Origin of the sequence: Streptomyces prunicolor NBRC 13075, from assembly GCF_000367365.1 — a bacterium.
GTDB classification, from domain to species: domain Bacteria; phylum Actinomycetota; class Actinomycetes; order Streptomycetales; family Streptomycetaceae; genus Streptomyces; species Streptomyces prunicolor.
In genome coordinates, this window is sequence record NZ_BARF01000007.1 from 1 (window position 1) to 57,671 (window position 57,671).

47 protein-coding genes (1 of these 47 running past the window's edge) are annotated in these 57,671 nt (G+C 70.2%); 32 read left to right on the forward strand and 15 right to left on the reverse strand.

The genetic code is table 11. The features are described from left to right. Window positions 1-21: 21 nt before the first annotated feature. Window positions 22-582: a hypothetical protein gene (locus SPR02S_RS03635; RefSeq protein WP_019055561.1), complete on the reverse strand. Its 561-nt coding sequence runs from the start codon at window positions 580-582 to the stop codon at window positions 22-24. A 158-nt stretch (window positions 583-740) separates the two neighbouring features. Here SPR02S_RS03635 and tsaB point away from each other — a divergent pair, with 158 nt between their 5' ends. From tsaB to SPR02S_RS62845, 5 genes are all read left to right on the forward strand, one after another. Further along, window positions 741-1,394, forward strand: a complete 654-nt coding sequence (gene tsaB, locus SPR02S_RS03640) for a tRNA (adenosine(37)-N6)-threonylcarbamoyltransferase complex dimerization subunit type 1 TsaB (protein WP_019055562.1) — start codon at window positions 741-743, stop codon at window positions 1,392-1,394. Continuing rightward, a complete protein-coding gene (gene rimI / locus SPR02S_RS03645) occupies window positions 1,391-1,942 on the forward strand; it encodes a ribosomal protein S18-alanine N-acetyltransferase (RefSeq protein WP_019055563.1) in 552 nt (183 codons plus the stop codon). The genes tsaB and rimI overlap by 4 nt, the downstream gene beginning before the upstream one ends. Next, on the forward strand, window positions 1,935-3,041 hold the full coding sequence (tsaD, locus tag SPR02S_RS03650) for a tRNA (adenosine(37)-N6)-threonylcarbamoyltransferase complex transferase subunit TsaD (protein ID WP_019055564.1): 1,107 nt from the start codon (window positions 1,935-1,937) through the stop codon (window positions 3,039-3,041). Before rimI ends, tsaD begins: the two co-directional genes overlap by 8 nt. Window positions 3,042-3,055: 14 nt before the next feature. Beyond that, entirely contained in the window at window positions 3,056-3,295 is a 240-nt protein-coding gene (locus SPR02S_RS03655; RefSeq protein ID WP_043258056.1) for a hypothetical protein, read from the forward strand. Between the two features lie 62 nt (window positions 3,296-3,357). After that, on the forward strand, window positions 3,358-3,534 hold the full coding sequence (locus SPR02S_RS62845) for a hypothetical protein (RefSeq protein ID WP_158697773.1): 177 nt from the start codon (window positions 3,358-3,360) through the stop codon (window positions 3,532-3,534). A gap of 21 nt (window positions 3,535-3,555) precedes the next feature. On the opposite strand, the gene SPR02S_RS03665 is transcribed toward SPR02S_RS62845, so the two are convergent. From SPR02S_RS03665 to SPR02S_RS03680, 4 genes are all read right to left on the reverse strand, one after another. Then, complete coding sequence (locus SPR02S_RS03665; protein ID WP_019055567.1) at window positions 3,556-5,856, reverse strand: beta-xylosidase/alpha-l-arabinosidase; 2,301 nt, start codon at window positions 5,854-5,856, stop codon at window positions 3,556-3,558. A gap of 34 nt (window positions 5,857-5,890) precedes the next feature. Further along, window positions 5,891-6,790, reverse strand: coding sequence for a carbohydrate ABC transporter permease (locus SPR02S_RS03670; RefSeq protein WP_026150173.1), 900 nt, complete (start codon window positions 6,788-6,790; stop codon window positions 5,891-5,893). Between the two features lie 4 nt (window positions 6,791-6,794). After that, a complete protein-coding gene (locus tag SPR02S_RS03675) occupies window positions 6,795-7,643 on the reverse strand; it encodes a carbohydrate ABC transporter permease (RefSeq protein WP_373283268.1) in 849 nt (282 codons plus the stop codon). A 107-nt stretch (window positions 7,644-7,750) separates the two neighbouring features. Then, window positions 7,751-9,079, reverse strand: a complete 1,329-nt coding sequence (locus SPR02S_RS03680; protein ID WP_019055570.1) for an ABC transporter substrate-binding protein — start codon at window positions 9,077-9,079, stop codon at window positions 7,751-7,753. A gap of 117 nt (window positions 9,080-9,196) precedes the next feature. Here SPR02S_RS03680 and SPR02S_RS03685 point away from each other — a divergent pair, with 117 nt between their 5' ends. The 5 genes from SPR02S_RS03685 to SPR02S_RS03705 all read left to right on the forward strand — a co-directional run bounded on the left by SPR02S_RS03685 (window position 9,197) and on the right by SPR02S_RS03705 (window position 14,809). After that, on the forward strand, window positions 9,197-10,246 hold the full coding sequence (locus tag SPR02S_RS03685) for a LacI family DNA-binding transcriptional regulator (protein WP_019055571.1): 1,050 nt from the start codon (window positions 9,197-9,199) through the stop codon (window positions 10,244-10,246). A gap of 132 nt (window positions 10,247-10,378) precedes the next feature. After that, on the forward strand, window positions 10,379-11,722 hold the full coding sequence (locus SPR02S_RS03690) for a glycoside hydrolase family 10 protein (RefSeq protein WP_026150175.1): 1,344 nt from the start codon (window positions 10,379-10,381) through the stop codon (window positions 11,720-11,722). A 135-nt stretch (window positions 11,723-11,857) separates the two neighbouring features. Beyond that, on the forward strand, window positions 11,858-12,910 hold the full coding sequence (locus tag SPR02S_RS03695; RefSeq protein WP_078622803.1) for an LCP family protein: 1,053 nt from the start codon (window positions 11,858-11,860) through the stop codon (window positions 12,908-12,910). A 151-nt stretch (window positions 12,911-13,061) separates the two neighbouring features. Continuing rightward, window positions 13,062-13,418 (forward strand): YciI family protein, encoded by a 357-nt coding sequence (locus tag SPR02S_RS03700; protein WP_019055574.1) that lies wholly within the window; start codon window positions 13,062-13,064, stop codon window positions 13,416-13,418. 83 nt (window positions 13,419-13,501) lie between these two features. Beyond that, the gene (locus tag SPR02S_RS03705; protein WP_019055575.1) at window positions 13,502-14,809 is read left to right on the forward strand and encodes an RNA polymerase sigma factor; all 1,308 of its coding nucleotides are present in this window, start codon (window positions 13,502-13,504) and stop codon (window positions 14,807-14,809) included. A 28-nt stretch (window positions 14,810-14,837) separates the two neighbouring features. On the opposite strand, the gene SPR02S_RS03710 is transcribed toward SPR02S_RS03705, so the two are convergent. Further along, window positions 14,838-16,040: a THUMP-like domain-containing protein gene (locus SPR02S_RS03710; RefSeq protein ID WP_019055576.1), complete on the reverse strand. Its 1,203-nt coding sequence runs from the start codon at window positions 16,038-16,040 to the stop codon at window positions 14,838-14,840. Between the two features lie 101 nt (window positions 16,041-16,141). Between SPR02S_RS03710 and SPR02S_RS03715 the strand changes: the two genes are divergently transcribed. The 4 genes from SPR02S_RS03715 (at window position 16,142) to groL (ending at window position 20,235) form a co-directional block, all read left to right on the forward strand. Further along, complete coding sequence (locus SPR02S_RS03715; protein WP_078622804.1) at window positions 16,142-17,107, forward strand: polysaccharide deacetylase family protein; 966 nt, start codon at window positions 16,142-16,144, stop codon at window positions 17,105-17,107. Continuing rightward, complete coding sequence (locus SPR02S_RS03720) at window positions 17,104-17,811, forward strand: polysaccharide deacetylase family protein (protein WP_019055578.1); 708 nt, start codon at window positions 17,104-17,106, stop codon at window positions 17,809-17,811. The genes SPR02S_RS03715 and SPR02S_RS03720 overlap by 4 nt, the downstream gene beginning before the upstream one ends. Window positions 17,812-18,149: 338 nt before the next feature. Then, the gene (gene groES, locus SPR02S_RS03725; RefSeq protein ID WP_019055579.1) at window positions 18,150-18,458 is read left to right on the forward strand and encodes a co-chaperone GroES; all 309 of its coding nucleotides are present in this window, start codon (window positions 18,150-18,152) and stop codon (window positions 18,456-18,458) included. Window positions 18,459-18,609: 151 nt separating this feature from the next. Beyond that, a complete protein-coding gene (gene groL, locus SPR02S_RS03730) occupies window positions 18,610-20,235 on the forward strand; it encodes a chaperonin GroEL (protein WP_019055580.1) in 1,626 nt (541 codons plus the stop codon). 157 nt (window positions 20,236-20,392) lie between these two features. On the opposite strand, the gene SPR02S_RS03735 is transcribed toward groL, so the two are convergent. Continuing rightward, window positions 20,393-21,166, reverse strand: coding sequence for an SDR family NAD(P)-dependent oxidoreductase (locus tag SPR02S_RS03735; protein ID WP_026150176.1), 774 nt, complete (start codon window positions 21,164-21,166; stop codon window positions 20,393-20,395). Window positions 21,167-21,274: 108 nt separating this feature from the next. Next, on the reverse strand, window positions 21,275-21,943 hold the full coding sequence (locus SPR02S_RS03740; protein WP_019055582.1) for an MOSC domain-containing protein: 669 nt from the start codon (window positions 21,941-21,943) through the stop codon (window positions 21,275-21,277). 80 nt (window positions 21,944-22,023) lie between these two features. Between SPR02S_RS03740 and SPR02S_RS03745 the strand changes: the two genes are divergently transcribed. Next, the gene (locus SPR02S_RS03745) at window positions 22,024-22,923 is read left to right on the forward strand and encodes a LysR family transcriptional regulator (RefSeq protein WP_019055583.1); all 900 of its coding nucleotides are present in this window, start codon (window positions 22,024-22,026) and stop codon (window positions 22,921-22,923) included. Window positions 22,924-23,038: 115 nt separating this feature from the next. On the opposite strand, the gene SPR02S_RS03750 is transcribed toward SPR02S_RS03745, so the two are convergent. Further along, window positions 23,039-23,365: a WhiB family transcriptional regulator gene (locus SPR02S_RS03750; RefSeq protein ID WP_019055584.1), complete on the reverse strand. Its 327-nt coding sequence runs from the start codon at window positions 23,363-23,365 to the stop codon at window positions 23,039-23,041. A 381-nt stretch (window positions 23,366-23,746) separates the two neighbouring features. Between SPR02S_RS03750 and SPR02S_RS03755 the strand changes: the two genes are divergently transcribed. The 4 genes from SPR02S_RS03755 to SPR02S_RS03770 all read left to right on the forward strand — a co-directional run bounded on the left by SPR02S_RS03755 (window position 23,747) and on the right by SPR02S_RS03770 (window position 28,346). Further along, a complete protein-coding gene (locus SPR02S_RS03755) occupies window positions 23,747-24,358 on the forward strand; it encodes a response regulator transcription factor (protein ID WP_003948568.1) in 612 nt (203 codons plus the stop codon). 441 nt (window positions 24,359-24,799) lie between these two features. After that, window positions 24,800-25,387 (forward strand): sigma-70 family RNA polymerase sigma factor, encoded by a 588-nt coding sequence (locus tag SPR02S_RS03760; RefSeq protein WP_019055585.1) that lies wholly within the window; start codon window positions 24,800-24,802, stop codon window positions 25,385-25,387. Window positions 25,388-25,609: 222 nt separating this feature from the next. Further along, a complete protein-coding gene (gene guaB, locus SPR02S_RS03765) occupies window positions 25,610-27,115 on the forward strand; it encodes an IMP dehydrogenase (protein ID WP_019055586.1) in 1,506 nt (501 codons plus the stop codon). 106 nt (window positions 27,116-27,221) lie between these two features. Beyond that, complete coding sequence (locus tag SPR02S_RS03770) at window positions 27,222-28,346, forward strand: GuaB3 family IMP dehydrogenase-related protein (protein ID WP_019055587.1); 1,125 nt, start codon at window positions 27,222-27,224, stop codon at window positions 28,344-28,346. Between the two features lie 693 nt (window positions 28,347-29,039). On the opposite strand, the gene SPR02S_RS03780 is transcribed toward SPR02S_RS03770, so the two are convergent. Next, a complete protein-coding gene (locus tag SPR02S_RS03780) occupies window positions 29,040-29,609 on the reverse strand; it encodes a hypothetical protein (RefSeq protein ID WP_019055589.1) in 570 nt (189 codons plus the stop codon). 137 nt (window positions 29,610-29,746) lie between these two features. Further along, a complete protein-coding gene (locus SPR02S_RS03785) occupies window positions 29,747-30,955 on the reverse strand; it encodes a nucleotide sugar dehydrogenase (protein ID WP_019055590.1) in 1,209 nt (402 codons plus the stop codon). Between the two features lie 340 nt (window positions 30,956-31,295). Here SPR02S_RS03785 and SPR02S_RS03790 point away from each other — a divergent pair, with 340 nt between their 5' ends. Next, on the forward strand, window positions 31,296-33,002 hold the full coding sequence (locus SPR02S_RS03790) for a glycerol-3-phosphate dehydrogenase/oxidase (protein ID WP_026150177.1): 1,707 nt from the start codon (window positions 31,296-31,298) through the stop codon (window positions 33,000-33,002). A 144-nt stretch (window positions 33,003-33,146) separates the two neighbouring features. On the opposite strand, the gene SPR02S_RS03795 is transcribed toward SPR02S_RS03790, so the two are convergent. Next, window positions 33,147-34,253: a serine hydrolase domain-containing protein gene (locus tag SPR02S_RS03795; RefSeq protein WP_019055592.1), complete on the reverse strand. Its 1,107-nt coding sequence runs from the start codon at window positions 34,251-34,253 to the stop codon at window positions 33,147-33,149. Between the two features lie 170 nt (window positions 34,254-34,423). Here SPR02S_RS03795 and SPR02S_RS03800 point away from each other — a divergent pair, with 170 nt between their 5' ends. The 6 genes from SPR02S_RS03800 (at window position 34,424) to SPR02S_RS03825 (ending at window position 46,126) form a co-directional block, all read left to right on the forward strand. Continuing rightward, a complete protein-coding gene (locus SPR02S_RS03800) occupies window positions 34,424-36,949 on the forward strand; it encodes a serine/threonine-protein kinase (RefSeq protein ID WP_026150178.1) in 2,526 nt (841 codons plus the stop codon). A 164-nt stretch (window positions 36,950-37,113) separates the two neighbouring features. Further along, window positions 37,114-40,473: a serine/threonine kinase C-terminal domain-containing protein gene (locus SPR02S_RS03805; RefSeq protein ID WP_026150179.1), complete on the forward strand. Its 3,360-nt coding sequence runs from the start codon at window positions 37,114-37,116 to the stop codon at window positions 40,471-40,473. Between the two features lie 157 nt (window positions 40,474-40,630). Continuing rightward, window positions 40,631-42,328 carry a serine/threonine-protein kinase gene (locus SPR02S_RS03810; RefSeq protein WP_019055595.1) on the forward strand — a complete coding sequence of 566 codons (1,698 nt, stop codon included), beginning with the start codon at window positions 40,631-40,633 and terminating at the stop codon, window positions 42,326-42,328. A gap of 29 nt (window positions 42,329-42,357) precedes the next feature. Further along, the gene (locus SPR02S_RS03815; protein WP_026150180.1) at window positions 42,358-44,022 is read left to right on the forward strand and encodes a serine/threonine-protein kinase; all 1,665 of its coding nucleotides are present in this window, start codon (window positions 42,358-42,360) and stop codon (window positions 44,020-44,022) included. 92 nt (window positions 44,023-44,114) lie between these two features. Continuing rightward, the gene (locus SPR02S_RS03820) at window positions 44,115-45,761 is read left to right on the forward strand and encodes a serine/threonine-protein kinase (RefSeq protein ID WP_019055597.1); all 1,647 of its coding nucleotides are present in this window, start codon (window positions 44,115-44,117) and stop codon (window positions 45,759-45,761) included. A gap of 29 nt (window positions 45,762-45,790) precedes the next feature. Beyond that, window positions 45,791-46,126: a hypothetical protein gene (locus tag SPR02S_RS03825; protein ID WP_052346909.1), complete on the forward strand. Its 336-nt coding sequence runs from the start codon at window positions 45,791-45,793 to the stop codon at window positions 46,124-46,126. Here the strand turns inward: SPR02S_RS03825 and SPR02S_RS03830 are convergent, their stop codons facing one another. Beyond that, on the reverse strand, window positions 46,127-47,026 hold the full coding sequence (locus SPR02S_RS03830; RefSeq protein ID WP_019055599.1) for an AraC family transcriptional regulator: 900 nt from the start codon (window positions 47,024-47,026) through the stop codon (window positions 46,127-46,129). Between the two features lie 103 nt (window positions 47,027-47,129). On the opposite strand from SPR02S_RS03830, the gene SPR02S_RS03835 reads away from it, so the two are divergent. The 4 genes from SPR02S_RS03835 to SPR02S_RS03850 all read left to right on the forward strand — a co-directional run bounded on the left by SPR02S_RS03835 (window position 47,130) and on the right by SPR02S_RS03850 (window position 53,237). Next, complete coding sequence (locus SPR02S_RS03835; protein WP_019055600.1) at window positions 47,130-48,020, forward strand: MBL fold metallo-hydrolase; 891 nt, start codon at window positions 47,130-47,132, stop codon at window positions 48,018-48,020. A gap of 47 nt (window positions 48,021-48,067) precedes the next feature. Next, window positions 48,068-49,573, forward strand: coding sequence for a serine/threonine-protein kinase (locus tag SPR02S_RS03840; RefSeq protein WP_019055601.1), 1,506 nt, complete (start codon window positions 48,068-48,070; stop codon window positions 49,571-49,573). A 148-nt stretch (window positions 49,574-49,721) separates the two neighbouring features. After that, window positions 49,722-51,353 carry a succinic semialdehyde dehydrogenase gene (locus tag SPR02S_RS03845; RefSeq protein ID WP_019055602.1) on the forward strand — a complete coding sequence of 544 codons (1,632 nt, stop codon included), beginning with the start codon at window positions 49,722-49,724 and terminating at the stop codon, window positions 51,351-51,353. A 105-nt stretch (window positions 51,354-51,458) separates the two neighbouring features. After that, window positions 51,459-53,237, forward strand: coding sequence for a GMC oxidoreductase (locus SPR02S_RS03850; protein WP_019055603.1), 1,779 nt, complete (start codon window positions 51,459-51,461; stop codon window positions 53,235-53,237). Window positions 53,238-53,327: 90 nt separating this feature from the next. On the opposite strand, the gene SPR02S_RS62850 is transcribed toward SPR02S_RS03850, so the two are convergent. Next, entirely contained in the window at window positions 53,328-54,386 is a 1,059-nt protein-coding gene (locus tag SPR02S_RS62850) for an LAETG motif-containing sortase-dependent surface protein (RefSeq protein WP_026150181.1), read from the reverse strand. A gap of 212 nt (window positions 54,387-54,598) precedes the next feature. Here SPR02S_RS62850 and SPR02S_RS03860 point away from each other — a divergent pair, with 212 nt between their 5' ends. Continuing rightward, entirely contained in the window at window positions 54,599-55,810 is a 1,212-nt protein-coding gene (locus tag SPR02S_RS03860) for a hypothetical protein (protein WP_019055605.1), read from the forward strand. Between the two features lie 734 nt (window positions 55,811-56,544). On the opposite strand, the gene SPR02S_RS03865 is transcribed toward SPR02S_RS03860, so the two are convergent. Then, complete coding sequence (locus SPR02S_RS03865) at window positions 56,545-56,823, reverse strand: chorismate mutase (RefSeq protein ID WP_019055606.1); 279 nt, start codon at window positions 56,821-56,823, stop codon at window positions 56,545-56,547. A gap of 416 nt (window positions 56,824-57,239) precedes the next feature. Between SPR02S_RS03865 and guaA the strand changes: the two genes are divergently transcribed. Continuing rightward, window positions 57,240-57,671 carry the 5' portion of a glutamine-hydrolyzing GMP synthase gene (guaA, locus tag SPR02S_RS03870; RefSeq protein ID WP_019055607.1) on the forward strand. Its footprint extends 1,137 nt past the window's final position, so the window shows 432 of its 1,569 coding nt (coding positions 1-432); its start codon is at window positions 57,240-57,242; the stop codon falls past the right edge of the window.

A 57,671-nucleotide genomic window follows, 5' to 3' on the forward strand; every position in this document is an offset into this window, starting at 1 on the left:
CCCCTTTGGGGCACGATCCACCTAGCGGATTACGACGATGCTCTGCCCGATCGTCGCGAACTCCCACATTGCCGCGCCGTCCTCGATGGACTCGCGGATGCCGCCTGACTTCGTCGTCGGGTCGGGGGCGTCCGTCGTGCCGCTGACCGCCGCGCTGAAGCCGATGGCGACGTTGTCCGTGTTGGTGAAGCGGACGACGTGCTGGATGGGGGTGCCGTCGGTGCCGGTGATCGCGTTCGAGCGGGACGTGACCGCGTAGGAGCCCGTGGCCGGGTCCACCGTGCCGGGGGTGACCTTGAACGTGCGGTTGACCTTGTTGTTCTCGGCCACCAGCCACACCCGGTCGTCGTCCACCGAGTACACGACCCGCTCGCCCTTGCCGGAGCCGGCGGGCAGCGCGGCGGGGTTCTTCTTGTCGCGCTGTGCCTTCGAGGTGGCGACCGCCGCGGGCGAGGCGCTCGCGTGGGCCGAGTTCCCCAGCCCGGGCGGGACGGTCGCCGATGCCTGATAGGCGAGGAAACCGACCGTGGCGACGGCCGCCACGGTGAGCCCGGCCACGATTCCCGAGCTGCTGCCGGCCATCAGCGCCCACCTCCGCGTCTCTACGTCTACATCCTGTGACGGTGCCCCGTACGGTCCCGTACGTCCCGTAAGTCCGGTGACCCTAGGTGACCGTAGCAGCCGGGGCCGGGCCCACCGGGGCGGCCGTGCTCGCGGCGCCGGAGCCGTAGGCTGTTTGCGTGCTCTTGCTCGCTCTCGATACCGCCACCCCCGCCGTCACCGTCGCCCTGCACGACGGCGAGGCCGTCATCGCCTCGTCGAGTCAGGTGGACGCGCGCCGCCACGGTGAGCTGCTGCTCCCGGCCGTCGACCACGTGCTCGCCGGCGCCGGGCTCACGCTCGACGCCGTCACGGGAATCGTCGTGGGCATCGGCCCCGGCCCCTACACCGGGCTGCGCGTCGGCCTGATGACCGCCGACACCTTCGGGTTCGCGCTCGGCGTGCCCGTGCACGGCGTGTGCACGCTGGACGGCCTCGCCTACGCCACCGACCTCGACGGCCCGTTCGTCGTGGCCACGGACGCGCGGCGCAAGGAGGTCTACTGGGCGCGCTACGCCGACTCCCGCACCCGCCTCACCGACCCCGCCGTGGACCGGCCCGCCGACATCGCCGAGCAGGTGGCCGGGCTGCCTGCCGTCGGCGCCGGTGCGCTGCTCTACCCGGACACCTTCCCGTCCGCCCACGAGCCCGAGCACGTGTCCGCCGCCGCGCTCGCGTCGCTGGCCGCCGAGAGACTCGCGGCGGGCGTCGAACTCCCCGAGCCCCGGCCCCTGTACCTGCGCCGTCCCGACGCCCAGGTGCCCAAGAACTACAAGGTGGTCACCCCCAAGTGACCGAATCCGTGAGCCCTCGACTGCGCGAGATGCGCTGGTGGGACATCGACCCCGTGCTGGAACTGGAGAAGGAACTCTTCCCCGAGGACGCCTGGTCCCGGGGCATGTTCTGGTCCGAACTGGCGCATGCGCGGGGGGCGGAGGCGACCCGGCGGTACCTTGTGGCCGAGGTGGACGGTGCGGAGACCGGCAGCGGCGTGCGGGTCATCGGCTACGCCGGCCTCGCCACCGCCGGCGAGCAGGCCGACATCCAGACCATCGCCGTCGCCCGCGACCACTGGGGCACCGGCCTCGGCTCCACCCTGCTGACCGAACTCCTCACCGCGGCAAGCGAGTTCGAGTGCGCCGAGATCATGCTTGAGTGCCGCGTCGACAACGTCCGCGCGCAGAAGCTGTACGAGCGCTTCGGCTTCGCGCCCATCGGATTCCGGCGCGGCTACTACCAGCCGGGCAACGTCGACGCCCTGGTGATGCGCCTGACCACAGATCCCGACAGCAGCTCCGCTGCGGGGTCAACTTCCGTACAAGGAACCGAGATCCATGACTGACTCACGCGACGAGCCGCTCGTCCTGGGCATCGAGACCTCCTGCGACGAGACCGGCGTCGGCATCGTCCGCGGCACCACCCTGCTGGCGGACGCGGTCGCGTCCAGCGTCGACGAGCACGCCCGCTTCGGCGGGGTCGTACCGGAGGTGGCGTCCCGCGCCCACCTGGAGGCGATGATCCCGACGATCCAGCGCGCGCTGAAGGACGCGGGGGTGAGCGCCCGTGACCTCGACGGCATCGCGGTCACGGCGGGCCCCGGCCTGGCCGGTGCCCTGCTGGTCGGCGTCTCGGCGGCGAAGGCGTATGCCTACGCGCTCGGCAAGCCCCTCTACGGCGTCAACCACCTCGCCTCCCACATCTGCGTCGACCAGCTGGAACACGGCCCGCTGCCAGAACCGACGATGGCGCTGCTGGTGTCCGGCGGCCACTCCTCGCTGTTGTTGTCCTCGGACATCACCTCGGACGTACGGCCGCTGGGCGCGACGATCGACGACGCGGCGGGCGAGGCCTTCGACAAGATCGCCCGCGTCCTGAACCTCGGTTTCCCGGGCGGGCCGGTCATCGACCGGTACGCGAAGGAGGGCGACCCGAAGGCGATCACGTTCCCGCGCGGGCTGACCGGGCCGCGCGACCCGGCGTACGACTTCTCCTTCTCGGGGCTGAAGACGTCGGTGGCCCGCTGGATCGAGGCGAAGCGGGCGGCGGGGGAGGAGGTGCCGGTGCGCGATGTGTCGGCGTCCTTCCAGGAGGCGGTTGTCGACGTCCTGACCCGCAAGGCCGTACGCGCCTGCAAGGACGAGGGCGTCGACCACCTGATGATCGGCGGTGGCGTCGCGGCCAACTCCCGCCTGCGCGCGCTGGCGGCCGAACGCTGCGAGGCCGCCGGTATCCGCCTCCGCGTACCGCGCCCGAAGCTGTGCACGGACAACGGCGCGATGGTCGCCGCGCTGGGCGCGGAGATGGTGGCGCGGAACCGGACCCCGTCGGACTGGGACCTCTCGGCGGACTCGTCCCTCCCGGTGACGGACCCGCATGTCCCCGGCCACTCCCACGATCACGATCACGTGCACGAGGTCAGCAAGGAGAACCTGTACTCGTGACGGTGGTTGCGTTGATGTGGGAGGCCCGGGCGGTCCCGGGGCGGGGCGACGATCTGCTTGCCTGGGCACGGGAGCAACGGCTTCCGGCCGAGCCGCTGCGCCGGGAGTTCCTGCGCGCGCCCCAGGACCGGGTTCTTGTCATCACGTGGTGGGACGCGGAGTACGATACCGAGTTGCCCGAACTCCCTGAGCCGGACGGGGAGTTGGTCATGCGGGCGGTGCATCGGTGGCGGTTCGAGTCGGTGGGTGAGTAACCAGGTTCCGCTCCCCGGCGCCTCCGTCGCACATCACCCAACAGACCGTCGGGAGGCTCTTCTTGAAGCGTGTGGTCCTGTCCTTCGGTTTCATGGCCGTGGCCATGACGATCACGTCCCTCATCACCGAGCACACGCTGCCGCCGCTGCTGGAGGTCGTGACGTTCCTGGTCGTGGGGTTCGCGGCGCTCGGCGTGGGGGCACTGATACAGGCGAGCCGGCGTAAGGCCAGGGGGTAGCGCCTGAGGCGGCTGGGGGCGTTACTCACCGAGGCCGACCTCGCACCGCAGCCGCCGCTCGGCCCCCACCACCCGCACGGCACCCGTCAGCGTCACCCGTGTCGTATGCCGTACCTCCGCGCTGGAAACCCCCAACCTCAGCTCCAGTACGCCCGGTTCGACCACCCGGCGCCCCGAGCGGTCGGTGAACGCCGACAGGTCCGCGTGGAAGTGGAAGGTCACCCGGGACGCCTCGCCGGGCGCCAACTCCAGTCGCTGGTAAGCGATCAGGCGGACGTCCGGGCGGGTGACCGACGCGACCGGGTCGTGCAGGTACAGCTGGACTACCTCCGCGCCCGCGCGGTCGCCCGTGTTTCGGACGGTGACCGTCAGGTCGTAGGAGCCGTCCGTGTCGATCTCCAACTCCCTTGATTCGGCGGGCTCCCACGCGAACGTCGTGTACGAGCGGCCGTGGCCGAAGGGATACAGCGGGGTCGGGTCCAGGCTGCTGACCTCGTCGGCCAGACCCAAGGGGGGCTGGAGATACGTCCACGGTTGGCCGCCCGGCGCGTGCGGGACGCTCACCGGCAGGCGGCCCGACGGGTTGACGCGGCCCGCCAGTACTCCCGCCACCGCCGGGCCGCCCTCCTCCCCCGGGAAGAACGCCTGCACCACCGCGCCCAGTCGGCCGTGCCAACGGCCCAGCGCGTAGGGGCGGCCGGTGAGGAGGACCAGGACCACCGGGACGCCCGTCGAGATGAGTGAGTCCAGCAAGTCGGCCTGGACTCCCGGTAGTTGGAGGTCCGCCACATCGCAGCCCTCGCCCGACGTACCGCGTCCGAACAGGCCCGCGCGGTCGCCCAGTACCGCCACGCACACATCCGCCTCCGCCGCCCGCGCCACCGCCTCCTCGAAACCGGAGGTGTCCGGGTCGGAGACGTCACACCCCTCCGCGAACGTCACCTTGGCGTCCGGGAGTTCGGCCCGTAGTGACTCCAGCACCGTGGGGATGTCGATGCCCATCGGCACCTCGGGGTGGTGCGTGCCCACATGGGACGGGAAGGAGTAACAGCCCAGCATCGCCAGCGCGTCCGCCGCCCGCGGGCCCACCACCGCGATGCGCGCGTCCGGCGTCAGCGGCAGCAGACCGTCCGGGTTGTCCAGCAACACCACGGATTCTTCGGCCAGTTGGCGGGCCAGGGCACGGTTCGCCGTCGAGTCGAGGTCGATCCGCCCGGTCGGTTCCGGCGCCCAGTTCTCGTCCAACAACCCCAACTCGGCCTTCTGCAACAGCACTCGACGCGCCGCCCGGTCTACCAACGCCTCCGGGATCTCCCCCGCCCGCACCGCCTCCACCAACGGCTTCCCGTAGCACTTCAACGTCGGCAGCTCTACGTCGATCCCCGCCTCCAGCGCCGCGTGCGCCGCCTGCGCCGGGCTGCCCGCCACCCGGTGCAGCGTCTCCAGGAAACCGATGGCGAAGTAGTCGGCGACCACCGTCCCCGTGAACTGCCACTCCTCGCGCAGGAGTTGGGTCAGCAGGCCGGGGTCCGCCGAGGCCGGTACACCGTCCGTCTCGTTGTACGCCGCCATCACCGAACGCGCGCCGCCCTCCCGCAACGCCATCTCGAACGGCGGCAGCACCACGTCCGCGAACTCCCGCACCCCCGCCCGCACCGGCGCCAGATTCCGCGCCCCCACCGAGGACGCGTACCCGGCGAAGTGTTTCAGCGTCGCGACGACCCCGGCCGACTCCAGCCCCCGCACATACGCCGCCCCGATGGTCCCCACCAGGTACGGGTCCTCGCCGATCGTCTCCTCCACCCGGCCCCACCGCGGATCCCGTACGACGTCCAGTACCGGGGCGAGTCCCTGGTGGACGCCGACCGCGCGCAGGTCCGTGCCGATGTGCCGGGCCATCTCCTCGACCAGCCCCGGGTCGAAGCTCGCGCCCCACGCCAACGGCACCGGATACGCCGTCGCACCCCACGCCGTGAACCCCGCCAGGCACTCCTCGTGGGCGACCGCCGGGATGCCGAAACGCCCCGCCGCCGCGATCCGGCGCTGTGCGCGGGCCAACGCCTGCGCGCCCAACTCCGGGTCCACCGGCGCCGTACCGAAGGAACGGGTGAGCTGGCCCAACCCCCGGGTGATCAGCTCGTCCCAGTCGTAGTCCGAGGTCATCTCCCGCTGGAGCGGGGCGACTCCGTCGCCGTCCGTGGCGGCGCCCACCCAAACACCGTAGAGCTGGGCGGTCTTCTCCTCCAGGGTCATCCGGGCGAGCAGGTCGTCGACGCGGGCGGCGGCGGGCAGGGCGGGGTCGCGCCAGGGGGCGGTGGTCATGAAACTCCGTTCGGGAAAGGTGAGTTGGGGCAGCTCACTTGCCGCCCACGCCCATCAGGCCGCCGACCAGGGCGCGCCGGGCCACCAGGTAGACGGCGAAGATCGGGATGCCGGAGAGGACGACCGAGGCGAGCAGCGCCGGGATGTTCACGCCGAACTGGCTGACGTAGTTGAAGAGTCCGAGCGTGAGGACCCTCGGCCCGTCGGACTGGGTGAAGATCAGCGGGAAGAGGAAACCGTTCCAGGCCTGTAGCGCCGCGTAGATGACGACCGTGCTGATACCGCCCTTGGTCATCGGGATGACCAGCTGGAACAGCATCCGCGTCGCCGACGCGCCGTCGAGCGCCATCGCCTCGTACAGATCCTCCGAGATGTCCCGCAGCGTGCCGGTCAGGATCAGCACGGAGACCGGCATCGCGAAGGCGGCGGTGGGGAGGATGACCGCCAACAGGCTGTCGTACAGGTCGAGTTTGGCGATCATCAGGTACAGCGGGACCACGACCGCCTGCGCCGGGATCGCGACTCCCATCAGGAACAGCCGGAAGGCCGCACTCGACCAGACCGTCCTCGTGCGTACGGCCACGTAGGCGAGCGGCACGCACAGCACGAGCACGATGCCTACGACCGCCGCCGCGACCAGTGCCGTGTTTGCGAGGAAGTGGCCGAAGCCGTTGTGCAGAACGGTGTTGTAGTTGGCGAAGGTCGGATCGGTGGGCGGTTTCAGGGCGTTGTTGCCGAGGGCCTTGTCCTGGCGGGTGAGGGAGGCCGAGATCATCGCGTAGATCGGGACGATGACGACGGCGAGCCAGAGGAGGGACCCGAGCCCGGCGACCGGGTTGGGGCGCCTGGTCCAGTGCCGGCGCCTGCGGGTCGGCTGCTCCGGCACGGGTTCCTCCGCCGTCTTCACCGGACGCGGCAACGTGTCGTGTGACACTCCGTCACATCCCTTCGCGGGTACTGCGCATGGCACCGAAACCGGTGAGCCGGACCAGGACGAGGGAGAGCGCGGTGGCGATGACGACCAGGAAGGTCGCGATCGCGCTCGCGTATCCGAAGTCGTAGCTCTTGAAGCCGGCTTCGTACATCAGGTACGGCAGGATCGCCGTGTCCGTGCCGGGCCCGCCCTGGGTGAGGATCAGCACGGTCTCGAAGTAGGTGAGCGAGCCGACGATCATCAGCACGCTCGATGTCGTTGCCGTGTTGCGGAGTTGAGGCAACGTGATCGAGAAGAACTGCCGGTAGCGGCCCGCACCGTCAATTGCCGCCGCCTGATAGAGCACTTCGGGAATCTGCCGAGCTCCACCCTGATAGATCAGCGTGTGGAACGGGATGAACTGCCACCCCCCGACAAACACGATCGCGAGAAACGCACCGCTCGTGGAGCCCAGTGTGTCCTGGTGGATGACACCGAAGTTCGGGTCGAGGAGCGCGTAGAAGAGCAACGCGATGGCGGTGGAGGAGAGCAGAAACGGTACGAAGAAGATCGCGGAGAGGACGGCCCGGTTGCGCTGACGGCCGGCTGCCCAGACACCGAGGAGCAGAGACACGACGGTCTGGAAGGCCCAGCTGGTCACCGTCAACAGGACGGTGACGGTGAGGGATTGGGTGAGGCGGGAGTCGTGCAGCAACTTCTGCCAGTTGGCGAGGCCGACCGGTTTCGGGTTCCCGAGCCCGTTCCACGTGGTGAAGGAGAGGTAGACGGCCAACACCATGGGCGCAACAGCGAAGAAGACGAAGAAGAGAACCCCGGGCACAGCCCACACGACGTGAGGCGAATTCCGGTTCACTGCTGATTTCCGCTGAGCTGGAGCGCCCCCATAGGGGCGCGGGGAACTGCGCGACAAGCCACGACGCACCTGCACCCGACGAACCACCCCCACCGCGGAGCGATTACTCACTTCAACCCCTTGAGCGCGGCCACGAACTGCTCCGGCGAACTCTTCCCCACAAACAGCTTGTTGATCTCCGTCAGCATCGGCGTAGACACATCCGGATCCACCGCCTGATCCCAACTCAACGTGAACGCCGGCGCCTGCTGCACGAGTTGATACTGGAACTTCGCGAACTCCGGATTGGGCGACGAGTCGAGAAGCTTCTCCGCGTTCGACGTGGTCGGAATATCCCCGTTGGCGACAAGGTCCTTCGCATACGCCTCCGACGCACAGTCCCGCAGAAACGCGATCGCCGCGTCCTTGTTACCCGTACGCGCGTTCACAGACCAGTAGTTGGTGGGATTCCCGACCACGTTACGGATATCACCGGCGCCCCCTTCGTACTTCGGAAACGCGAACCACCCAAGGTTGCTCTTGGCGAAGTCGGGAAACTTCCCGAGCTGCGTCGAGTACTCCCACGACCCCATCAGATGCATCGCCGCCTTGCCCTTGGCGAACACCGCAGGCGCACCCCCATTGACGTACGACACAGAGCTGAACCCCTTGCCGAACGCCCCGTCGTCAATGAGCTGCTTGACGGTCTCGGCGGCCTTGAGAACAGCCGGGTCCCCCCAACCGGACGCATCCCCGTTCTTGATCTTGTCGAAGACCGAGGGCCCACCGATCCGATCGACCAGGTACTCCAGCCACATCAACTCGGGCCAGATATCGGCGCCGCCAAGCGCGAACGGAGTGATCCCCGCGGCCTTCAGCTTCTTGTTGATGTCGAGCAACCCGGCCCAGGTGGTGGGCGGTTGGAGCTTGTGTGCCGCGAAGACGGTCTTGTTGTAGAAGAGGATCACCGGCTGCATCCCGCGCATCGGTATGCCGTAGTTCTTACCCTTGAGCGCACCCGCCGCGAGCACCGACGGCAGAAAGCCGCCGCTGAGCACCGGGTCGGACTTGATCGTGTCGGTGAGATCGACCAGCTGGTTCGCCTCCTGGTACGCCTTGATCGAGCCGCCGCCCCAGTTGAAGAAGACGTCCGGCGCGTTCGGCGAGCCCATCGCGGTGCGCAGCTTGGCCGGGTACTCGGCGCCCGGCACCTTCTCCAGCTTGATCTTGCCCTTGGCCTTCTTCGCCGCCGCCGACGCGTTGAACCGGGTGACGGCCTTGACCTGCACCTTCACCGCGTCGTCGCCGTAGACGAAGGCGGTCACCGTGCCGCTGTCGCCGGTGCTGTCGCTGGAGCCGCAGGCCGTGAGCCCGGTGGTGAGCAGGGTGGTGGCACCGGCGCCGAGCACCCAGCGCCTGCTGAACGTACGCCCGCCGTTGGACGTGTTGGGATCCATAAACAGCACAGCCAGCACCTCTCGTGCGAATGTTTCGAGCCGTTCTACGAATGTTCCGGGAACGTAAGGCGCGCTGGGGGGTTCGTCAAGAGGTCGTGCAGGGATACGATCGCCGCCATGACAGCCCCGGATTCCGCCGAAACCCAGACAGCGGGTCGGCCGACCCAGACCGCCACGCTCGCCGAGATCGCCCGCGAGGCCGGAGTGTCGGCTCCGACTGTTTCGAAGGTCCTCAACGGCCGCGCCGACGTCGCCCCCGCGACCCGCACCCGCGTCGAGGACCTGCTCCGCGTCTACGGCTACCGGCGCCGCCGTGCCGAGGCGACCCGCTCCCCGTTGATCGACCTGGTCTTCCACGAGCTGGAGAGCGCCTGGGCGATGGAGGTCATCCGGGGGGTGGAGAACGTGGCCCGTGACTCCGGGCTGAGCGTGGTGCTGAGTGAGAGTGCGGGGCGGCTGACCCCTGGCCGGACCTGGGCCGACCAGGTCGCCGCCCGCCGCCCGCACGGCGTGATCCTGGTCCTCTCCGGGCTCGACGAGTCGCAGCGGGCGCTGCTCACCAGCCGTTCCATCCCGTTCGTGGTGATGGATCCGGCCGGTGACCCGGGCGCGGACGTGCCCTCGATCGGTGCCACCAACTGGCAGGGCGGGCTCGCCGCCACCCGGCACCTGGTCGAACTCGGCCACACCCGGATCGGCGCGATCAGCGGACCGTCCCGGATGATGTGCAGCCGCGCCCGGGTGGACGGATACCGGGCCGCCCTGGAGACCGCCGGGCTGCCGGTCGACAGCTCGCTGATCACCACCGGCGACTTCCATCACGAGGCCGGTTACCGGCTGGGGCTGGAGTTGCTGCGCCGCCCGGACCGGCCCACCGCCGTCTTCGCCGGCAACGACCTCCAGGCGCTCGGTCTGTACGAGGCCGCGCGCGAACTCGGGCTGCGCATCCCGGAGGACCTGAGCGTGGTCGGCTTCGACGATCTGCCGGTGGCGCGCTGGGTGGGGCCGCCGCTGACGACCGTACGACAGCCCCTGACGGAGATGGCCGAGGCGGCGGCGAAGCTGGTGCTCGACCTCGGGCGCGAGGGGGAGTCCTCGGCGGCGCGCCGGGTGGAGCTGGCGACCAGTCTGGTGGTGCGGAGCAGTACGGCACCGCCCGCCGGGTGACCCCGGTGGCTGGAAGGCGATGTGCCGGTGACGCGCGTGGCCGGAAGGTGACGTATTGACGAGTGGGGTCGGTCGTCCCACACTCCTCCGAAGCCAATCGGTTGCACAACCGAAACTTTCGGAGGCACCCGCATGAGATCTCTGAGAACCGGCTTGTCCCTGGCGGCCCTGTTCACCGGCGCCGTCATGCTCTTCGCGGCACCCGCCGCGCACGCCGCCGACACCCCGCTGCGCGACCTCGCCGCCGCGAAGGGCAAAGTCATCGGCACCGCGGTCACCGGCTCCAAGCTCACCGGCACGTACGGCGACATCGCGGGCAGTCAGTTCAGCTCGCTCACGCCCGGCAACGCCATGAAGTGGGAGACGGTCGAGCCGACGCAGGGCAGCTTCAACTGGGCGGAGGCGGACCAGATCGTCGCCTTCGCGCAGGCCCACAACCAGCAGGTGCGCGGCCACACCCTGGTCTGGCACAGCCAGAACCCGAGCTGGCTGACCAACGGCACCTGGACCTCGGCCCAGTTGAGCAGCCTGCTCCAGAACCACATCAGTACCGAAGTCGGCCGCTACAAGGGGAAGATCACCGCCTGGGACGTGGTGAACGAGCCCTTCAACGAGGACGGCACGTACCGCTCGACGCTCTGGTACAACGGCCTCGGGGCCAACTACATAGCGCAGGCGCTGACTTGGGCCCACGCGGCCGACCCGGCCGCCAAGCTTTACATCAACGATTACAACGTCGAGGGCGTCAACGCGAAGTCCACCGCCCTCTACAACCTGGTCAAGTCCCTGAAGGCGGCGGGCGTTCCGATCGACGGGGTCGGCCTCCAGGCCCACCTCATCCTCGGCCAGGTCCCGGCCACCCTCCAGCAGAACATCCAGCGCTTCGCCGACCTGGGCGTGGACGTGGCGATCACCGAGCTGGACGTACGGATGGCGCTCCCGGCCGACAGCACCAAACTCGCCCAGCAGAAGGCCGACTTCAAGAGCGTCATGGCCGCCTGTGTCGCCGTCGCGCGCTGCGTGAACGTCACCGTGTGGGGCTTCACCGACTCCGACTCCTGGGTCGACAGCACGTTCCCGGGCTACGGCGCGGCGACACCGTACGACGCCAACTACGCGCCGAAACCGGCGTACTACGGCCTCTCGGAGGCGCTCGGCGGCACGACCACGACCCCGCCGACCGGGGCGTGCTCGGCGACGTACAGCGTGGGCAGTCAGTGGAACACCGGGTTCACCGGGCAGGTGACGATCGCCTGTTCCGGGGCCTCGCTGTCGTCCTGGAAGGCGAGTTGGACGTACGGCGCCGGCCAGCAGATCACCCAGGCCTGGAACGCGACCTGCACCCAGTCGGGCACTGCGGTGAGTTGTGCGAACGCGAGCTACAACGGGACGGTTCCGGACGGCGGTTCGGTGTCGTTCGGGTTCAACGCGTCCTGGAGCGGAAGCAACCCGGTACCGGTGGTGACCCTGGGATGAGGGAGGCGGGGAGGGACGCGTGGGGGAGCGCGGGGGAGTGAGACGGGACTGAGAACCGTGAAATTTTCCGTAGAAAACCGTCTCGGGACGTCTCCCCTAACTTTCTCCTAATAATTCACACTTACGTTCCTCCCCGTGACGGACACAGAGAACGTTGACGAGGACAGACGAGTGGGCCGGCGATCACGAGTGCTGAAGATCGCCGGCCTCACTCTGGCCGGTGCCCTCGTCCTGGGTGTCGCCACGGCCGGCTGGGCCTACTGGCACCTCAACAGCAACATCAAGAGCGTCGACATCGACAGCGCGCTCGGCGCCGACCGCCCCGCGAAGGCGGTGACCACACCCTCCGCCGCCGCGTCCGCGTCCGCCGCCCCCGTGCCGACCGGCTCCCTGAACATCCTGGTCCTCGGCTCCGACTCGCGCAGCGGCAAGGAGAACAAGGCACTCGGCGGCGGCGACAGCTCCGGCGCCCGCTCCGACACCGCGATGGTCGTGCACATCGACGCGGGCCGTAAGAAGGCCACGATCGTCAGCATCCCGCGCGACACCCTCGTCACCCGCCCGTCCTGCCCGCTGTCGTCGGGGGGTTCGACGTCGGTGGCGTACAGCGCGATGTTCAACACCGCCTACTCCGTGGGCGGTCCGGTCTGTGCGGTCAAGACGGTCGAGTCGATCACGGGCGTCCGTATGGACCACTACATAGAGATCGACTTCGCGGGCTTCGCGAAGCTGGTCAACGCGCTCGGCGGTGTCACGGTCACCACCACCCAGGACATCGACGACGACGACAGCCACCTGCACCTGAAGAAGGGCACCCACCACCTCAACGGCAAGCAGGCCCTCGCCCTCGCCCGCACCCGGCACGGCATAGGCGACGGCAGCGACCTGGGCCGAATAGGTCTCCAACAGATGCTGGTGAAGGCCCTGTTGACCCAGATCTCCACCAACGACCTCCTCACCGACCCCACCAAGCTCTACGAGGTCACCGACGCGGTGACCGACAGCCTCACCACCGACACCGGCCTCGACTCCCTGAGCGAACTGATCAGCCTCGGCCAGAGTGTGAAGGGCCTGTCGGCGGACGCGGTGACGACGGTGACGATGCCGAACGTCACGGCACCGTCCGACCCGAACCGGGTGGTCGCGAAGGAGCCGGCGGCGAGCGATCTGTGGGAGTCACTGCGCTGACCTGCGTAGATACGGAGGCGGAAAAAATCTTCGGGGAATTCCGGCGAGTGTGTCGATCCGCTCGCCCCTCGTTCGACGCATGGTTGAAAGGCCGGGAAGAGCCCGGTCGGACACCGTCAGAGAACGTCAGCGAACGACCCGAGGAGTCACCATGCCCCGCTACCTCTCCCTCGTGCAGATCGATGAGAAGACCGCCCCCGCCGAGGGCCCCAGCGCCGAGCTGATGCAGCGCATGGGCGAGCTGATCGAGGAGATCACCAAGGCCGGGGTCATGCTCGACACCGCCGGTCTCACCCCGACCGCGCAGGGCGCCCGCGTGCACTGGGAGGGCGGCAAGATCTCCGTGACCGACGGCCCCTTCACCGAGTCCAAGGAGGTCGTCGGCGGCTACGCGCTCATGCAGTGCAAGGACATGGCCGAGGCGATCGAGTGGACGAAGCGGTTCCTGAAGGTGCACGAGGAGTTCTGGACGGTGACGTGCGAGGTGCGGGAGATCGCGGAGGGCTGAGCCTTCCCCGGCTCCGCGCGGTTTCCGTGGCCTTTCCCGGCCTTCCTTGGTCTGAGGCCGCCGGGGGTGTTGCATGGTGGGTTGTGACTCCGGAATCACAACCCACCGCAGACCCGCGTGCCACCGCCACGAACGCTCGCGGCAAGGTCACGGACCCGCACAGCACCATCGAGACCGTCTTCCGCATCGAGTCCCCCCGCATCATCGCCGCCGTCGCCCGCCTGGTCCGCGACGTCGGCATCGCCGAGGAACTCGCGCAGGACGCGCTGGTCGCCGCGCTGGAGCAGTGGCCGAGGGACGGCGTGCCCGACAACCCGGGCGCCTGGCTCATGGCCACGGTCAGGCACCGCGCCGTCGACCTGATCCGGCGCCGCGAGAACTACGCCCGCAAGCTCCAGGAGATCGGCCGCACCCTGGAGACGACGGCCCCGCCCGAGGAACCCTCCGCCCCCGACGACATCGACGACGACCTCCTGCGCCTGGTCTTCACCACCTGCCACCCGGTCCTGTCCCCGGAGGCCCGCACCGCCCTCACCCTGCGCCTCCTCGGCGGCCTGACCACCCCCGAGATCGCCCGCGCCTTCCTCGCCCCCGAACCGACGATCGCCCAGCGCATCGTCCGCGCCAAACGCACCCTCGCCACCAAGAACGTCGCCTTCGAGGTCCCCTACGGCCCCGACCGCGAGGCCCGCCTGGGCTCCGTCCTGGACGTCATCTACCTGATCTTCAACGAGGGTTACGCGGCGACAGCAGGCGACGACTGGCTCCGCCCCAGCCTCTGCGAGGACGCCCTCCGCCTGGCCCGACTCCTCTCCGGCCTGATGCCGAAGGAACCCGAAGTGCACGCCCTGGCCTCCCTGTTGGAGTTCCAGGCCTCCCGCTCGGCCGCCCGCACCGCCCCGAACGGCGACCCCGTCCTCCTCAAGGACCAGAACCGCCGCCGCTGGAACCGCCTCCTCATCGCCCGCGGCATCACCGCCCTGGGCCGCGCGGACGCCGTAGCGACAGGCGCCCCGGGCCCCTATGCCCTCCAGGCCGCCATCGCCGCCTGCCACGCCCACGCGTACACCTACGACGAGACCGACTGGCCGACGATCGCGACCCTGTACGGCCTCCTCGCCACCCGATCCCCGTCCCCGGTGGTCGAGTTGAACCGCGCGGTCGCCGTCTCGATGGCACAGGGCCCGGCCCCGGCCTTGGAGATCGTCGACACCCTCGCCACCGAACCCGCCCTGCGCGACTACCACTTGCTCCCGAGCGTCCGCGGCGATCTGCTCCTCCGCCTCGGCCGTACGACGGAGGCGAAGGCGGAGTTCACACGGGCGGCTTCGCTGGCGCGCAACGAACGCGAACGCCAACTCCTGCTGCGCCGGGCGGCGGAGGCGTCGTAGCGCAAAGGGGGTCCACGACCTTTGACCGTCAGACGGGCCGCCCGATCAGCATCGCCGGCGCCCCCGCCACCCGAGTAAGGAACACGGTCGCCGAGTTGGGCCCCTGAGGCTTCACCTTGCGCCGCAACTCCTCCGGTTCGACAGCCGACCCCCGCTTCTTCACGGTGAGCACGCCCACCTCCCGCTCCCGCAGCAACGCCTTCAACTTCTTGACGCCGAAGGGGAGTTGATCGGTGATCTCATAGGCTGAGGCATACGCGGTAGGCCGTAGCTCATCCGCTGTCACATACGCGATGGTCTCGTCGACAAGACCACCGTCGACCTCCTCCGCGACCTCGGCGACGAGGTGGGCGCGGATGACGGCGCCGTCGGGTTCGTACAAGTACCGCCCCACGGAACGGACTTCAGGGTCCGGAAGTCCCCGCCCGTGCAGAACTCGCGGTCCGGGGAGGAGAGTTGCCCGAACTGCCCCCGCCCGCACACCCGTCCCGAACCACAGCACCGCCTCCTTCACATCACCCCCGTCCGAGATCCACTCCGCCTCGGCCGCCGCCGGGATCGCCTCGTGCGGTACCCCGGGTGCGATCTTCAGCGCGGCGAGCGGGGCCGTCGTAGCCGCGCCGATGGCCCAGGACAACGGGGGCGAGTACGCCTCGGGATCGAAGATGCGCCCCCGGCCGCCGCGCCGCGCGGGGTCGACGAAGACGGCGTCGTACGCGGACGTGTCCACCTCCGTCACATCCGCCTCGCGCACCTCGATCAGCTCGGCCAGCCCCAGTGCCTCCGCGTTGGCGCGCGCCACGGCAACCGTCAGCGGATCGCGGTCCACGGCCAGGACCCGCACCCCCGCCCGCGCCAGCGCGATCGCGTCGCCGCCGATTCCGCAGCAGAGGTCGGCGACGGAGGTCACGCCCAGGTCCAGGAGGCGGGCGGCGCGGTACGTGGCGACGCTTGTCCGGGTCGACTGCTCGAAGCCGTTCGGGGTGAAGAACATCCGGTCGGCGTCCTCGGGCGTGAACTTCGCCGCCGCCGCCCGTTGGCGCAGCCGGGCCTGGCCGAGGGCCGCCGAGACGAGGTCGGCGGGGTGGTCGCGGCGCAGCCGGGTGGCGACGGCGAGTTCCTTGGCCGGGTCGGTGCCGCGGACCTCGTCGAGGAGGGCGCGGCCCTCGGGGGTGAGCAGGGCGGCGAAGGCGCGTACGGGGTCGTGCGTCGGGTCAGTGGGGTCGTTCACCGGGACATTGTGGGCCAGTCGGTGGACGGTGTGCCTCCGGTGGCGGTGTGTTGGCGGTGTCGGCGCGGGATCGGGGCCGGGTCCTGAAAAGATCCGACCCCATGCGAGTAGTCGTACAAAATGACATCAATCGGGCGCGCGGAGGGCGAGGGGCCCGGGGCGATCGAGGTCGGATGACAGGGGCCGCCCGTGGCGCGCTCGCCGCCCTCGCGTTCGCCGCTCTGGTCTCCGGGTGCGGCCAGCCCGGCTCCGGCGTGGCCGTCCACCCGGCGGGCGGCGCGCAGCCGTTGCACGCGCCCCCGGCCCGCGCGCTGGACTCCTACGCGACCAAGTTGCGCGCCGCGTACGCCGCGCGGGTCGCGGCGGCCAAGCGCTGGGGGCTGGCGAAGGTGCCCCTCCAGGCCCCGCCGGCGCCCGCCCACAAGCCGGAGATCACCGCGCGCAAGGGTTTCGAGGTGGACGACCAGGAGGAGCTGAACCTCCCGCCGGTCTTCACCACGATCCCCACGAAACAGAAGATCGTCTTCCTCACCATCGACGACGGCGAGGAGAAGGACCCCGCGTTCCTGCGGATGATGAGCGACCTGAAGATCCCGTACACGGCCTTCCTCAGCAACTACCTGGTGAAGGACGACTACGGCTACTTCCGGAAGATGCAGTCCCAGGGGCACACGATCAACAACCACACCCTCACGCACCCGTATCTGCCGGGCCTGTCGTACGCCGAGCAGAAGCGTGAGATCTGCGGCATGCAGGACATCATGAAGAAGCAGTTCGGCAAGGCCCCGACGGTCTTCCGGCCGCCGTACGGGAACTACAACCACGACACCCTCGTCGCCGCGAAGTCCTGCGGCATCAAGTACGCCCCGATCTGGGACGAGGAGGTGTTCGTCGACCACTGGGAGTACCGCGAGGACGACCGGTCCCTGCACCCCGGGGACATCGTCCTGACGCACTTCCGGGGCCGTGCGGACTGGAAGGGCACGATGGTCGACGACATGCGCCGCTTCCTGGGCAAGGTCACGGCGGAGGGGTACGCGGTGGCCCGCCTGGAGGACTACCTGTGAGGGTCCGGGTACCGGTGGCCGTCGCTCTGGCGGCCACCCTCCTCACCGGCTGCGCCCAGTCCGTCGACCCCATCGAACGGCTGGGCAAGAAGGCCGCCCAACGAGTCCACCCGCACGGCCCGACCCGCGAACAGCCGTACCGCCACTGGGGTTTGACGGCCCCGCTGGCCCCCGCCCCCAAACCCTCCCTCCGACCCGCCCCCCGCTCGGCGGGCCCGGGCCTCCCACCCGTCGTGGACCACGTCCGCACCCACGACAAGGTCGTCTTCCTGACCTACGACGCCCAGGGCACGGGCGCGGACACGCGACGGGACCCGAGGTTCGCCGACCTGGTCCGCGAACTACGGCTCCCGGTCACGGTGTTCCCCACCGCACCGCGACACGGCCACTTCGCCGGCCTGCCCTACGCCACCCAGCGCAGCGAGATCTGCGGCCACTGGCCCCGGCCCAACTCCCGGCTGCTCAGGCCCCCTTACGGCACGTACGACACGACGACCCGCCGTGCCGCGGCCGACTGCGGAGTCTCCGCCCTGGTCCTCTGGCGGGCCTCCACGACGACCGGAACCCTGACCTACGCCCGGGGCGACCACCACCTCACCCCCGGCGACATCGTCCAGGTCGGCCCGGCCGACAGCACGGCCCGCCTGCTGCGCGGGATCCAGGAACTGGGGCTGACGGTGGGGCGCCTGGAGGACTACCTCTGAGCCGACGGAGCGAGGTCCGGCCACTCCAGCCCGTCCGGCGTTCGAGGACGAGGCCGTTCAGGCCGAAGGGGGGTCTGGGGGCACAGCCCCCAGGGACGGCGGCATCAAGCACAGGCCCGCCGGACAGCTCGGGGCGACGGAGAAATTCCGCTCAAGCGCCGCGGGCATTGGCACTCCGCTTGACCGAGTGCTAATCGCAGTCATAGTCTCAGACCTGGCACTCCCCCCTGGAGAGTGCCAATAGCGACGGGCAGGTCCGGCACCCGCGACGACGGATCGACCTGGTCGCCACCTCAGACAGTTAACCCCGTGAGATCTCCGAAGGGGGAGGTCGGATCGTGACGACCGCCAGCTCCAAGGTTGCCATCAAGCCGCTCGAGGACCGCATTGTGGTCCAGGCACTCGAAGCCGAGCAGACCACGGCCTCTGGCCTGGTCATTCCGGACACCGCGAAGGAGAAGCCCCAGGAGGGCGTCGTCCTCGCCGTGGGCCCGGGTCGCTTCGAGAACGGCGAGCGCCTGCCGCTCGACGTCCAGACCGGTGACATCGTGCTGTACAGCAAGTACGGCGGCACCGAAGTGAAGTACCAGGGCGAGGAATACCTCGTCCTCTCGGCCCGCGACGTGCTCGCGGTCATCGAGAAGTAGCTCACCCGGTACCACCGGTACCACCTGGATATACCGAGCTACACCCAGTTTTGCAGTGAGCTGCGCCCCTGGCCCCCGCGACCTTATGAAGCCGGGCGTCGGGGGCGTGGTTCGTTTCACCCACGTTTTCCGAGAGGGCTGAACCGCTCCCATGGCGAAGATCCTGAAGTTCGACGAGGACGCCCGTCGCGCCCTCGAGCGCGGCGTCAACAAGCTTGCCGACACGGTCAAGGTGACGATCGGCCCCAAGGGCCGCAACGTCGTCATCGACAAGAAGTTCGGCGCCCCCACCATCACCAACGACGGCGTCACCATCGCCCGCGAGGTCGAGCTCGAGGACCCGTACGAGAACCTCGGTGCCCAGCTGGTGAAGGAGGTGGCGACCAAGACCAACGACATCGCGGGTGACGGCACCACCACCGCCACCGTGCTCGCCCAGGCGCTCGTACGCGAGGGCCTGCGCAACGTCGCCGCGGGTGCCTCCCCGGCCGCCCTGAAGAAGGGCATCGACGCCGCCGTCAAGGCCATCTCCGACGAGCTGCTCGCCACCGCGCGGCCGATCGACGACAAGGCCGACATCGCCGCCGTGGCCGGTCTGTCCGCCCAGGACAGCCAGGTCGGCGAGCTCATCGCCGAGGCGATGGACAAGGTCGGCAAGGACGGTGTCATCACCGTCGAGGAGTCCAACACCTTCGGTCTGGAGCTGGACTTCACCGAGGGCATGGCCTTCGACAAGGGCTACCTGTCGCCGTACTTCGTGACGGACCAGGAGCGGATGGAAGCGGTCCTCGAGGACCCGTACATCCTGATCCACCAGGGCAAGATCAGCTCCATCCAGGACCTGCTGCCGCTGCTGGAGAAGGTCATCCAGGCCAACGCCTCCAAGCCGCTGCTGATCATCGCCGAGGACGTCGAGGGCGAGGCCCTGTCGACCCTGGTCGTGAACAAGATCCGCGGCACGTTCAACGCGGTCGCGGTCAAGGCCCCCGGCTTCGGCGACCGCCGCAAGGCGATGCTCGGCGACCTCGCCACCCTCACCGGCGGTCAGGTCATCGCCGAGGAGGTCGGCCTCAAGCTCGACCAGGTCGGCCTGGACGTGCTGGGCTCCGCCCGCCGCGTGACGGTCACCAAGGACGACACGACCGTCGTCGACGGTGCCGGCGACTCCTCCGAGGTCGCGGGCCGCGTCAACCAGATCAAGGCCGAGATCGAGAACACGGACTCCGACTGGGACCGCGAGAAGCTCCAGGAGCGCCTCGCGAAGCTGGCCGGCGGCGTGTGCGTGATCAAGGTCGGCGCCGCCACCGAGGTGGAGCTGAAGGAGAAGAAGCACCGTCTGGAGGACGCCATCTCCGCGACCCGCGCCGCGGTCGAGGAGGGCATCGTCTCCGGTGGTGGCTCCGCTCTGGTGCACGCCGCCAAGGTCCTCGAGGGCAACCTCGACAAGACCGGCGACGAGGCCACCGGTGTCGCCGTCGTGCGCCGCGCGGTCGTCGAGCCGCTGCGCTGGATCGCCGAGAACGCGGGCCTCGAGGGCTACGTCATCACCGCCAAGGTCGCCGACCTGGAGCCCGGCCAGGGCTTCAACGCCGCGACCGGCGAGTACGGCGACCTGGTCAAGGCCGGCGTCATCGACCCGGTCAAGGTCACCCGCTCCGCCCTGGAGAACGCCGCCTCCATCGCCTCCCTGCTCCTCACGACCGAGACCCTGGTCGTCGAGAAGAAGGAAGAGGAGGAGCCGGCCGCCGGTGGTCACAGCCACGGTCACTCCCACTGACGCGAGTCGGTGAACCCGTAGGACGTGTGTACGTCGAAGGCCCGGCGCCCCTCAGGGGGAGCCGGGCCTTCGCGTTCCACCGAAACCTTTGTCACCGAGCCCGCCGTAATCGAGCCGACTGCCCTCACCGAGCCCGCCCCCACCGAGGCGGCTGCCGTCACTGCGGCCCGTACTTCCGCCCGGTCTTCGACGTGATCCCGCCCAGCACCGCCTGCGGAGTGATCTTCACCAGCCCCATCAGCGCCTTGTAGCGCGGGTCCGGGATCGACAGCGACTTGCCGCGCGCCAGATCCGCGAGCGCCGCCGCGACCAGCTTGTCCGCGTCCAGCCACATCCAGTTCGGGATGTTGTCCGTACCCATCCCGGCCCGCTCGTGGAACTCGGTCCGCACAAAACCGGGCGCCAGCGCCATCAGCCGTACGCCCGTACCCGCCAGGTCCTTGGCCGCCCCCTGCGTGAACTGCACGACCCACGCCTTCGAGGCGCCGTACGTCCCGCGCGGTACGAAGGCCGCCACCGACGCCACGTTGACGACCCCGCCGCGCCCGCGCTCCCGCATCGCCTCGGTCGCCGCGCTGGTCAGCCGGAGCACCGCCTCGCAGTGCACCTTGAGCATCTTCAGCTCGTCGGCCATGGATACGTCGAGGTAGCGGCCCTTGTTGCCGAAGCCCGCGTTGTTGACCAGCAGGTCGACGGGGTTCTTGCGGTCGGCGAGGCGGGCGGCGACCGTGTCGATGCCCTTGTCCGTGGCCAGGTCGGCGGTGAGCACCTCCGCCTCGATGCCGTGCCGGTCGTGCAGTTCGGTCGCCTGCTCCCCGAGCCGCGCGGTGTTCCGCGCCACCAGCACGAGGTTGTGTCCGTCCGCCGCGAGCCGCCGCGCGAACGCGGCACCGATCCCCGCGGTCGATCCCGTAATCAATGCCGTTGTCATGGCGCAAGATTAGTGACCCGGAGCAAGCCGGTCCGATCTCTGCACAGCCCCTCCAGATCCGTGACGAACACGTGTCGAACACCGTGTCGAACGGGCTGCGGCACCAGGTCAGCCCGGGTGTTCCGCGACATATTTCCGGGCCTGCACGAGGGATTCCGGATGCAGCGCCTCGCCCGCCGGAAGCAGCCGCGGCAGCAGCTCCCGCTCGGTCGTGACGGCCCGGAACTGCAGGGCCACCGTCACGTCGTGGTCGGGCCGGTGCACGATCTCGATCGCGTCGCCCGCCTGGATCTCACCGGGTTCGATCACCCGCAGATAGGCCCCCGGCGCACCCTTCACGGTGAACCGTTTCACCCACCCGCGCTCGCCCAGATGGTCCTGGAAGGTACGGCACGGGATCCGCCCGCAGGTGACCTCCAGAACCACCTCGGAACCGATCCGCCAGCGCTCGCCGATCAGCGCGCCGGACACGTCGACCCCCAGCGTCGTCAGATTCTCCCCGAAGGAACCGCTGGCCAGCGGGCGCCCCAACTCCCGCTCCCAGTCGTCGAGATCCTCGCGCGCGACCGCGTACACCGCCTGGTCGTCGCCCCCGTGGTGCCGCCGATGGCACACCGCGTCCCCGGCCAGCCCGCTTCCGGCGACACCCTTGGGCCCGGGCGCGCTCACCCGCACCGGCGCGTCGGTCGGCCGCTTGTCGATGCCGGTCACCCCCTCGGGCTGCTCCGTGTACGGCACGGCCGTGGCCCGGCCCAGATTCAGCGAGAGAAGCTTCATGACGGCACGGTAGACGAGACCATCCCAAAGGTGCGCCACATTATTCGCCACTGCCCCCAAGGGGCCCTTATGCTCGGCGTATGATCGAGGCCCGACATCTCCGTGTGCTGCGCGCCGTCGCCGCCACCGGCTCCTTCTCGGCGGCCGGGCGTGAACTGGGCTGCACCCAGCCCGCCGTGAGCCAGCAGATGAAGGCCCTGGAGACCTCGGTCGGCACCCCGCTGCTGATCCGCACCGGCCGCGAGATGCGCCTGACCCAGGCGGGTGAGGCCCTGGTCCGGCACGGCGCCGGCATCCTCGCCGGGCTGACGGCGGCCGAGGAGGAGGTCGCCGCGATCGCGGGCCTGCGCGCCGGCCGGGTCCGCCTGGTCTCCTTCCCCAGCGGCAGCTCGACGCTCGTCCCCACGGCCCTGGCCGCCCTGCGCGCCGCACACCCCGGCACCCGCGTCTCCCTGGAGGAGGCCGAGCCGCCGAACTCTATCGACCTCCTACGGGAGGGCGACTGCGACATCGCACTCGCCTTCCGCTACGAGACGGCAGCGGGCGCGGAGGACTGGTCCGACCTGGTCGTACGCCCCCTGCTCAGTGACCGCCTGGTCGCCCTGGTCCCGGAAAAACACCGGCACGCGCGCGGGAGGTCGGTCGCCATCGCCGAACTCGCCGACGACCCCTGGATCGCCGGCTGCCCGCGCTGCCGTGGGCAGTTGGTCGAGGTGTGCGAGCGGGCCGGTTTCACCCCGCGCATCGACTTCGCGACCGACGACTATCCGGCGGTCGTCGGCCTGGTGAGCGCGGGGCTGGGCGTCGCCGTACTGCCCCAGCTCGCCATCGAGTCCGTACGGCCCCGGGGAGCGCGGACGGTGACGCTGGAACCGGCGGTGCGGCGGGAGATCGTCGCGCTGACCCTGCCCGACCTGGCGCGGGTACCGGCGGTGGCGGCGACCCTCGACCAGCTGGCGCGGGCGGCCAGCGAAAAGTAGGCCCGCGGAAAGTAGGCCAGTAGGCCGCGAAAAAATAGGGGGGCACGCGTGCGCGTACCCCTGGTGGAGAGCTAGGTGGGCCCCCTGGTGGAGAGCTAGTTGGAGAAACGTTCCTTCAGTTGTTCGAAGCCATGTCCCCGGCGGCCGAAGCCGACACCAGCCGGTTGCGGGCACGCCCCATGAGCTCTTCGCGCTCGTCCTCGGTCAGGCCGCCCCAGACGCCGTACGGCTCGCGCACCGCCAGCGCGTGCGCCGCGCACTGTGCGCGGACCGGGCACCTCATGCAGACCTCTTTGGCCGAGTTCTCACGAGCGCTTCGTGCCGCACCGCGCTCGCCCTCGGGATGAAAGAAGAGCGAGCTGTCGACCCCTCGGCAGGCAGCCAGGAGCTGCCAGTCCCACAGGTCCGCGTTCGGTCCGGGAAGGCGGGAGAAATCTGCCATTGCGTGACCCCTTGTAGCCGTTATGGGCGGATACGGTGTCCACGACCGTACAACTACGATCTAAGGAGATGAAAATATGACTCATTGCGAATCTAGCCTCAGACACCAGCAAAAGGGAAGAAATAGGGCTGAATGGGGCACCGGTTGTGATGAAAGCTTGTGGGTCGGCCGCGCACGCCTCCACCGTGTCCGCACCCTCACGTAGAGTGCCGAAGATGGCACGCGGCCCCGTAACTCTTTCGAGTGACCGTCGTTGAGAGTGCGAGGCGGTTGAAAACAACAAGTGCTCGGGCAGGCGTCCGAGACGATCGACCGCACAGGTGACGATTTCGTACCAGCCTGGAGGCTCAAGGTGACGCGCATCAGTTGCGGAGGGCGGCCATGACATCCGTCCTCGTCTGTGACGACTCCCCGCTTGCCCGAGAGGCGCTCCGCCGCGCGGTCGCGACCGTGCCCGGTGTCGAGCGCGTGACGACGGCGGCCAACGGCGAGGAAGTCCTCCGCCGCTGGGGTGCCGACCGCTCGGACCTCATCCTGATGGACGTACGCATGCCCGGACTCGGCGGTGTCGAGACCGTGCGGCGGCTGCTGTCCGCCGACCCGGGCGCACGCATCATCATGCTCACCGTCGCCGAAGACCTGGACGGCGTGGCCCTCGCGGTCGCGGCCGGCGCCCGCGGCTATCTGCACAAGGACGCCTCGCGCGCCGAACTGCGGGCCACGGTCACCCAGGCCCTCGCCGACCCGACCTGGCGACTGGCCCCGCGCCGGCTGCGGTCCGCCGAGATGGGCGCCGCACCGACGCTCACCGCGCGCGAGATCCAGGTCCTCGAAGGGATGAGCCACGGCCGCTCCAACGCGGAGATCGGCCGTGAGCTGTTCCTCTCCGAGGACACCGTCAAAACACACGCACGGCGGCTCTTCAAGAAACTCGGCGCCTCGGACCGGGCACACGCCGTGGCGCTCGGTTTCCGGTGGGGCCTGGTCCGCTAGGTCCTGTCGTCGCATTCCCGTCTGCCCGGCGACGCCATGCACGCACCCTCGCCGCACCGGGCCCGGACCCGAGTACGTCCAGTACGCGGGTCCGGGCCCGGCACGCCGAGAGCACGCACCTGACGCCGCCGGGCTGCCCTCCGGGCGACGACGGGAATGCGACGACAGGACCTAGGCCCAGGTCAGTGGGTTGCAGCGGGGGTACGACAATCCCCGCCTACCTCATGGTGGGCGGGGGCGGCAAAGGGGCCCGCCGGGTGCCCGCTGCTCGTTTCGCCGCGGATGCCGCATCCTTGAGATGTGGAGTTCCTCGGGGACGAGTCGGTCGAGCGGGAGGGGAGGGCGCAGGAGATGAGTTCCGGCGCACCTGCTCATAACGCTTCGGTGCACAACAACGGACGCGGTGCCACGGACCCTTCGGCCACAAGGCACCATGGACCGATGCGTGACGACGAGGCGGCCAGTGCCCCAGGGGCGATTGGTGGACTCGTCCTTCGCGCGGTCGACGGCGACGAGCAGGCCACCCACGATCTGCTCGCCCACGTCCACCCCCTGGCGTTGCGCTACTGCCGCACCCGGTTGTCCCGACTCCCGGGCGACGCACGGCACTTCGTAGAGGACCTCGCCCAGGAGGTCTGCGTCGCCGTCCTCCTCGCACTGCCCCGCTACAAGGACACCGGCCGCCCCTTCGAGGCCTTCGTCTTCGCCATCGCCGCCCACAAGGTCGCCGACCTCCAGCGCGCCGCGATGCGTCATCCGGGCTCCACGGCCGTCCCCTCCGACGAGATGCCCGAGCGCCCGGACGACTCCCTCGGCCCCGAAGAGCGCGCCCTGCTCAGCAGCGACGCCGAATGGGCCAAGAAACTCCTGGCCAACCTCCCGGAGAACCAGCGCGAGCTCCTCCTGCTGCGCATCGCCGTAGGTCTCACGGCGGAGGAGACCGGCCAGATGTTGGGAATGTCACCCGGCGCGGTCCGGGTCGCCCAGCACCGGGCGCTGAGTCGACTGCGGGCACTGGCCGAGCAGTAGGGCACCGCACTCCGGGGCGGCCAATTGCCCCTTCGGTGACGGCCCCTGGCGCGATGAGTGCGCCTTGAGCGGCAGCGCCTTCCTTGAACAGTCGGCCGACCGATCACGTACGAACATACGAAGCCCGGAGTCGGTCACAGCCGTGGAATCGTGGAATTCGGGGCCCCTGCTTCCCGTTAGCATGGACATCCGCACCGATCAAGGCCATTTGGGGAAGGTGTCATGACTGCCAACGTCGACGGAGTGCCCGCCAAATTCGCGACACTAGGGCTGACCTACGACGACGTGCTGCTGCTGCCGGGCGCGTCCGACGTGCTCCCGAACGCGGTCGACACCTCGTCCCGCATCTCGCGCAACGTCCGGGTCAACATCCCGCTGCTCTCCGCGGCGATGGACAAGGTGACCGAGTCCCGGATGGCGATCTCGATGGCCCGCCAGGGCGGTGTCGGCGTCCTGCACCGCAACCTGTCCGTCGAGGACCAGGTCAACCAGGTCGACCTCGTGAAGCGTTCCGAGTCCGGCATGGTCACCGACCCGATCACCGTGCACCCGGACGCCACGCTCGCCGAGGCCGACGCCCTGTGCGCCAAGTTCCGCATCAGCGGCGTCCCGGTGACCGACGGCAACAAGAAGCTGCTGGGCATCGTCACCAACCGCGACATGGCCTTCGAGACCGACCGCTCCCGTCAGGTGCGCGAGGTCATGACCCCGATGCCGCTGGTCACCGGCAAGGTCGGCATCACCGGCGCCGACGCCATGCAGCTGCTGCGACGCCACAAGATCGAGAAGCTGCCCCTCGTCGACGAGGCCGGCATCCTCAAGGGCCTCATCACGGTCAAGGACTTCGTCAAGGCCGAGCAGTACCCGAACGCCGCCAAGGACGCCGAGGGCCGCCTCATCGTCGGCGCTGCCGTGGGCGCCAGCCCCGAGGCACTGGAGCGCGCCCAGGCCCTCGCCGAGGCCGGTGTGGACTTCCTGGTCGTCGACACCTCGCACGGCCACAACAGCAACGCCCTCAACTGGATGGCGAAGATCAAGTCGAGCGTGAACGTCGACGTGATCGGCGGCAACGTCGCCACCCGCGACGGCGCCCAGGCCCTGGTCGACGCCGGTGTCGACGGCATCAAGGTCGGTGTCGGCCCCGGCTCGATCTGTACGACCCGCGTCGTCGCCGGCATCGGCGTCCCGCAGGTCACCGCGATCTACGAAGCCTCCCTCGCCGCCCGCGCGGCCGGCGTCCCGCTCATCGGTGACGGCGGCCTGCAGTACTCCGGAGACATCGGCAAGGCGCTCGCCGCCGGCGCCGACGCGGTCATGCTGGGCAGCCTCCTCGCGGGCTGCGAGGAGTCCCCGGGCGAGCTGCAGTTCATCAACGGCAAGCAGTTCAAGTCGTACCGCGGCATGGGCTCGCTCGGCGCGATGCAGTCCCGCGGCCAGGGCCGGTCGTACTCGAAGGACCGCTACTTCCAGGCCGAGGTCGCCTCCGACGACAAGCTCGTGCCCGAGGGCATCGAGGGCCAGGTGCCCTACCGCGGCCCGCTGGCCAACGTGCTGCACCAGCTCGTCGGCGGGCTGCGCCAGACCATGGGCTACGTGGGCGCGGCCACCATCGAGGAGATGGAGACCAAGGGCCGCTTCGTCCGGATCACCTCGGCGGGCCTCAAGGAGAGCCACCCGCACGACATCCAGATGACGGTCGAGGCACCGAACTACAGCCGCAGCAAGTAGTCGGCAGGCTTCCTCAAGGGCGGCTCCGGACACACCGGGGCCGCCCTTGTCGTACCCGTCGGCGATACTGGAAGACGCTGAGACGCAAGAAGGAAAGGCCACACACGTGACTGAGATCGAGATCGGGCGCGGCAAGCGCGGCCGCCGGGCGTACGCCTTCGACGACATCGCCGTCGTCCCCAGCCGCCGTACGCGGGACCCGAAGGAGGTCTCGATCGCCTGGCAGATCGACGCCTACCGCTTCGAACTGCCCTTCCTGGCCGCCCCCATGGACTCGGTCGTCTCCCCGGCCACCGCGATCCGCATCGGCGAGCTCGGCGGCCTCGGCGTGCTGAACCTCGAAGGCCTCTGGACGCGCTACGAGGACCCGCAGCCGCTCCTCGACGAGATCACCGGCCTCGATGTGGACGCCGCGACCCGCCGCCTCCAGGAGATCTACGCCGCTCCCATCAAGGAGGAGCTGATCGGGCAGCGCATCAAGGAGGTGCGCGACTCGGGCGTGGTCACCGCCGCCGCGCTCTCCCCGCAGCGTACGGCCCAGTTCTCCAAGGCCGTCGTCGACGCGGGCGTGGACATCTTCGTCATCCGCGGTACGACGGTCTCGGCGGAGCACGTGTCGGGTTCGCACGAGCCGCTGAACCTGAAGCAGTTCATCTACGAACTGGACGTCCCGGTGATCGTCGGCGGCTGCGCCACGTACACGGCGGCCCTGCACCTGATGCGCACCGGCGCGGCGGGCGTCCTCGTCGGCTTCGGCGGCGGCGCCGCGCACACCACGCGCAACGTCCTGGGCATCCAGGTCCCGATGGCCACGGCCGTCGCGGACGTGGCCGCCGCCCGCCGCGACTACATGGACGAGTCCGGCGGCCGGTACGCGCACGTCATCGCCGACGGCGGTGTCGGCTGGTCCGGCGACCTCCCCAAGGCGATCGCCTGCGGCGCGGACGCGGTCATGATGGGCTCCCCGCTCGCCCGCGCCACGGACGCGCCGGGCAAGGGCCACCACTGGGGCATGGAGGCGGTGAACGAGGAACTCCCGCGCGGCAAGAAGGTCGACCTCGGCACGGTCGGCACGATCGAGGAGATCCTCACCGGCCCTTCCCACATCCCCGACGGCTCGATGAACATCTTCGGGGCGCTGCGGCGCGCGATGGCGACGACCGGGTACAGCGAGCTGAAGGAGTTCCAGCGGGTCGAGGTCACGGTGGCCGACTCGCAGCACAAGCGGTAGGCGGTAGGCGGTTCTACGACGCGGTAGCCGTACGACGCTTTTAGGGGCCCGGGCCTGGGTGGTCCGGGCCCTTTTGTGTGCCCAAGTGGGGGGCGTGGGGCGCGCGTTGATGTTGGGGGGCGCACGGTTGCGTTCGGGGCGAAAGCTCGCTGGTGGGGCGTGTCGGGGCGGTAACGTCCGTGATCGGCGCCCCAGTTGTGTGGGGTGCCCCCTTCCACGGAAATCGTTCCGGACCCGGGCTCTCGGGGCCCGGCCCGAATTCCAGACGAACCGCCTACCGGGCTAATGGGCGGCCTCGTGGAAGGGGGCGCCCATGGGTCGCCGCCGCAAGCCCACCCGCTGGGACCGGATCCGTCTTCGGATGGTGAAGCAACGGAGGAGGTGGATCTTGTGGATGTACGGCGGAAAGTGAGCGGCCACCCCCAACACAAGTAGGGGTGGACACTCCGTTCACTTTTCAGGAGCCTGCCGCAGTGCCCTCTGCGGTGGGCTCCACCTTGTCGGTGGAAGGTGAGCGGCCGTCCCTGCAACAACCAGGGGCGGACACTCCATGGTCCTCCGCGAGCCTGCCGCAGCAGCCACTACGGCGGCCCCACCTGATTCCGTACGGTACCGGCGCCGCGAGTCGCACGCCACCAGCCCCCGACGCACACCCCGCCCCAAGCGCCCCCCTGCACTACCCGCGCGCCGGGGTCAGAGCGCCGCCTTCTTGGTGCCGGAGAACGCGGCGAACGCGGCGATGGCGAAGAAGACGAAGGTGAGCGGGTCGGAGTCGGCCTTCCAGGCGTCCTGGACCACGCCGAAGTGGTCGAAGAAGACCTTGCTGAAGTTCACGCCGTACTCGTCCGCGATGAGCATCGCCTCGCCGACCAGTTGGCCGAGGTAGACCGCGCCCAGGGCCAGCACGGCGCTGACCACGGGGAGCACGGGGTTGCGACCGCCCAGCTTGCCCGCGGCGAGGCCGATGACGAAGCCGACGCCGATCGCCGCCCAGCCGATCTCGTGCTTGGTGGTGCCGATGACGAAGCCGTAGATCCCGGCGGCGACCAGCGCGGCGGCGACAGCGGTCACCAGGCCGAGCGCGATGTTGTTCTTCGGGGGAGCGGGCGGGGCGTACGGCGCGTTCGGGGCCGGAGGCGGCGGTACGGCGCCGGGCTGCTGGGCGTACGGGTTGCCGTCGACCGGCTGCGGCTGCGCGGGTGCCTGCGGCTGAGCCCCGGGCTGCTGCTGTGGCTGCTGTGGTGGCGTGGCTGACTGGCTCATGACAGAGATCCCCCCACGGGATGTGAAGAACAGGAAAAGCGAAGCGGAGTCGCGTGCGCGCGAATATGCGACAACTGTGCGACGAGTGTGGGGAGATTAGCAGGTCGACGTAACCCTGTGACCAGTCGTTTTCGTGCTCAGAGCCGGTGTGCCGCCCCGGTCGGTGTGGCCCCCCGCGTGTCCAGCAGCAACTGCGCCTTCACCGACAGGCCTTGGAGGTCGTACGTCCGGTGCTGTTGGAGCAGGATCGTCAGGTCGGCGTCGGCCGCCGCCTCGTAGAGGGAGTCCGCGCGGGGGACCGGGCGGTCCAGGACGCTCCAGGACGGGATGTGTGGGTCGTGGTAGCTGACGGAGGCGCCGAGTTCCATCAGGCGGATCGCGATCTCCTGGGCGGGGGTGCCCTGTTGGTCGGCCAGGTCGGCCTTGTAGGTGACGCCGAGCAGCAACACCCGTGCTCCGCGCGCGGACTTGCCGTGCTCGTTGAGGAGCGTGGCGGCGCGCTGGATGACGTAGCGGGGCATCTGGTTGTTGACCTGCTGGGCGAGTTCGACCATGCGGAGGGGGCGGGGGCCGTGGCCGGTGAGGTCCTGGGGGACGGCGTGGCCGCCGACGCCGGGGCCGGGGCGGAAGGCCTGGTAGCCGAACGGCTTGGTCTCGGCGCAGCGGATGACGTCCCAGAGGTCGACGCCCAAGTCGTGGCACAGGACGGCCATTTCGTTGACGAGGGCGATGTTGACGTGCCGGAAATTGGTCTCCAGTAGCTGCACGGTTTCCGCTTCGCGCAGGCCACGCGCGCGTACCACCTTGTCGGTGAGGCGGCCGTAGAAGGCGGCGGCCGACTCGGTGCAGGCGGGGGTGAGGCCGCCGATCACCTTGGGGGTGTTCGCCGGGGTGAAGTCGCGGTTGCCGGGGTCGACGCGGCTGGGGGAGTAGGCGAGGTGGAAGTCGCGGCCCGCGCGGAGGCCCGATCCCTCTTCGAGGAGGGGGCGGAGGAAGTTCTCGGTGGTGCCGGGGTGCACCGGTGACTCCAGGATCACCGTGGTGTGCGGGCGCAGGTGGGCCGCGAGGGCGCGGGCGGCCGTCTCCACCTGGCTGAGGTCGGGGTTGCCGTCCGCGTCCGGGGGAGTCGGCGCGCAGATCACGGCGGTGCGTACGCGGCCGAGCTCGGCGGGGTTGGTGGCCGGCCGGAAGCCCCCCGAGAGCATCCGGCGCAGTTCGGCGGGGCTGAGGGAGCCGACCTCGGGGCCGGTCTTGAAGCCGGCCGTGGCGATGCCGGCGGCGACAGCGGCCTGGGCCAGGGGCAGGCCGAGAGGACCGAGTCCGATGACGGCGAGATCTGCGGGCATGGCGTGGGCCGTCCTTCCCAATAACCGAAGCGGGACAGATACCGAAGCGGGACAGATACCGAAGCGGGACAGATACCGAAGCGGGACAGATAACCGAAGTGGGACAGGTGCGCAAGCCCTGTGGACAGAACGAGCGAGCGCAATGTCAGACTAGGAGTAAATATGACCGTTATGCGGGATTGGACGGCTGTGTTTTTCGGCAGTCCTGTGATTGTTGTCCACAGACTGGGGGCGAGTGGTGGCTGAAGTCGGGCAACCCGGTCAGAATTTGGGCAGGAGGGATACGAACCGGGCTTCGCCGAACGGGTGCGGCCGGCGCTACCGATAGCGGGAGGCAGCGGTGAGGACAGCGACACTGGGTCCGGCGCAGCGAGCCGAGGCACTGGCGGGAATGGCCGAGCGCGAACTGGATGTGCTCGTGGTGGGCGCGGGCGTGGTCGGCGCGGGCACCGCCCTGGACGCCGTGACACGCGGCCTGTCCACGGGACTGGTCGAGGCGCGCGACTGGGCGTCCGGCACATCGAGCAGGTCGAGCAAGCTCATCCATGGAGGTCTGCGCTATCTGGAGATGCTCGATTTCGCCCTAGTCCGCGAGGCCCTCAAGGAACGCGGACTGCTCCTGGAGCGGCTCGCCCCGCACCTGGTGAAGCCGGTGGCGTTCCTGTACCCGCTCCAGCACAAGGGCTGGGAGCGCCTCTACGCCGGCTCGGGCGTCGCGCTCTACGACGCGATGTCGATGGCCCGCGCGCACGGCCGCGGGCTGCCCACACACCGTCACCTGAGCCGCCGTCACGCCCTGCGCGTGGCACCCGCGTTGAAGAAGGACGCGCTGGTCGGCGCCCTTCAGTACTACGACGCGCAGATGGACGACGCCCGCTATGTGGCCACCCTGGTGCGCACGGCCTCGTCGTACGGTGCGAAAGTCGCCAACCGCGCGCGCGTGACCGGGTTCCTGCGCGAGGGCGAGCGGGTGGTCGGCGCCAAGGTGGAGGACGTCGAGGCGGGCGGGGAGTACGAGATCCGCGCCAAGCAGATCGTGAACGCCACGGGCGTGTGGACCGACGACACCCAGGCGATGGTCGGGGAGCGCGGACAGTTCCATGTCCGGGCCTCCAAGGGCATCCACCTGGTCGTCCCGAAGGACCGCATCAACTCCACCAGCGGGCTGATCCTGCGCACCGAGAAGTCCGTGCTGTTCGTCATCCCCTGGGGCCGGCACTGGATCGTCGGCACCACCGACACCGACTGGGACCTCGACAAGGCCCACCCGGCCGCGTCCAGCGCCGACATCGACTATCTGCTGGAACACGTGAACTCGGTGCTCGCGGTGCCGCTGACCAGAGACGACGTCCAGGGCGTGTACGCCGGGCTGCGTCCCCTGCTTGCCGGTGAGTCCGACGCCACCAGCAAGCTGTCGCGCGAGCACACCGTCGCGCATCCGGTGCCGGGGCTCGTCGTCGTGGCGGGCGGCAAGTACACGACGTACCGGGTGATGGCCAAGGACGCCGTGGACGAGGCGGTGCACGGGCTCGACATGCGGGTCGCCGAGTGCGTCACCGAGGACGTGCCGCTGCTCGGGGCTGAGGGGTACCGGGCGCTGTGGAACGCGCGGGCGCGGATCGCCGCCAAGACCGGCATCCATGTGGTGCGCGTGGAGCACCTGCTGAACCGTTTCGGGTCGATGGCGGAGGAGATCCTCGACCTCATCGCCAAGGACCCCACGCTCGGCGAACCCCTCCAGTTCGCCGACGACTATCTGCGCGCCGAGGTCGTCTACGCCGCCTCGCACGAGGGCGCACGGCACCTGGACGACGTCCTCACCCGTCGCACCCGCATCTCGATCGAGACCTTCGACCGGGGCACGCGCAGCGCCCGTGAGGCCGCCGAACTGATGGCACCGGTGCTCGGCTGGGACAAGGACCAGATCGAGCGCGAGGTCGAGCACTACGAGAAGCGGGTGGAGGCCGAGCGGGAGTCGCAACGCCAGCCCGACGACCTGACGGCGGACGCGGCGCGGTTGGGGGCGCCGGACATCGCGCCGCTGTGACGATGCCGGTCGGGTGCGGTCGCCGACCGCACCCGAAACCCCGCTGACCCCGAACCCCGCTACACCCGAACCCCCGCCGCGATTGAGGTCGCTTCACTCGAACGAGTGTCGTGAACTGGGATCTTTGTCCGGAACCCGGCCGTTCTACGAGATGCGGGGGCAGAACTCGGCGGCGAGCAGGGCCGGTTCGAGACCGGGGTCCGCTATCTCGCTCGTGTTCACACGGAAGGTGAGGACACGACGGCCGTCGACGGTGGCTGCGGTGCGCACGTAGCTGCCCGAGATACGGCCGTTGTGCCCCCACACCGTGATGCCGCACGGAAGCCTCACGGGGAACAGACCCATGCCGTACGAGCCGTGTGCGGTACGGGTGTCGAGCATCTCGCGCAGCCAGTGCGGGGGCAGCAGTCCGCCGCCGAGCAGGGCCGAGTAGAAGCGGTCCAGGTCGGCGAGCGTGGTCACCAGCTCGCCCGCGGCGCCGGCCACCCGCGGGTCGAGATCGGTGACGTCGGAGCCGTCGGTGGCGTAGGCGCGGCCGTGCGGCGAGGGAAGAGTGGTGCGGGAGCCCGGGAAGGAGGTGCCCGTCAGACGCAGCGGAGCGATGATGCGGCGCTCGGCCTCGGTGGCGTACGAGTTGTCGGTGACCTGTTGGATCACCAGGCCGAGCAGCACGTAGTTGGTGTTCGAGTAGGAGAAGCGGCCTCGATCGGCCGGAGGGTGGGTGACTGCCATACGGACGGCCTGAGTTGGGGAGACGGGGACCGTGCCCCCGGTGACCGCGGTGAAGTCGTACAAGCCACTGGTGTGGGTGAGCAGGGAACGGAGGGTCAGCGCGCGCCCGTCGTTGCCCGCTCCGTGTACCAGACCGGGCAGGTGCTGCTCCACCGTGTCGGACAGGGACAGCCGGTGTTCGGCGGCGAGTTGGAGGACCACGGTCGCGATGAAGGTCTTCGTGATGCTGCCGGCGCGGAAGTGGTCGGCACGGCTGATGCCCGGTCCGGCCTGTGCGTAGGCCGTCGTGCCGAGTGCGTGGTTCGTCCCGGCGTCCGTGCGGTCCGTCCCGGTCGGTGCGCCGAGGGAGCCCGTGCTGTCGTCGGCCAGCAGCGCGGCGGCGGGGGCTCTGCCCCGGGTGACGAGCAGTCGGACCAGGGCGTTTGTGTTCGGCGCCGGGCCCGCCTGCGAGGCGGCCGTGGACAGACAGAGGAGGGTCAGGGACAGCGGAATGGCCAGCAGTGTCCGAGGCGTGGGCATCGCGAACCTCCGTTCTCGCGGGTCATCCTGCCGGACTTGGCTGTGTGACCTGCGGCGGATATGCGAGGGGATGTGCCGTCGGTGCGCGGGGAGAGGCCCCCTGGGCGTTGGGCACTTGTTCGGTGGGGGACAATGGAGGCTCTGTCAGGGCGGGTTGCATGAGGGGACGCATGTCGGAGGCGGAGCGGGCGGGGACATCCCGTCAGGACACTCGTCGGGACAAGAACGAGCGTCTTCTCGCCGGGCGGTACCGGTTGGGAGGGGTGCTCGGCCGCGGAGGCATGGGCACCGTGTGGCGTGCCGAGGACGAAACCCTGGGCCGGACGGTCGCCGTCAAGGAGCTGCGGTTCCCGTCCAGCATCGACGAGGACGAGAAACGGCGGCTGATCACACGGACGTTGCGCGAGGCCAAGGCCATCGCGCGGATCCGTAACACCAGCGCGGTGACGGTCTACGACGTCGTCGACGAGGACGACCGGCCGTGGATCGTCATGGAGTTGGTCGAGGGCAAGTCGCTCGCCGAGGCCATCCGGGAGGACGGCCTGCTGGAGCCGCGGCGCGCCGCGGAGGTCGGGCTCGCGATCCTCGACGTGCTCCGGTCCGCGCACCGTGAGGGCATCCTGCACCGCGACGTGAAGCCGTCGAACGTGCTGATCTCCGAGGACGGCCGGGTCGTGCTCACCGACTTCGGTATCGCGCAGGTCGAGGGCGACCCCTCGATCACCTCCACCGGCATGCTCGTCGGCGCGCCCTCCTACATCTCCCCGGAGCGGGCCCGCGGGCACAAGCCCGGTCCGGCGGCCGATCTCTGGTCGCTCGGCGGGTTGTTGTACGCGGCGGTCGAGGGCGCACCGCCGTACGACAAGGGTTCCGCGATCGCCACGCTCACCGCGGTGATGACCGAGCCGCTGGAGGAGCCGAAGAACGCCGGGCCGTTGAAGGACGTCATCTACGGCCTGCTGAACAAGGATCCGGCCCAGCGTCTCGACGACGCGGGTGCCCGGGCGATGCTCAACGCGGTGATCCACGCGCCCGAGCCCAAGGCGGCCGAGCCGGAGCCGGCGGCGGACGCGACGCGGGTGGTGCCGCTGCCCGCGCAGCCGGGGCCCGCGGAGTCCGGTGGCAAGAAGAGCGGTGGCGGGAGCGGGAGTTCGGGTCCTTCGGCCGGGGCCGAGCGGTTGCGTGGGGCGTTGCGGTCCATGCGGAAGGCTTCGGGGGGTTCGGCGGGGGCCGGGGCGGCCACGTCTGCGGCGGCCGCGGGTTCTGCTACGAGTCCGGGGCCGACTGCGAGTCCAGCAGCGGGTTCGGGTTCGGGTTCTGGTGCGGCTTCAACTCCCGTTGCCGGTAAGCCGGGTGGCTCTGGTGCGGGTGCCGGCGCGGCTGCTGCTGCCGGGGCTGGTTCGGCCGGCGTTGCCGGTGCATCGGGCAGGAGTGGCTCTGGCGCTGCGGGGACCGCCGGCTCCGGTGGTGCGAAGGGCGCGGCTACCGGCGGGAGTTCAGGGTCTGCTGCTGGCGGGCCTCGGACGCCCGGGGTGCCTTCGGCTCGGTCGGCGGGTGCTTCTGGTGCGGCGACCCCTTCCGGGACGTCGGCCGGTGCGGGGACTGCTGGGGGTGCCGGGGCTTCGGCTAGTTCCGGGACTGTGGCCGGTTCGGATGCTGCGGCCGGCTCGGCGGCGAAGGCCGGTGCGTCGGACTCGGGTACGCGCAACTCGGGTACACGCGACCCCGGTACGCGTGCTCTCGGTGTGCAGGCGGCCGGGCTGCGGGAGACGGGACTGCGGGACTCCGGTGCGCGCGACCTGGGTGGCGCGACGCACGAGTCGAGCACTCGGTCGGCCAACTCGGCTTCCGGTGGGCGGAGTTCCGGGTGGCCCGTGATGACGCCGCCGGATCTGCCGCCGCGGCCGGTGCCGAGGGCGCCGATCACCGACGTGGTGCCGAAGCGGACGCTGGTGATCATCGCGGTCGTCATCGTGCTCGCGGTGCTCGGTGTCGTGCTGGCGCTCACGCTCGGTGACGGCGATGGTGACAGCGGCTCGAAGGGGTCGAAGAGCAACAGCGGTGCCAAGGCGGGCAGTAGCGCCAGTGCGAGCGCGAGCGCGGGTGCCGACGACACCAAGAAGGACAACGGCGGCACCGGGAGCACGGGCGGGGCGAAGACCGACTCCACGGCTACGGCACCGGCCGCGGGGAACACGGCGGGTTCGGGTACGAACGCGTCCGGCGGGACCGGTGACGAGGCGGACGGTTCCTCGGGCGGCGCCGCGGTTGTGAAGACGTACAAGGGGAGCCAGGGGTTCTCGATCGGGCTGCCCGCCGGGTGGTCGTACCAGTCGACCGATTCGGCGGGGGTCCGGTTCACCGGGCCGGACGGGCAGAAGCTGCTGGTCGCCTGGACCAGTACGCCGAAGGGCGATCCGGTGGCGGACTGGAAGAACCAGGAGCAGTACATGACGCGCTCCGGGTACACGCGGATCCGAATAGAGAAGGTGGACTACCGGAGCTGGAACACGGCCGACTGGGAGTTCACCTATGAGGACGGCGGGACGAAGTACCGCACCATCGACCGCGGGTTCGTCGTCAACAGTCATCTCGGATATGCCCTCATGTACACCGCGAAAGACGCCAATTGGGGCAGCGAGCTCCGCAAGAACACCTGGACGACCCTGACAAAGACGTTCGAACCGAAGTCGTGAGGCGGGTGGGCCCGGGTTTGGCGCGCCAGATCCGTCAACCCCTCTTTGTGGCTTGCCTCCGGCACGTATCGTGAGTGGTTGCGGACCGTACGCATCCAGGTATGTGGGCGGAACGGGCCGCAAGGCGAACGGAATTGACCAACCGGGCGGCCGGGGGAGGCAACGTGGACGACTATGCGGGTCGGGTGCTCGCCGACCGCTACCGCCTGCCGCTGCCGCCCTCCGACGAGTACGAACTCACCGAGACCCGGGCCTTCGACACCTACAGCGGGCAGGAAGTCCTGGTACGCCAGGTGCCGTTGCCGGAGGTCGTCGAGGCGGAGGTGCTCGGCGAGGACGGGCTGCCCGACGGGTTCACGGCGCGTGAGCGCGGGGCGCGGCGGCCGACCGCGGCGCGGACCGCCACGCGGCGGCCCTCCGATCCGGCGGTACGGCGTGCGGTCGAGGCCGCGCAGGCCGCGGCGCGGATCCCCGACCATCCCCGGCTGGACCAGGTCTTCGACGTGTTCGCCGAGGGCGGTTCGCTGTGGATAGTGAGCGAACTGGTGTCCGCCCAGCCGTTGTCGGCGCTGCTGGTCGAGAAGCCGTTGTCGCCGTACCGGGCGGCCGAGGTCGCCGCCGACGTGCTCATGGCACTCCGAGTCCTGCACGCGCACGGCTGGGTCCACCGGAACATCACCGCCCGCACGGTGCTCGTCTGCGACGACGGTCGCGTGATGCTGACCGGCCTCGCGGTCGGCGCGGCGGAGGAGGCACTGTGCGGCTACGACCCGGTGCCGGTCCAGGACGGCGACGAGGGCGGACGCGGGGAGCAAGGGCAGCGCGGTGGCGAGGCAGCGGTACCCGCGAGTTTCCGGGCCCAGGGTGGCTCTGTGCCGCGCGGGGGTGCTACGGCTCCGGGCGGTTCTGTGCCGCGTGCGGGTTCCACGGCCCCGGGCGGCTCCCTCCCTCCCGCGGGCTCGACAGCTCCTCCCGGACCCAGGGCTCCCGGCGGCTCTACGGTTCCTGCGGTCCCCGGTAACTCCCGTGGCAGCGGCGCCAGTAGCGGCGGGGCGATCGGCTTCGGCGGCGCGGGCGGCGGAACCGGCACCGGTGCGGCCGCCGCTGCCGTAGGCCCCGGTGCGGTGGACCCCGAGGCCGCCCGGCGGGCCGCGATCGAGGCGCGGGCCGCTGGAGGGCTGCCCGGAGTCGGTGTGGAGGGCGGTGGCGCGAGCGCGTCCTCCGCCGAACTGGCCCGCAGAGAAGCGGACGCCGGCGGTGACGTCCGGGCCGCGCGGGCCGGCGCGATCGCCGCGTACCGCGCGGGCGCGCGAGCCGCCGCCCGCGTACAGGAGACCCAGCAGCCGGCGCTCCCCGGTGCCCGCCCCGCCGTGGAGGGCGAGCGCGACGCCGCACCCCAGGCCAACGGTTCGGCCCAACTGCCGTACGCCGGCGGCAACGGCGTCGAGCACACGGCCGGTACCACGCCCCCGGGCCAGATAGCCGACCCCTACGGCGTCCGCAACACCACCGCCTGGCACGGCGCGGCACCACGCCCTGGCGCACCGTCCCCGACAGACACGTTCCCCGTCCCGGACCCGTCGGCTTACGGCGGCGAGGCTCGTCCCTACGGCGGCGCGGGCACCTTTACGGGCGGCGGCGACGTTCGTCCCCGTGGCGGGGAGGCCTCGGCCTACGGCTCGGACGCCCCGGCCTACGGTGGCGAGGCCCGTCCTTACGGCGCGGGCACCCCGACCGGCGGCGGAGACATCCGTCCTCACGACGGGAACGCCTCCACCTACGGCCCGGACGCCCAGGCCTACGGCGGGGAGGCCCGTCCCTACGGCAGCACGGAGACCCCGACCGGCGGCGGCGACGCTCGTCCCCAGGGCGGCGAAGTCTCGGCCTACTCCGGCGAAGCCCGTCCCTACGGCGGCGCGGGCACCCCGACCGGCGGCGGCAACACCCGTCCCCACGGCCCGGACGCCTCACCCCAGGGCGGCGAAGCCCGTCCCTACGGTGGCGCGGGCACCTCCGCCTACGGCCCGGACACCTCCCCCCACCGCCCAGGCACCTCCGCCCACACCCCCGACACCTCCACCTACGGCGCCCTCACCCCCGCCGCCGGTCAGCTCGCCGGTCAGTCCGGCGTCCCCTTCCTGGGTGACCCCCATCTCCCGGGCCACGACGGGTCCGCCCCCGGCAACTCCGGTAACTCCCCCCAACCCCCCGCCCGTTGGGACGATCTCGCCTCCGTCGGTGCCCCCGCTCGCCGTGGTCCCGCCACCGCGCTCGCAGCCGAGCGGGCGCGGCAGGTGCGGATGACTGTCGTGGGGCCGGTGACCGAGCGGTGGGCGCCCGAGCAGGCCGTGCCGGTGCATGAGAACTGGCAGTTGGCCGCGCCGATCGGGCCGGCGACCGACCTGTGGGCGCTCGGGGCGCTGCTCTTCCGGGCCGTACAGGGGCATGCGCCTTATCCGGAGGAGTCGACGGCCGAGCTGGTGCAGCTCGTGTGTGCGGAGCCGCCTGCCTTCGCCGAGGAGTGCGGGCCGCTGCGGCCCGTTGTGGAGTCCTTGCTGCGGCAGGACCCGACCGAGCGGCTGGACTTCGAGGAACTGCGGGGCTGGCTGCGGTCGTTGGTGCGTTCGGCGCCCGAGCCCGAGGCCGGTACTCATGTCGTCGCCACCCCGCCGACCGACCCGCGCCGACTGCCGATCGTGCGGCGGCGCGGCGAGTTGGTGCGCAGGCGGCGGGCCGGGCTGCCCGCGACCAGTCCGCACGGCCGGCACAAGCGGGCCAAGCAGGAAGTCGGAGGGTCGCCAAGGAGGTTGGGGCGGACGCTGGTCATCCTCATCTTCCTTCTGCTGGCCGGTGCCGTCGCGTACGCCATGCTCTTCCTGCCCAAGGCCGGGGAGGACACCGGAGCCGGGCAGGGGGACAGAACCGGGACCGCGGGGGACGTCAGCGCCGCGCCCTCCCAGTCCTCGGCCGCGGCGAGCAGCCAGCCGCAGCCCGATCAGACCTCGCCCAGCAGCCACAACACCCCGTCCACATCCGCCAGTTCGAGCCAGACATCGACCGACCCGAACGTCGCCGACGGGTTCGTGCTGCGCAAGGACCCCGAAGGGTTCCAGCTCGCCGTGGCCAAGGGCTGGACCCGCACGCCCAAGAACGGGAGCGGCCAAGTCGTCTACTCCCAAGGCGACTTCGAGCTGATCGTCGTAGCGGGACGGGACAGCGCCACGGCGAACGGCAGCGACCCGATGGTCTATCAGCGGGACAAGGAGGCCGAGTTGCAGCCGTACCGCAACTCCAGTTGGGCCACCGCGACCGGGCTGCGGACCATCACGGTGGGCGGAAAGACCATGGCCGAGGGGCAGTTCACCTGGACGGACAGTCAGGGCGGTGATCTGTTCGTGCGCAACATGGCGTTCCTCATCAACGGGCGCTACCACATCGTGCAGGTACGCGGCCCGGAGGCTCAACGGGACGAGGTGACACGGCTGTACGAGCAGGCGTCGTCGACCTACCAGTACACCGGGTGACCTGCGAAGGCGGCGCGCCGGAGCGCGCTGGTTCCCGTTCGGGCGCAGAAGCGACAACCGTCACAGTGCGGTCTCCGTGGTACCCCGCCGGTTCCCTGGACGAGGGCCTGTCCTTACGCTGAGCCTGTCAAGAGCATTGCGGGGAAACGTGAATCAGATGCAGGGCCTGCTCCTCGCGGGGCGCTATCGGCTGGCCGAGTCGATCGGCAGCGGCGGCATGGGCCGGGTGTGGCGTGCGCACGACGAGGTGCTGCACCGGGCCGTCGCCATCAAGGAGTTGACGGCCGCGCTGTATGTGTCCGAGAGCGACCAGCCGAGGCTGCTGGCGCGCACCCGCGCCGAGGCGCGCGCCGCCGCGCGGATCAACCACTCCGCCGTCGTCACCGTGCACGACGTACTCGAACACGACGGCCGCCCATGGATCGTCATGGAGCTGGTCGAGGGCAACTCCCTTGCCGACGAGGTCAAGGAGCAGGGCCGGATAGAGCCGGCCGAGGCCGCGCGCATCGGCATATGGGTGCTGCGCGCCCTGCGTGCCGCGCACGCCGCCGGTGTCCTGCACCGTGACGTCAAGCCCGGCAACGTGCTGCTCGGGCAGGACAGGCGGGTGCTGCTCACCGACTTCGGCATCGCGCAGATCGAGGGCGACAGCACCATCACGCGCACGGGAGAGGTCGTAGGCTCCGTCGACTACCTCGCCCCCGAGCGCGTGCGCGGCGCCGACCCCGGTCCGTCCTCCGACCTGTGGGCGCTGGGCGCCACGCTCTTCACGGCGGTCGAGGGCCGCTCTCCGTTCCGCCGCACCTCGCCGCTGTCCACCATGCAGGCCGTCGTCGAGGAGGAGGCCGGTGAGCCGCGGTACGCCGGTGCGCTCGCCCCCGTCATCGCCGCGCTGCTGAACAAGGACCCCGCGCTACGACCCGACGCCGACCAGGCCGAGCAGATGCTCGCGGAGGCGGCCGAGGGGCGCAGGCCGAGGGCGGCGCAGGAATGGCTGCCGACCCAGCAAGTGGGCTCGCAGCACGGCGGGTTGGCGGAGAACTCCAGTCCGGGTTCGGGTTCCGGTTCGGGTGTGAATCCGTACGGGTCGGCGACCGGCGGCGCGACGCCGTACCCGTCCGCGACCGGGCCGACCACCCACCACACGCCGCTCGTCGGCGGTACGGCGGTCCCGCCCGCCCGGCCGAAGCGTCGCCGGTTCCGTTCGGTCGTCCTGGTGGTCGTCCTCGCCGCGCTCGTCGGCGGCGGTACGGCGCTGGGGCTGCAGAAGTGGAACCAGGACCGCGACGAGAACGGCACCAGCCCGGGCTCCGGCGTCTCGCAGAGCCCGAGCCCCAGCGGGGTCGACGCCACGCCGTCCCCGGTGCAGGGTTCCGTTCCCGCCAACTGGGAGGTCCACCACGACCCTTGGGGCTTCGACGTCTCCCTCCCCAAGGGCTGGAAGCGGAAGGTCTACGGCGTCAGCGACGACGGCAGCATCAAGCAGGTCGACTACACGCCCGACAACGGCAAGCACTTCGTCCGCATCGCCCTCGACACCTCACCGGACTTCCCCACCGCGTACGACCACCAACTGGACCTGGAGGTGCAGCTCCAACGCCTGGTCGCCTACAAGCGGGTGACCCTGGAGGAGAACACCTACCGCGACCGTCCGGGCTCCCTCTGGGACTACACCTGGACCGCGCAGGCGAAGGACACCCCCTACCCGGGGCCGCGGCGGGCCATCGAGGAGACGTACCTGTCCCGTGACGGCGTGGAGTTCGCGATCTACATGTCGTCCCCGGCCGCCGACTGGGCCGAGACCAGCGCGCAGTTCAAGTCGGTCCTGCAGAGCTGGAGCCCCGACTCGGGCTGACCGCTTCCGGTTGCGTCATGATGGTGCGCATGGGGACCGAGGGGGACAACGTCCGGGTGATCGCCGGGCGTTACCGACTGGAGAAGCGGCTCGGGCGCGGTGGCATGGGCGTCGTGTGGCGGGCGACCGACCAACTGCTGGGCCGCCAGGTCGCCGTCAAGGAGATCGCCCAGGACGACACCCTCTCCGAGGAGGAGGCCCGTCGGCAGCGCGACCGTACGCTGCGCGAGGCACGGGCGGTCGCGCAACTGCGGCACCCGCACGTCATCGTCGTGCACGACGTGGTCGAGCAGGACGAACAGCCGTACATCGTCATGGAGTTGCTCGACGGCGGTTCGCTCGCCGATCTGATCTCCACCCGTGGCCCGGTCGACGCCGCCGAGGGCGCGCGGATCGGGGTCGCCCTGCTCGGCGCGTTGCGCACGGCGCATGCGGCGGGCGTCCTGCACCGGGACATCAAACCGGCCAACGTGCTGCTCGGGACGGCCTCCGACGAGGCCGAAGCCGACCGGGTCGTGCTGACCGACTTCGGTATCGCGCAGGTCGTGGGCGCTACGACGCTCACCGAGAGCGGCGCGTTCGTCGGCTCGCCCGAATACACCGCGCCGGAGCGCATGTCGGGCCTGCGGACCGGTCCCGCGTCCGACCTGTGGTCGCTGGGCGCGCTGCTGTGCACGATCCTGAGCGGTGAATCGCCGTTCCGGCGCGACTCGTTGGGCGGCATCCTGCACGCGGTCGTCTTCGACGAGATCCGCCCGCCCGAGCAGGCCAGGCCGCTGCTGCCCGTCGTAAGGGGACTGCTCGAACGCGATCCGGAACTGCGGCTGGAGGCGGCCGAGGCGGAGCGGATGCTGCGGGCCTTCCTGGACACCGGGCGGACACCGAGCGCCACGTCGTCCGGCCGTACGGCACACCCGACGCCGGGCTACACGCCGACCCAACGGGACGTACCGAGAAGGCAGTTGACCACCCCGGCGACGCCGCCCGCCCCCGCGCCCTCCGCCACGGCGGAGCAGCAGTCGCCCCGGCGTACCAGGCGCGGTGTGCTCGTCACCGCGTTGCTGGTCGCGGCGATGGCGGGGGCCGGGGTGTCGGCCGCGGCCCTCTTGATCCGGGGGGACGGAGACGGGGGCGCCGCCGGGCCGGCGAATTCGGCGCCGTTGACCTCCACGAGTGCCGGTACACGGTCACCGTCCTCCACACCCACACCCACACCCACACCCACACTCTCGGCCACGTCCAACACCCCCACCGCACCGTCCGGTTACCGCATCGCCCACGATCCCGACGGCTTCTCCCTCGCGGTACCGGAGGACTTCGTGCGGGTACCGCAGGGCGAGCGCATCTTCTACATGTCGCCGGGGGAGACCTTCCGCCTCGGCATCAAGATGTCCGACCCCGAACAGGGCGGCCCGCTCGCGGTGATGAAGCGCTCGGCGGCCAAGGGGGCGGACACGAACCCCGGTTACCACGACGGCAAGGTCACCGACACCACGCACTACGGACACCCCGCGGCGCTCTGGGAGTTCACCTGGAACGGCTTCAGCACGGCGGAAGGGCCCCGGCACACCTACGACATGGCCTGGGAGGAGAACGGCCGGATGTACGACGTGTGGGTGTCGGCGCCGGTCGGGAAGGTGCGGGAGGCGAAGGAGTACTTCGACGTCGCGCTCGGCACGTTCGCACGGGCATGAACCCGATATATGGGGCATCCCGCGTCACGGCTCTGTGACCGGAAAGCACCAGAGGTGGCTGCGATGGCATCTGGCGCGATATGGATGGAGGTATGAGCAGCCATGGGGGAGCCCGACACGGAGCCGACGAGCCGACGAGTTTCGCTCTGCAACCGCCGAACCCGCGGCTGGCCGTGCCCACGCCGGTGCCGCACCCGGACAACCCGTACGCGGCTGCCGCCCCCGCCCCCTCGCCGGAACCCGGCACCGGACGCCTCGTAGCCGGGCGGTACCGGCTGCTCGGTAAGCTCGGGCACGGCGGGATGGGCACGGTATGGCGGGCGAAGGACGAGACGGTGGACCGCGAGGTCGCCGTGAAGGAACCGCGCGTCCCGGACCACCTTCCCGAACGCGAACGCGCCAACGCCTTCGAGCGGATGCGCCGTGAGGCCCGCGCGGCGGCCCGGCTCGACCACCCGGCCGTCGTGAACGTGCATGACGTGGCCGTCGTCGACGGTCAGCCGTGGATCGTGATGGAGCTGGTCACCGGCCGCTCGCTGGGCGACGCGTTGCAGGAGGGCACCCTCGACGCGCGCGACGCGGCCCGGATCGGCCTCCAGGTGCTGGGCGCGTTGGAAGCGGCGCACGCGGCGGGCGTCCTGCACCGTGATGTGAAGCCGGACAACGTCCTGTTGGGCCGCCACGACCGCGTCGTCCTGACCGACTTCGGCATCGCCCAGATCGAGGGCGAGACGAACCTGACCGACACCGGCGGCTTCGTCGGCTCGCCCGAATACATCGCGCCGGAACGGGTGTTGGGCCAGCGCCCCGGCCCCGCCTCCGACCTGTGGTCCCTCGGCGTGGTCCTGTACGCGGCGACGGAGGGCGTCTCACCGTTCCGCCGCAGCAACACCCCCGCCACTCTCCAGTCGGTCCTCAACTCCGCGCCCGCACCGCCGACTTCGGCACCGGGCCCGCTCGCCGACCTCATCACCGCCCTCCTCGCCAAGGACGCGGCGAGCCGCCCGAACGCGGCCCAGGTGCGCGCCGCACTGGAATCGGTGGCGAACCCGCCGGCGCCGGTGCCCACGCAGGAGGTGCGGTACGTCGAACGCCCCAGTGCGGCAAGGGGAGTTCGGCCGGGCCGCAAGACGTGGTTCGGGCTCGGTGCGGTGGTCGTCGCGGCGGCGGTGGCGGCGTATCTGCTGATCGGGAACCCGTTCGCCGGATCGCGGACGCTCCCGTCCGACTGGCGGAAGCACCACGTGCAGGACGTCGCGGCGACGCTCGCGGTCCCCGCCAAGTACCAGCCCGGCCTGCCCGACCGCCGGACGGACAAGGGCCACTGGATCACGTACACCGACTGGAGCGGGAGCATCTCGGTCGGCCTCGCCCTCCTCAAGAAGTCCGAGGACACCCTCGACGAGATCAAGGACTCCGCCGCGGCCCAAATGTACGACGACAACGGCGACTTCAAGCAGAGCGGCAGCTCCAGCCTCGACATGCCGGAGAACCCGAAGACGGCCACCGAGCCGACCGGCACCTACCGGGGCAGGCCCGCCGCGATGAACACGATCGTCTACGACACCGACGACAGCCAGTACCCCCGCCCCCGCGAGGTTCAGATCTTCTACTACAAGACCACCTCCGGCGACATGTACCGGCTCACGATCGGCTACCCCGGCGACGGCGACTTCACCGCCCGTGGCCGCGAGGTGGCGAAGACGGCGATCGCGAACCTGGACGTCGACAAGTCGTGAGCGGCGATACGGACGTTGACCTCGCGGTCATGAGCGTGCGCGCGCTCGGCGACCGCGGTCTGCCGGCCGATGTGGTCGACGTGTTCGCCGCCCGCCGCCGCTACTCCGCCGTGGAACTGGAGCAGTTGGGCCTGCGTGGCGGCGGAACGGACTTCGACCTCTTCGGGCTGCGGGACCGGCTGGAGAGCGTTGTCTGGGTGAGCGACGAGGAGTTCGCGGCGCATGGACTCGACGCGGCGGAGATCGCGGAACTGCGGCGCTGGGCCCTGGAATGGGAGTCCGACTTGGGACTGCGGCTCGCGGAGGACTACGAGGACGACCCCGACCCCGATCCCGACGACGCCCCCGATCCCGAGGGCGAGTGACTACGAACTCCCCGCCGATACCCGGTACTTCCCCGGCGTCACCCCGAACTCCCGGCTGAACGCGTGCGACAGGGCGTACGGGCTGCCGTACCCCGCCTCCCGTGCCACCGCCGCCAGCGAGGCGTCCGTGTCGCGCAGCCGCGTCGCCGCCAACGTCAGCCGCCACCACGTCAGATACGCCATCGGTGCCCGCCCCACCAGCGCGGTGAACCGGCGGGCCAGCGTCGCCCGGGACACGCCCGCCGCCGCGGCCAGCCGGTCGTTGGTCCAGGGCGCGGCCGGGTCCGAGTGCAGGGCCCGTAGCGCGGCCGTGGTCACCGGATCGCTCAGCACCGACGGCCAACTGCCCGTCTCCGCCTCGGACATCCACGCCCGCACCAGGTAGATCAGCAGCAGGTCGAGCAGGCTCGGCAGCGCCAGGCAGGCTCCCGGCCGCCGTTCGTCCAACTCGTTCGCCAACAGGTCGACGGCGGACCGGAGTTCGGGGTGGCGGCCGACCCGGTTCGGCAGATGGACCACCTCCGGCAGCTCCGCCATCAGCGGATGCGTCCGGCTCCGGTCCAGCTGGTACTTCCCGCACAGCAACTCGACCTCGCGCCCGTCCCCACCCCCGGCCGGCCGCCGCATCTCCTCGAACGGCACCGCCCGCGCCGTGTCACCGGGCGAGTCCGCCAGCACGTGTCCCGCACCGTGCGGCAGCAGTACGACATCCCCCGCGCCCAGCGTCACCGGCTCACCGCCCGTGTCGGGCACCAGCCAGCAGCCACCCGCGAGCACGACATGGAACCCGGCACCCGCGTACGGCGCGAGCCGAGTGCACCAACTGCCGCCCACGCGCAGTCGGTTGGAGGAGGGCCGCCCGGTCCGTACGGCGGAGATCGCGTCGCTCACCACGTCCATGCGGCCAGGTTACGCCAGACGCGGCAGCGGTGAGCTGTCTGCGTATCCAGATGAGTCTTCAGCGCATTGAAGCACTCACAGAACGCTCTCTACGCTGATTTCCATGACCGAGGACAACGTAGAGACCTTCATGATCGGTGACGTCGAAGTCGTCCGAGTCGTCGAGTGGGCGCAGCCCTACGCCCCCGCCCGCACCCTCGTCCCGGACCTGCCGCCCGGCGTCTGGCAGGACCTCCGCGAGACGCTCGCGCCCGACCACTGGGAACCCGAGACCGACCGCGTGGTGGTGGCGCTCCAGACGTGGGTGGTGCGCAGCGCCGGGCGGACCGTGCTCGTGGACACCGGGGTCGGCAACGGGCGGGAACGGCCCGGAAATCCGCTGTTCCACATGAGTCAGGGCGACCTCCCGGGGCGGCTGGCGCGGGCCGGCGTACGGCCGGAGGAGGTCGACGTCGTCGTCAACACGCACATCCACGGTGATCACGTGGGCTGGAACACCCATGATGTGGACGGGAGTTGGGTGCCGATGTTCCCGAGCGCGCGGTATCTCCTGCCTGCCGCCGACGACTTCCACTTCGGGCCCGAGAACAACTACGGCGGTGCGGTACGCCCTGACGACCGCCTGACCTACGAGGACAGCGTCGCGCCCGTGCACCGCGCCGGGCTGGCGACCCTGTGGGACGGCACGTACCGCGTCGACGAGCAGCTGACGTTGGAGTCCGCGCCCGGGCACACCCCGGGGTCGTCCGTCCTGCGGGTCGCCTCCGGCGGTGAACGGGCCGTGTTCGTAGGGGACTTGCTGCACAGCCCGGTCCAGATTCCGCATCCCGAGTGCAGCAGCTGCTTCTGTCTCGATCCCCGGGAGGCCGCGGACAGCCGCCGACGCGTCCTCGAACGGGCTGCGGACGAACGGGAGTTGGTGATTCCGGCACACTTCGGCGGTACCGGTGTCGCGGAGGTTCGGCGGGAGGGTGGCAGGCTCGTGCTCGGGTAGCAGGACGCGCGTCGACAAGGCCGTATCCGGCACGGTACTGATGGTGCATGAGCGAAGTCGGCGAACAGGTGCGCGACAAACGTCTGGTCGGCGGTCGCTATCGGCTGCTCGAACGGATCGGCTCCGGCGGCATGGGCACCGTGTGGCGGGCGTACGACGAACTCGTGGACCGCGAAGTCGCCGTGAAACAACCGCGGTTGCCCGGTGATCCGGAGGACGAGGAGTTCCAGCGCGCCGCCCACCGGCTCTACCGCGAGGCCCGCGCCGCGGCCCGGGTCGACCATCCCTCCGCCGTGGCCATCCACGATGTCGTCATCGAGGACGAACTCCCGTGGATCGTCATGGAGTTGGTGCGCGGCGAGTCCCTGCACGAACTGCTCAAGCGCGGCTCCCTCACGCCCGCCGACGCCGCGCGCATCGGCCTCGCGGTCCTCGGCGCCCTGTGCGCCGCCCACGCCGTAGGCATCGTGCACCGGGACGTGAAACCCGCCAACGTCCTGCTCGGCCCTCCCCCACTCTCGACTTCGCTCGAGCAGGGGGACCCCCATGCCCGTGTCGTCCTCACCGACTTCGGCATCGCGCACATCCAGGGCGAGGAATCCCTCACCGCCAGCGGGGAGTTCGTGGGTTCCCTGGAGTTCATCGCCCCCGAGCGCATGTCGGGCACGGGTGCCGGACCGGCCTCCGACCTGTGGTCCCTGGGTGTGCTGCTGTACGCGGCCGTCGAAGGGGCATCTCCCTTTCGCCGTACGACTGTTGAGTCCACCCTCGGCGCGATCCTCGCCGGCGAACCACCCGAGCCGACCCGGGCGGGGCCTCTCGGGCCGCTGGTCGTACGGATGTTGGCGCGGGACCCGGAGGAACGGCCGGGGGCGGAGGAGGTCGGCGCGGTACTGGAGGCGGTGGCCGCGGGGAAGGACGTACCGGAGCCGGCGGTCACGGTTCAGGACACGGAGCCCGAAGCGCCTGAAGAGGCGGCCACCGTCCGCGACGCCGTACCGGAACCCGAACCCAGGCCCAAGTCCCGTCCCCGGCGCGCCCTTCTCACCCTCGGGGTACTCCTCCTGGCAGGCCTCGTCCTCGGCACCGTCCTGGAGAGATTCCTCGGCAAGGACTCGGACTCCTGGACCGCCCACCAGCGGGACGGCATGAGCGCGGTCCTCTTCCTCCCGCCCCAGTACCAGCTTCTGGAGACACAGGCGGCAGCCGGCAGCCGCACGGTCACCTACGGCGCCGGCGCCCTTCGCGTCCGCCTCACCGAATGGGACAAGGCCGCCGACTCGCCCCTCGCCGAAGCGCACACCCTGGGCCGGGGCACGTCCAACCCGCAGTACACCCGCACCGGCTTCCGCGGAAACAAGGACGCGGTCCTCGCCGACACCACCTACGCACAGTCGGGCGTCCCCACCCGCGCGATGGCCCTGATCGTCCGCACCGCCGATCAGCGCATGTACGAACTGCGCGTGGACATGCCCAAGGGCACACCGGCGGAGAAGAAGGGCACCGCACTCTTCAAGGGCGCCCGCGCCCGGCTCACCCTCCCGGGAAACTGATCCGGCGACCACCGGCCGGTGATCATCCCCACACAACGCCCTGATCAGTGCATTCGTTGCCAGTGATCACTGGCGCGGTGTGAGTACTCGGTGAATCCCCATTACCGACGGGTACCCAAACCTCCCGTAGCGGCATACCCTGCCGCACATGACGGACTCGCAGGCCCCGGAAAAGACCGGTACGGAAACGACGACCGGCACGAACCCCCTCGCGCCGGCCCCCACAGGCGCCCGTACCGCCGCCGATGTGGTCACCCCGGAGCTGGTCGCCCAGCTCACGAAGGGTGTGGTCGGCTCCGGCCGGACCGCCAACCACTCGCCGTTCACCGGTGAGAAGCTCGCCGACCTGCCCGAGTCCACACCCGAGGACGTGGCGAAGGCCTTCGACGCGGCCCGCGCCGCGCAGGCCCTGTGGGCGCAGACGCCGGTACGGCAGCGTGCGGCCGTGCTGCTCCGCTTCCACGACCTCGTCCTCGCCCGCCAGGCCGAGGTCCTCGACCTGATCCAGCTGGAGACCGGCAAGGCGCGGCTGCACGCGCACGAGGAGGTGCAGGCCGTCGCCGTCGCGGCCCGCCACTACGGCCGCAAGGCCCCCGCCTACCTCAAGCCGAAGCGGCACACCGGCGCCGTCCCGACCCTCACCAAGGTCACCGAACTCCGGCATCCGCGCGGGGTAGTTGGCCAGATCGCCCCCTGGAACTACCCGTTCGAACTCTCCGTCGGCGACGCGCTCCCGGCCTTCGCGGCGGGCAACGCGGTCGTGATGAAGCCGGACACGGAGACCTGCCTGACCGCCCTGTGGGCCCGCGACCTCCTCATCGAGGCGGGCCTGCCGGCCGAGGTCTTCCAGGTCGTCCTCGGCGAGGGCCCGGTCGTCGGCCCCGAGGTCGTCAAGCACGCCGACTACGTCTCCTTCACCGGCTCCACCCGCACAGGGCGTGAGGTCGCGCAGGCTGCCGCCGCCCGCCTGATCGGCGTCTCCCTCGAACTCGGCGGCAAGAACGCCATGGTGGTCCTGGAGGACGCCGACATCGACAAGGCGGCGGCGGGCGCGGTCCGCGCCTGCTTCTCCTCCGCCGGTCAACTCTGCGTCTCCATCGAGCGGTTGTACGTCCACGAGTCGATCGCCGACACCTTCCTCGACCGCTTCGCCGCCCGCACCAAGGCGATGCGCCTCGGCACGTCGCTGGCGTACGGCGCGGACATGGGATCGCTGGCGGGGGAGCGCCAGTTGGAGTCGGTGACGCGCCATGTGGACGAGGCCGTGGCCAAGGGCGCGAAGCTCGTGGCCGGTGGCGTCGCCCGCCCGGACATCGGCCCGTACTTCTTCGAGCCCACCATCCTCGACGGCGTCGAGGCCCCCATGGCCGTCTGCGCCGAGGAGACCTTCGGCCCGGTCGTCTCCGTGTACCGCTTCAAGACGGACGACGAGGTGGTGGAGGAGGCCAACTCCACGCCGTACGGCCTCAATTCCTCGGTCTGGACGAAGAACGGCAGCCGGGGCCGCGCGATCGCCGCCCGCCTCCGCACCGGCACGGTCAACGTCAACGAGGGCTACGCCTCCGCCTACGGCAGCGTCCAGTCCCCGATGGGCGGCATGAAGGACTCCGGCCTCGGCCGCCGCCACGGCTCGGAGGGCATCCTCAAGTACACGGAGGCCCAAACGGTCGCCCAGCAGCGGCTGTTGCCGATGGCGCCTTCGCTGGGAATGACCGACGAGGCGTATGCGCAGTTCATGAGCAGGAGTCTCCGGGCGATGAAGCTGTTCCGGCTCAGGTAGGGGCTTTTGCTTTTAGGGGCGCGGCACTGTATCGATATGCGGCTCCGCCGCGTGGGCGCGCTCAGCCACAACGCACCCGCACGCGAAACTCAACGAGGAGACCCCGTGCCCCAGGACACCTACGACTACGACGTCATAGTCGTCGGCTCAGGCTTCGGCGGCTCGGTAACCGCCCTACGCCTCACGGAAAAGGGCTACAACGTCGGCGTGTTGGAAGCAGGCCGCCGCTTCACCCCGTCGACGCTCCCCAAAAACTCCTGGGACCTCAAGAACTACCTCTGGGCCCCCAAGCTCAACATGTACGGCATCCAACGCATCCACCTGCTCGGCAACGTCATGGTCCTGGCCGGCGCAGGCGTAGGCGGCGGCTCGCTGAACTACGCCAACACCCTCTACGTCCCCCCGAAGCCCTTCTTCGAAGACCCCCAGTGGCGCGAAATCACCGACTGGGAAGAGGAGTTGACCCCGTACTACGACCAGGCCCGCCGCATGCTCGGCGTACGCCTCAACCCGACGATGACCCCGTCGGACGTACACCTGAAGGCCGCGGCCCAGCGAATGGGCGTGGGCGACACCTTCCACATGGCCCCCGTCGGCGTCTTCTTCGGCGACGGCAAGGACGCCGAGGGAACCACGAAGGCACGCCCCGGCGAACAGGCCGCCGACCCGTACTTCGGCGGCGCGGGCCCCACCCGCAAGGCCTGTACCGAGTGCGGCGAGTGCATGACGGGCTGCCGCCACGGCGCCAAGAACACCCTGAACGAGAACTACCTCTACCTCGCCGAGAAGGCGGGCGCGAAGGTCCACCCGATGACGACGGTCGTATCGGTCACCGACGACTCGCAGGGCGGCTACGCGATCGCCACCCTGCCGACCGACGCGCGCCGCACGTCGGAGGGCCGTACCTTCAAAGCCCGCCGGGTCGTCCTCGCCGCCGGCACCTACGGCACGCAGACTCTCCTGCACCGCATGAAAACGGGCGGCCAATTGCCGTACCTCTCCGAGAAGTTGGGTGAACTGACCCGCACCAACTCGGAGGCGCTGGTCGGCGCGCAGACGACCGGCCGCCGGTACCGCAAGGCGACCGGCACCCGGCAGGTCGACTTCACGCGCGGAGTCGCCATCACGTCCTCGATCCACCCCGACGAGAACACCCACATCGAACCGGTCCGCTACGGCAAGGGATCCAACTCGATGGGCGGCCTCTCGATCCTCCAAGTCCCGTACGCGGAGGGCTCGTCGAGGGCACTGGGCTGGCTCGCGAACGCGGCCAGGCACCCCCTCCTCGTCCTGCGCTCGCTCTCCAACCGCCGATGGTCGGAGCGGACCATCATCGGCCTGGTGATGCAGTCGCTGGACAACTCCCTGACGACGTACCTGAAACCGGACGGCGTGGGGAAAGGGCTGTTGACGGCCCGTCAGGGACACGGCGCTCCCAACCCCAAACAGATCAGGGCGGCTTCGGAGGGCGCGGCGGCGATCGCGGCCGAGATCAATGGCTTCGCGGGCTCGAACGTCGGCGAACTGATGGGCACCCCGCTCACCGCCCACTTCCTCGGCGGCTGCCCCATCGGCGCCTCCCGCGAGACCGGCGTGATCGACCCGTACCACCGCCTCTACGGCCACGCCGGCATCTCGGTCGTCGACGGCTCGGCGGTCTCCGCGAACCTCGGCGTCAACCCGTCCCTCACCATCACGGCGCAGGCCGAGCGCGCGATGTCGTACTGGCCCAACAAGGGCGAGCCGGACCCGCGCCCGGAGCAGGGGCTGTCGTACGAACGCCTGAAGCCGGTGGAGCCGCGTCAACCGGCGGTTCCCGAGGGCGCGTTCGGCGCGCTGAAGCTGCCGTTCCTGGGGATGCCGACGGTGCGGACGAAGCCGTAGCAAGGCATTCAGCAGCAAAGCTTCAGTGCAAGCAGAAGGACCTGCGCCCCCCTCCGAGCGCAGGTCCTTCCTTGTACGGCGAGCTACGTGTTACGCGCTCTCTCCGGTCTTGCGCCGGCGCACCATGACCACCGCGGCGGCACCCGCGACGACCGCGGCACCACCCACGAGGCCGATGACCGGCAGTGCGGAACTGGAGCCGGTCTCGGCGAGGTTGCCGGTGGCCTCGTTGACCGCGCCCTGCGGCTTCAGGTCCTCGTCGGTGCCCTTGGGCTTCTTGCCGGTCGGCGTGGCGTCGCCGACGTCACCCGAGCTGCTGCCCGCGGCGAGCACGGTGAAGTCGTAGTAGTCGCCGTTGCCGTAGCAGGAGCTGCCCTTGCCCGCGTACACCGCCTGGCTCAGCGCGAACGACGAGCCCGCCGGCGCCTCGCGCTTGATCTTCACGCGGAGGTCGAGCGTGGTCGAGGACTTCTTCTCCAGGGTGGGAAGGACCGCGACGATGCTCCCGGACAGCGTGGTCTTGTCGCTCCCGGAACCGACGGTCTGCTGGTAGGAGTCGGTCCACTTGCCGTCCTGCTTCAGCTGGATGTCCGCCAGGTTCAGGATCAGCGAGGAGCTCTCGTTGGTGTCGTCGCTGTACTCGGTGAGCGCGTTGATCCAGACGTTGCTGAGGTCCTTGTCCGAGCCGTTCTTCACCACGAACTTGAAGGTGTGCCAGCCGGAACCGGCGACGATCTTGTTCGGCAGCCCGGTGATCGACGCGGTGAGCTTCTCGTCGAGGTCGAACGTCTTGCAGTCCGCGTACGGGTCCCAGTCGTCGCCGGGCTTGGTCGGCGACGCGGAGGGGGTGGGCGACGAACTCCCGGTCGGGGTGCCCGTCGAGGCCGGGGTGCTGTCGTCCGCCGCGGGAGTGCTGTCGTCCGCGGCCGGAGTGCTGTCGTCCGCCGCCGGGGTGCTGTCGTCCGCGGCGGGCGTGCTGTCATCGGCTGCCGGGGTGCTGTCGTCGGCGGCGGGCGTGCTGTCCTCGGCCGCCGGGCTGCTGGACGAGGTGTCCGGGGAGTCGGCGAACGCCGCCGGCGCGGACAGCAGGGCGAGCGGAGCGATGACGGCCGTCGCGGCCGCCGCGGCCATGGCACGGCGAAGCTTCATGAAGTCCTCAAGAAGTCCGGTGTGCTGCGGCAGCGCAGCACACTGGGTGGAGGGCTCCGCGTGTGGGGCGCGGGTGTGGCCCTTGGGTATGCAGGTGAGACCCGCTGAACCTGCGAACGGTTGTGCCCATCCTCACAGGATTCTTATGTGGGCTGTGTCACACCCAAGTTCTTCTTGTGAACAGGCTTTCGGAACGTCTAGAACTTGGGGACGTGTCTGAGAAGCCCGCCGAGGAACCGTCCTCGCACCCGGAGATCCCCGACGATGTCTGGGAACAGTTCGCCCGCGACACGGAGAGCGAGATCCGCGCCTCCGCCCCGAAGGAACCGTCCGTCCGCGCCCGTGAGGTGACCGAGCGGCTGAAGAAGAGCGACGACGCCAAGGGGAAAGGGAAGGGCAAGGGCAAGAGCAAGGGCAAGCGTCAGGAGCCGGAAGGCTGGCGGACCGGTCCCGCCTGGCAGGAGATGAACGGGCGGGCCCAGCGCAAGCGTGGCTGGCGGGCCGCCCTCGGTGTCCCGCTCGCGATAGCCGTCGCCGTGGTCGCGATGAAACCGTCCCTCATCCCGGGCGACCCCTTCGGCAAGGGTGATCAGAGCGACGGGGGCACTCCTGACGCTGCCGCGGCCTCCCCGCTCGCGCCGGAGACCGCGGCCCCGACCGCCGCGCCCTCCGCCGTGGGCCCCGAAACCCCCACCCTGGACCGGCCGTTCGCCGGTTCGCCCGCGCTGAACTGGGCCGACGGCGCGGCCGGCATCGTCCTGCCGAAGGCGACGGCCATCGGCGTGCTCTCGAAGGAACGGGTCCAACTCGCCCTCCAGCAGGCCGAGAAGTTCCTCGTCGCCGCCAACCTCGACCCGAAGACGATCGCCGGCGCCCGTCCGACCGCCGCGCTCGCGGTGCTGGACCCCCAACAGCCGGGCATGTTCGACGAGTTGAACACGTCCCTGAAGACCCCGGCCAAGGCCCACGACCCCCTGATGTTCTTCAGCCGCTTCGACCCCAAGGGCGTACGGCTTGTCGGTGACGTCGTGAAGACCCGCGGCCGTATCACCTTCAAGAAGAGCAAGCACTCCGGCGTCGAGATCCACGCCGACTACACCTTCGTCTACCCGGTCTCCCGCACCGACGGCTCCACCGAGGTCACCCGCACCATCGTCCGCCGCGAGATCGACCTCGAACTCCTCGACCCCGCCCGCTACCAGGTCACCCCCGGCCGCCTCAGCGTCGTCCACTACGACGCGGACTTCGGCAACAGCGCCTGCGAGGTCTACGACGGCTACTTCCACCCGGCCTTTTCCTCGGACTCGGCATCGGACGAGCCCACGGGAGCCGCACCGTCGGGCCCGACGACGGACCCGTACGACCGCAGCAAGGACATCGGCGCGGGCGAGAACGAGTCCTGCGGGACGGTGAGCCGGACCTGAGGTCTGGGGAACTGGGCCTGAAGTCTGGGGAACTGGGCCTGAGGCCTGGGGAACTCGGCCTGAGGCTTGGCGAGTTGGCCGGAGGCTGGTGAGTCGTGCTGCCTGCCTGCCGGTTGTTGGGTTGGTTGACGGGCAAGCGAAGGGCCCCGCGGGACGGAGCCGCGGGGCCCTTCTCCGTCAGCACCGGCGTCAGGGCAGCGCCGGTGCCTGGGGAGCGGCGCCGGGGGGTTGCGCCGCTGTGTGAAGTTGTCCGAAGTACACCGGGTAGGCGCCCCGGCGCACATGGGGCGCACGCTTGGCCTCGACCTTTGGCGATGGGACAGTGCACCGCGGTGCGATGCCCAATGCGATTGCGTACATGGGGACTTGGGAGCCCGGGAGTACTCGGAACACTCAGGGGCTTTCTACGCATCGTGCTGGATGGACGCGGCCTCCGCAACCGTTCGATCCGGCTTTGTGCATTTTTGCATTTCCGCCGGGCGGCCCCGGGCGTCCCCGGAGCCGACCGTTCTCTTGGGTGACCGGGCTGCTGTCCCCTGCCGTCCGGTCACGACCCTGGAGCGAGGTCCCACGACGCACGGCACGATCCGTACGTCTCATCGCCCCAGCCGAGCCACGCGTGGTTCTTTCGGGCCCGCCCCTGGCTGGCGCGGACACCACCCCAACGAAGCGGTTCGCGGGCCGGTCACGCGCCGTACGGGTGAGAGCGGCCCCGAACTCAGATACGACCGGCCTCAGATACGACCCCGGGACAGTTCGAGCAGCGTCATGGCCAGGGAGGTACCGGGCTTGCCCAGCGCGGCACTGTAGTGGCTGAGGATCTCGTTCTCCCGGGTAAGGCTCACCCGCCGCCCGCCGGAGGCGATCCGCGCGTCCTGGACGACGGCGGACACGGCGACCCGTTCCTGGATCAGACCGATGATCCGGTCGTCCAGAGCGTCGATGCGGTCACGGGCGTCGGCGATGGTCTGCTCGGGTGTGCTGGCGGTCTGCTCGGGTGTGGTGGTGGTCATAAGGGTCTCCTCGTCGGGGAACGGCCACCCCGGTCCGACAACCCCCGGAGAACGACAGGCGCCCCGGGCCTTGTCGGCCCGGGGCGCCTGGAAAGTCGCTTGTCAGTAACTCAAGCAGCTCGACCATGGCAGCCGGCGGGCCGGTTGCCATAGGTAAAGAGGAAGGTCGGGTGCGTGAGCATGGGGCGAGTATGGCACAAGGTTTTTTGAGGGTGCTTGCCGGTACCGATCGAGCTGACGGGGTCGGGCGGGGCGGGCGTTTACGGCACCTGTGAAGTCGCCCGAGTCGGGTGGTGGGCGGGCACAAGCCTCGGGGGTCTGGGGGCGGAGCCCCAGGGACGACCAGGTGTCCCACCTGAGCCCCGTTAGAATCGGTACCCAGACCCCCCGCCCCACCGCCGGAAGGCCCCGCTCCCGTGTCAGCGACCCCCGCCCCCGACACCGTCCTGGTCGTCGACTTCGGCGCGCAGTACGCCCAGCTCATCGCCCGCCGCGTCCGCGAGGCCCGGGTCTACAGCGAGATCGTGCCGAGCACCATGCCGGTCGCGGAGATGCTCGCCAAGAACCCCGCGGCGATCATCCTCTCCGGCGGCCCCTCCTCGGTCTACGCCGACGGCGCCCCCCGCCTCGACCGCGAACTCTTCGACGCCGGCGTCCCCGTCTTCGGCATGTGCTACGGCTTCCAGCTGATGGCCACGACCCTCGGCGGCACCGTCGACAACACCGGCGCCCGCGAGTACGGCCGTACGGAACTGCACGTCTCCAAGTCGTCCTCCACCCTCTTCGAAGGCACCCCGGCCGAGCAGTCGGTGTGGATGTCGCACGGCGACGCCTGCTCCGCCGCCCCC

Coding starts and splice junctions, on each gene's coding strand:
- SPR02S_RS03635 (WP_019055561.1), bottom strand. CDS start 582: ATGGCCGGCAGCAGCTCGGGAATCGTGGCCGGGCTCACCGTGGCGGCC.
- tsaD (WP_019055564.1), top strand. CDS start 1,935: ATGACTGACTCACGCGACGAGCCGCTCGTCCTGGGCATCGAGACCTCC.
- SPR02S_RS03655 (WP_043258056.1), top strand. CDS start 3,056: ATGTGGGAGGCCCGGGCGGTCCCGGGGCGGGGCGACGATCTGCTTGCC.
- SPR02S_RS03665 (WP_019055567.1), bottom strand. CDS start 5,856: ATGACCACCGCCCCCTGGCGCGACCCCGCCCTGCCCGCCGCCGCCCGC.
- SPR02S_RS03680 (WP_019055570.1), bottom strand. CDS start 9,079: ATGGATCCCAACACGTCCAACGGCGGGCGTACGTTCAGCAGGCGCTGG.
- SPR02S_RS03685 (WP_019055571.1), top strand. CDS start 9,197: ATGACAGCCCCGGATTCCGCCGAAACCCAGACAGCGGGTCGGCCGACC.
- SPR02S_RS03690 (WP_026150175.1), top strand. CDS start 10,379: ATGAGATCTCTGAGAACCGGCTTGTCCCTGGCGGCCCTGTTCACCGGC.
- SPR02S_RS03700 (WP_019055574.1), top strand. CDS start 13,062: ATGCCCCGCTACCTCTCCCTCGTGCAGATCGATGAGAAGACCGCCCCC.
- SPR02S_RS03715 (WP_078622804.1), top strand. CDS start 16,142: ATGCGAGTAGTCGTACAAAATGACATCAATCGGGCGCGCGGAGGGCGA.
- groL (WP_019055580.1), top strand. CDS start 18,610: ATGGCGAAGATCCTGAAGTTCGACGAGGACGCCCGTCGCGCCCTCGAG.
- SPR02S_RS03735 (WP_026150176.1), bottom strand. CDS start 21,166: ATGACAACGGCATTGATTACGGGATCGACCGCGGGGATCGGTGCCGCG.
- SPR02S_RS03740 (WP_019055582.1), bottom strand. CDS start 21,943: ATGAAGCTTCTCTCGCTGAATCTGGGCCGGGCCACGGCCGTGCCGTAC.
- SPR02S_RS03745 (WP_019055583.1), top strand. CDS start 22,024: ATGATCGAGGCCCGACATCTCCGTGTGCTGCGCGCCGTCGCCGCCACC.
- SPR02S_RS03750 (WP_019055584.1), bottom strand. CDS start 23,365: ATGGCAGATTTCTCCCGCCTTCCCGGACCGAACGCGGACCTGTGGGAC.
- SPR02S_RS03755 (WP_003948568.1), top strand. CDS start 23,747: ATGACATCCGTCCTCGTCTGTGACGACTCCCCGCTTGCCCGAGAGGCG.
- SPR02S_RS03760 (WP_019055585.1), top strand. CDS start 24,800: ATGCGTGACGACGAGGCGGCCAGTGCCCCAGGGGCGATTGGTGGACTC.
- guaB (WP_019055586.1), top strand. CDS start 25,610: ATGACTGCCAACGTCGACGGAGTGCCCGCCAAATTCGCGACACTAGGG.
- SPR02S_RS03780 (WP_019055589.1), bottom strand. CDS start 29,609: ATGAGCCAGTCAGCCACGCCACCACAGCAGCCACAGCAGCAGCCCGGG.
- SPR02S_RS03785 (WP_019055590.1), bottom strand. CDS start 30,955: ATGCCCGCAGATCTCGCCGTCATCGGACTCGGTCCTCTCGGCCTGCCC.
- SPR02S_RS03795 (WP_019055592.1), bottom strand. CDS start 34,253: ATGCCCACGCCTCGGACACTGCTGGCCATTCCGCTGTCCCTGACCCTC.
- SPR02S_RS03800 (WP_026150178.1), top strand. CDS start 34,424: ATGTCGGAGGCGGAGCGGGCGGGGACATCCCGTCAGGACACTCGTCGG.
- SPR02S_RS03810 (WP_019055595.1), top strand. CDS start 40,631: ATGCAGGGCCTGCTCCTCGCGGGGCGCTATCGGCTGGCCGAGTCGATC.
- SPR02S_RS03815 (WP_026150180.1), top strand. CDS start 42,358: ATGGGGACCGAGGGGGACAACGTCCGGGTGATCGCCGGGCGTTACCGA.
- SPR02S_RS03820 (WP_019055597.1), top strand. CDS start 44,115: ATGAGCAGCCATGGGGGAGCCCGACACGGAGCCGACGAGCCGACGAGT.
- SPR02S_RS03825 (WP_052346909.1), top strand. CDS start 45,791: ATGAGCGTGCGCGCGCTCGGCGACCGCGGTCTGCCGGCCGATGTGGTC.
- SPR02S_RS03830 (WP_019055599.1), bottom strand. CDS start 47,026: ATGGACGTGGTGAGCGACGCGATCTCCGCCGTACGGACCGGGCGGCCC.
- SPR02S_RS03835 (WP_019055600.1), top strand. CDS start 47,130: ATGACCGAGGACAACGTAGAGACCTTCATGATCGGTGACGTCGAAGTC.
- SPR02S_RS03840 (WP_019055601.1), top strand. CDS start 48,068: ATGAGCGAAGTCGGCGAACAGGTGCGCGACAAACGTCTGGTCGGCGGT.
- SPR02S_RS03845 (WP_019055602.1), top strand. CDS start 49,722: ATGACGGACTCGCAGGCCCCGGAAAAGACCGGTACGGAAACGACGACC.
- SPR02S_RS62850 (WP_026150181.1), bottom strand. CDS start 54,386: ATGAAGCTTCGCCGTGCCATGGCCGCGGCGGCCGCGACGGCCGTCATC.
- SPR02S_RS03865 (WP_019055606.1), bottom strand. CDS start 56,823: ATGACCACCACCACACCCGAGCAGACCGCCAGCACACCCGAGCAGACC.